This window comes from Pseudomonas sp. GL-R-19 (genome assembly GCF_019956375.1).
GTDB lineage: Bacteria > Pseudomonadota > Gammaproteobacteria > Pseudomonadales > Pseudomonadaceae > Aquipseudomonas.
Window position 1 is genome coordinate 1 of sequence record NZ_JAHBDJ010000042.1, and the last position, 41,772, is coordinate 41,772.

General features: G+C 60.0%; 36 protein-coding genes. 18 read left to right on the forward strand and 18 right to left on the reverse strand.

Annotation, left to right across the window (positions count from 1 at the left end; translation table 11 throughout):
• Both KGA83_RS20510 and KGA83_RS20515 read left to right on the forward strand, forming a co-directional pair.
• Positions 1-269: hypothetical protein (locus KGA83_RS20510; protein WP_223530696.1), on the forward strand; the 269-nt coding region annotated here is incomplete at its 5' end.
• 99 nt (positions 270-368) lie between these two features.
• On the forward strand, positions 369-2,708 hold the full coding sequence (locus KGA83_RS20515) for an acylase (RefSeq protein ID WP_223530698.1): 2,340 nt from the start codon (positions 369-371) through the stop codon (positions 2,706-2,708).
• Positions 2,709-2,764: 56 nt separating this feature from the next.
• Here the strand turns inward: KGA83_RS20515 and KGA83_RS20520 are convergent, their stop codons facing one another.
• Positions 2,765-3,766: a FecR family protein gene (locus KGA83_RS20520; RefSeq protein WP_223530699.1), complete on the reverse strand. Its 1,002-nt coding sequence runs from the start codon at positions 3,764-3,766 to the stop codon at positions 2,765-2,767.
• A 216-nt stretch (positions 3,767-3,982) separates the two neighbouring features.
• The gene (locus tag KGA83_RS20525; protein WP_223530701.1) at positions 3,983-8,815 is read right to left on the reverse strand and encodes a dermonecrotic toxin domain-containing protein; all 4,833 of its coding nucleotides are present in this window, start codon (positions 8,813-8,815) and stop codon (positions 3,983-3,985) included.
• 234 nt (positions 8,816-9,049) lie between these two features.
• On the opposite strand from KGA83_RS20525, the gene KGA83_RS20530 reads away from it, so the two are divergent.
• Together KGA83_RS20530 and KGA83_RS20535 are read left to right on the forward strand one after the other, a co-directional pair.
• Complete coding sequence (locus KGA83_RS20530) at positions 9,050-10,090, forward strand: Ldh family oxidoreductase (protein WP_223530703.1); 1,041 nt, start codon at positions 9,050-9,052, stop codon at positions 10,088-10,090.
• A 234-nt stretch (positions 10,091-10,324) separates the two neighbouring features.
• Complete coding sequence (locus tag KGA83_RS20535; protein WP_007983592.1) at positions 10,325-10,576, forward strand: hypothetical protein; 252 nt, start codon at positions 10,325-10,327, stop codon at positions 10,574-10,576.
• Positions 10,577-10,648: 72 nt separating this feature from the next.
• On the opposite strand, the gene KGA83_RS20540 is transcribed toward KGA83_RS20535, so the two are convergent.
• Positions 10,649-11,584, reverse strand: a complete 936-nt coding sequence (locus tag KGA83_RS20540; protein ID WP_108217474.1) for a LysR family transcriptional regulator — start codon at positions 11,582-11,584, stop codon at positions 10,649-10,651.
• A gap of 84 nt (positions 11,585-11,668) precedes the next feature.
• On the opposite strand from KGA83_RS20540, the gene KGA83_RS20545 reads away from it, so the two are divergent.
• The 6 genes from KGA83_RS20545 (at position 11,669) to KGA83_RS20570 (ending at position 18,547) form a co-directional block, all read left to right on the forward strand.
• The gene (locus KGA83_RS20545; protein WP_223530704.1) at positions 11,669-12,592 is read left to right on the forward strand and encodes a carbon-nitrogen hydrolase family protein; all 924 of its coding nucleotides are present in this window, start codon (positions 11,669-11,671) and stop codon (positions 12,590-12,592) included.
• 136 nt (positions 12,593-12,728) lie between these two features.
• A complete protein-coding gene (locus KGA83_RS20550; protein WP_223530706.1) occupies positions 12,729-14,393 on the forward strand; it encodes an AMP-binding protein in 1,665 nt (554 codons plus the stop codon).
• A gap of 16 nt (positions 14,394-14,409) precedes the next feature.
• Positions 14,410-15,171 (forward strand): SDR family NAD(P)-dependent oxidoreductase, encoded by a 762-nt coding sequence (locus KGA83_RS20555; protein WP_115948174.1) that lies wholly within the window; start codon positions 14,410-14,412, stop codon positions 15,169-15,171.
• Positions 15,172-15,183: 12 nt separating this feature from the next.
• Complete coding sequence (locus tag KGA83_RS20560) at positions 15,184-16,377, forward strand: acetyl-CoA C-acyltransferase (RefSeq protein WP_223530707.1); 1,194 nt, start codon at positions 15,184-15,186, stop codon at positions 16,375-16,377.
• A gap of 143 nt (positions 16,378-16,520) precedes the next feature.
• On the forward strand, positions 16,521-17,648 hold the full coding sequence (locus tag KGA83_RS20565; RefSeq protein WP_108217479.1) for an acyl-CoA dehydrogenase: 1,128 nt from the start codon (positions 16,521-16,523) through the stop codon (positions 17,646-17,648).
• Between the two features lie 125 nt (positions 17,649-17,773).
• On the forward strand, positions 17,774-18,547 hold the full coding sequence (locus tag KGA83_RS20570) for an enoyl-CoA hydratase (protein ID WP_057714717.1): 774 nt from the start codon (positions 17,774-17,776) through the stop codon (positions 18,545-18,547).
• A 192-nt stretch (positions 18,548-18,739) separates the two neighbouring features.
• Here KGA83_RS20570 and KGA83_RS20580 read toward each other — a convergent pair whose 3' ends face one another.
• The 3 genes from KGA83_RS20580 to KGA83_RS20590 form a co-directional block, all read right to left on the reverse strand.
• Positions 18,740-19,891, reverse strand: coding sequence for an acyl-CoA dehydrogenase family protein (locus KGA83_RS20580; RefSeq protein ID WP_108217480.1), 1,152 nt, complete (start codon positions 19,889-19,891; stop codon positions 18,740-18,742).
• Between the two features lie 3 nt (positions 19,892-19,894).
• Positions 19,895-21,001 (reverse strand): enoyl-CoA hydratase/isomerase family protein, encoded by a 1,107-nt coding sequence (locus KGA83_RS20585; RefSeq protein ID WP_108217481.1) that lies wholly within the window; start codon positions 20,999-21,001, stop codon positions 19,895-19,897.
• 163 nt (positions 21,002-21,164) lie between these two features.
• A complete protein-coding gene (locus KGA83_RS20590) occupies positions 21,165-22,058 on the reverse strand; it encodes a LysR family transcriptional regulator (protein ID WP_108217482.1) in 894 nt (297 codons plus the stop codon).
• Between the two features lie 101 nt (positions 22,059-22,159).
• Between KGA83_RS20590 and KGA83_RS20595 the strand changes: the two genes are divergently transcribed.
• The gene (locus KGA83_RS20595; protein ID WP_108217483.1) at positions 22,160-23,251 is read left to right on the forward strand and encodes a polyamine ABC transporter substrate-binding protein; all 1,092 of its coding nucleotides are present in this window, start codon (positions 22,160-22,162) and stop codon (positions 23,249-23,251) included.
• A gap of 21 nt (positions 23,252-23,272) precedes the next feature.
• Entirely contained in the window at positions 23,273-24,232 is a 960-nt protein-coding gene (speB, locus tag KGA83_RS20600) for an agmatinase (RefSeq protein ID WP_108217484.1), read from the forward strand.
• A gap of 116 nt (positions 24,233-24,348) precedes the next feature.
• Here the strand turns inward: speB and KGA83_RS20605 are convergent, their stop codons facing one another.
• Entirely contained in the window at positions 24,349-25,401 is a 1,053-nt protein-coding gene (locus KGA83_RS20605; RefSeq protein WP_108217485.1) for an aldo/keto reductase, read from the reverse strand.
• Positions 25,402-25,560: 159 nt separating this feature from the next.
• Here KGA83_RS20605 and zapE point away from each other — a divergent pair, with 159 nt between their 5' ends.
• The 3 genes from zapE (at position 25,561) to KGA83_RS20620 (ending at position 27,885) form a co-directional block, all read left to right on the forward strand.
• Complete coding sequence (gene zapE / locus KGA83_RS20610; protein ID WP_108217486.1) at positions 25,561-26,679, forward strand: cell division protein ZapE; 1,119 nt, start codon at positions 25,561-25,563, stop codon at positions 26,677-26,679.
• A gap of 15 nt (positions 26,680-26,694) precedes the next feature.
• A complete protein-coding gene (locus KGA83_RS20615; protein ID WP_108217487.1) occupies positions 26,695-27,276 on the forward strand; it encodes a DinB family protein in 582 nt (193 codons plus the stop codon).
• A gap of 117 nt (positions 27,277-27,393) precedes the next feature.
• The gene (locus KGA83_RS20620) at positions 27,394-27,885 is read left to right on the forward strand and encodes a GNAT family N-acetyltransferase (protein ID WP_108217585.1); all 492 of its coding nucleotides are present in this window, start codon (positions 27,394-27,396) and stop codon (positions 27,883-27,885) included.
• 81 nt (positions 27,886-27,966) lie between these two features.
• Here the strand turns inward: KGA83_RS20620 and KGA83_RS20625 are convergent, their stop codons facing one another.
• Entirely contained in the window at positions 27,967-28,176 is a 210-nt protein-coding gene (locus KGA83_RS20625) for a hypothetical protein (RefSeq protein ID WP_108217488.1), read from the reverse strand.
• A gap of 186 nt (positions 28,177-28,362) precedes the next feature.
• Positions 28,363-28,545 carry a DUF6026 family protein gene (locus tag KGA83_RS20630; RefSeq protein ID WP_108217489.1) on the reverse strand — a complete coding sequence of 61 codons (183 nt, stop codon included), beginning with the start codon at positions 28,543-28,545 and terminating at the stop codon, positions 28,363-28,365.
• Between the two features lie 272 nt (positions 28,546-28,817).
• On the opposite strand from KGA83_RS20630, the gene gnd reads away from it, so the two are divergent.
• Together gnd and zwf are read left to right on the forward strand one after the other, a co-directional pair.
• On the forward strand, positions 28,818-29,798 hold the full coding sequence (gnd, locus tag KGA83_RS20635) for a phosphogluconate dehydrogenase (NAD(+)-dependent, decarboxylating) (RefSeq protein WP_223530709.1): 981 nt from the start codon (positions 28,818-28,820) through the stop codon (positions 29,796-29,798).
• Positions 29,795-31,309: a glucose-6-phosphate dehydrogenase gene (gene zwf, locus KGA83_RS20640; protein WP_108217491.1), complete on the forward strand. Its 1,515-nt coding sequence runs from the start codon at positions 29,795-29,797 to the stop codon at positions 31,307-31,309. The genes gnd and zwf overlap by 4 nt, the downstream gene beginning before the upstream one ends.
• Before the next feature lie 49 nt (positions 31,310-31,358).
• On the opposite strand, the gene nhaB is transcribed toward zwf, so the two are convergent.
• The 3 genes from nhaB to KGA83_RS20655 all read right to left on the reverse strand — a co-directional run bounded on the left by nhaB (position 31,359) and on the right by KGA83_RS20655 (position 34,783).
• On the reverse strand, positions 31,359-32,861 hold the full coding sequence (nhaB, locus tag KGA83_RS20645) for a sodium/proton antiporter NhaB (RefSeq protein ID WP_115948172.1): 1,503 nt from the start codon (positions 32,859-32,861) through the stop codon (positions 31,359-31,361).
• A 78-nt stretch (positions 32,862-32,939) separates the two neighbouring features.
• A complete protein-coding gene (locus KGA83_RS20650) occupies positions 32,940-34,229 on the reverse strand; it encodes a hypothetical protein (RefSeq protein WP_108217493.1) in 1,290 nt (429 codons plus the stop codon).
• 287 nt (positions 34,230-34,516) lie between these two features.
• On the reverse strand, positions 34,517-34,783 hold the full coding sequence (locus tag KGA83_RS20655) for a hypothetical protein (protein ID WP_108217494.1): 267 nt from the start codon (positions 34,781-34,783) through the stop codon (positions 34,517-34,519).
• Between the two features lie 342 nt (positions 34,784-35,125).
• Between KGA83_RS20655 and KGA83_RS20660 the strand changes: the two genes are divergently transcribed.
• Positions 35,126-36,451 (forward strand): sigma-54 dependent transcriptional regulator, encoded by a 1,326-nt coding sequence (locus KGA83_RS20660; RefSeq protein WP_108217495.1) that lies wholly within the window; start codon positions 35,126-35,128, stop codon positions 36,449-36,451.
• A 57-nt stretch (positions 36,452-36,508) separates the two neighbouring features.
• On the opposite strand, the gene KGA83_RS20665 is transcribed toward KGA83_RS20660, so the two are convergent.
• The 6 genes from KGA83_RS20665 to KGA83_RS20690 form a co-directional block, all read right to left on the reverse strand.
• Positions 36,509-37,816 carry a transporter gene (locus KGA83_RS20665; protein WP_108217496.1) on the reverse strand — a complete coding sequence of 436 codons (1,308 nt, stop codon included), beginning with the start codon at positions 37,814-37,816 and terminating at the stop codon, positions 36,509-36,511.
• A gap of 46 nt (positions 37,817-37,862) precedes the next feature.
• Entirely contained in the window at positions 37,863-38,630 is a 768-nt protein-coding gene (locus tag KGA83_RS20670; protein ID WP_115948171.1) for a hypothetical protein, read from the reverse strand.
• A 26-nt stretch (positions 38,631-38,656) separates the two neighbouring features.
• Positions 38,657-39,337, reverse strand: a complete 681-nt coding sequence (locus tag KGA83_RS20675) for a C39 family peptidase (protein ID WP_108217498.1) — start codon at positions 39,335-39,337, stop codon at positions 38,657-38,659.
• Between the two features lie 210 nt (positions 39,338-39,547).
• Positions 39,548-40,393, reverse strand: coding sequence for a heme utilization protein (locus tag KGA83_RS20680; RefSeq protein WP_115948169.1), 846 nt, complete (start codon positions 40,391-40,393; stop codon positions 39,548-39,550).
• 64 nt (positions 40,394-40,457) lie between these two features.
• Entirely contained in the window at positions 40,458-41,036 is a 579-nt protein-coding gene (locus tag KGA83_RS20685) for an adhesin (protein ID WP_223530711.1), read from the reverse strand.
• Position 41,037: 1 nt separating this feature from the next.
• Positions 41,038-41,475: a hypothetical protein gene (locus KGA83_RS20690; protein WP_108217502.1), complete on the reverse strand. Its 438-nt coding sequence runs from the start codon at positions 41,473-41,475 to the stop codon at positions 41,038-41,040.
• Between the last annotated feature and the right edge of the window lie 297 nt (positions 41,476-41,772).

Sequence of the window (41,772 nt, forward strand, 5' to 3'; positions counted from 1 at the left end):
GCGAAAAGCCGCAGCCGACAGTTACGCGCCTTGGAACACAAGGCGCGCAAGCTGGGCATGCAGTTGGTGATGGCTGGATAATTTTTAGAGCAAAAACAATGGGTTATTTTTTGTTTGATAAGAGCTGCCGAAGGCTGCGATCTTTTGATCTTGATCTTCAGCAATCTCCAGATCGCAAAAGCAAGATCAAAAGATCGTCCGAACGCGGCCCGAGCCTTCGGCAGCTCCTACCGATATTTCGTTATATGTGTTCCCCCGGGATTGCGTGAAGAACCTAAATTTTTGATGTGAGCTTCGTCCCTACAGGGAGGCACGGTGCGCGTGGGTATGCGTAGCTGTAGCCATCGTTTTTTCGATCAGGAGCGAGCGTGATTATTTCCAGCCAATTAGCCAGGTTGAGCCTGGCGGGTGTGACTCTGGGGTTGAGCCTGGGGCTGAGCCTTGCGGTGAGCGCGAGCGGTACGCCTGCGCAAGCGAGCGCGGACATCCGCCGCACCAGTTTCGGCGTGCCGCACATCCGCGCCGACAACGAGCGCGGGCTCGGCTATGGCATCGGCTATGCCTACGCCCAGGACAACCTGTGCCTGCTGGCGAACGAGATCACCACGGTGAACGGCGAACGTTCGCGGTATTTCGGACCGGATCAGTTCACCGTTGAGGAGCGTGAGAACCTGGTCAGCGATGTGTTCTTCACCTGGCTGAATACCCCGCAGGCCGTCGCCGGTTTCTGGCAGGCCCAGACCCCGCAAGTGCGTGAGTTGGTCGAAGGTTATGTGGCGGGGTACAACCGCTCGTTGAGCGAACGTCGCGCCCAGGGTTTGCCGCCGCAGTGCCAGGGCGATTGGGTGCGCGATATCACGGCAATGGATCTGGTCAAGCTGACCCGGCGCCTGTTGGTCGAAGGTGGCGTCGGCCAGTTTGCCGAAGCCCTGGCCGGTGCCACGCCACCCAAAGCCGTGGCCCAGGCGGCAAACGCGCAGCCGGCGTTCCAGGTGGCCGCGACGCGCATGCAGCGCTTTGCCCTGGACCGGGGCAGCAACGCCGTCGCGGTCGGCAGCGAGCGTTCTTTCAACGGTCGCGGCATGTTGCTGGCCAATCCGCACTTTCCGTGGGTGGGCGGCATGCGTTTTTATCAGATGCACCTGACCATTCCCGGCAAGCTGGACGTGATGGGCGCTGCATTGCCCGGCCTGCCGGTGATCAACATCGGTTTCAATCAACATCTGGCCTGGACCCACACCGTGGATTCGTCCAGACACTTCACGCTGTACCGCCTGCAACTGGATCCCAAGGATTCGACCCGGTACCTGCTCGACGGCCAGTCCTTGCCGATGGACAGGCAGACCCTGACCGTCAACGTCAGGCAGGCGGACGGGCAGGTCCGGGCGAGTGCCCATGAAGTCTACAGTTCGAAGTTCGGTCCGGTGGTGCAATGGCCGGGAAAACTGGATTGGGATCATCAGTACGCCTTCAGCCTGCGTGACGCCAATCTGGATAACGACCGGGTCCTGCAGCAGTGGTACGCGATGAACCGCGCCGAAAACCTCAAGGACTTCCAGGCCGCGGTGCACAAGATCCAGGGCATCCCGTGGGTCAACACGCTGGCGGCGGACGATCAGGGGCAGACGCTGTACATGAACCTCTCCGTGGTGCCCAACGTCGGTGTCGACAAGCTGGCGCAGTGCAGCGATCCGCGGATCCGCCTGCAGATGATCATCCTTGACGGTTCCAACAGCGCCTGTGCCTGGGACATCGACCCGCAGGCGCCACAACAGGGTATCTATGCGGCGGACAAGTTGCCGCAATTGCTGCGCAAGGATTTTGTCCAACACTCCAACGATTCGGCCTGGATGGCCAACCCGGCGCAACCGCTGACCGGCTATTCGCCGCTGATCAGCCAGGATGGCCAGCCGTTGGGGCTGCGATCACGTTTTGCCCTGGAGCGATTGAGTACGTTGCCCCAGGTCGGGGCGGCGGATTTACAACACATGGTCATGGACGATCAGGTTTATCAGGCGAATCAAGTGATGCCGGACCTGCTGCAGTTCTGTGCGGCGGATCTGGGTGCCGATGCAAAAACGCTGACGCCACTGTGCGTCAGCCTCAAGGCATGGGACCGCAAGGCCAACCTCGACAGTGGTCTGGGTTTTGTGCATTTCCAGAATGTCATGGCGTCTTTGGACCAAGTGCCGGACGTATGGCGCGTGGCGTTCGATCTTCAGGACCCGCAACAGACTCCGCGTGGACTCGCGGTCGATCACCCGGACGTAGCGAAGGCGCTACGGGCAGCGATGCTGGCTTCGGCTGAACAGGTCAAGGCGTCAGGTCTCAAGCCGGACAGCCATTGGGGCGATATCCAGGTGGTCAGCAGCGGCGGGCACCAGACGCCAATCCACGGCGGACCGGGGACGCTGGGCGTCTATAACGCCATCCAGAGCGTGCCGCGCAGCGATGGCAAGCGCGAAGTGGTCAGCGGCACCAGTTACCTGCAAGTGGTGACCTTTGACGAAACCGGACCACAGGCCAAAGGGCTCCTCGCGTTCTCGCTGTCCAGTGACCCGGCCTCGAAGTTTTCACGGGACCAGACGCAGGCCTTTTCCAGGAAGCAATGGAGCGTGCTGCCCTTTACCGAGCAACAGATCCTGTCCGATCCGAACTATCAGGTGCAGACGATTCGTCAGCAGGATGCAAGGGTGACTGCGCAGTAAGGTCGTGGAGCATTGCATGAACGCTGAAGGCCGTACCCGCAAGGGTGGCGGCCTTTTCAGCTTTTCGGGGTTTTTTGCGGAATCGCGTTGACCACCAGATTGCCGTTCTGGTTACGGGTCAGGTAGACCGGCAGGACCCGCGGCAAGGATTTCACCAGGCCGTGGATCTCCTTGATGTTGTAGATCCCGCCGATATGGATCGAGCCGGTGCTGTTGTCAGCGACCATCAACGGTTTGTCCAGGTAGCGATTGATCAAGGGCAGTGCATCGCTCAGTGCCAGATCGTCGAGTACCAGTTTGCCCTGGCGCCAGGCCAGCGAACTGTCATTGTCATAGGTCTGGCTGATGCGGGGAATGAAGTCGCCGTGGCGATAACTGGCCTGCATTGCCGGCTCGAGGCGCAAGCCGTCACCGGGCTGGTCGGCGTTGCTGCTGACCAGTATCGAGCCTTCGATCAGATTGACCTTGACCTGGTCTTCATAGATCCAGACGTTGAATTGGGTACCGGTCACGCGAATCCGGCCTTCGGCGGCCTTGACCACAAACGGGTGACGGGTGTCATGGCTGACACTGAAGAAGGCTTCGCCTTTTTTCAGCGTGACTTGCCGTTGATCCTTGTAGTTGCTGTAGGTCAGCTCGCTGCCCAGGTTCAGTTCCACCTGGCTGCCGTCCTTCAAGGTGACCGTGCGAACATTGTCGGTCGCTTCGAAATGCTGGTACGCGTTCGGAACCCAGCCCAGGTGCCAGCCGCCATAACCGGCCAAAGGCAGTGCCAGTGCGCATATCGCCGCGGCAATACCCAGGCGCCGCCACGGGTTTTCGGGTTGAGTGCGAACCAGCGGCACGGCGGGCTCGGGACGGGGCAGGTCGCCGGCGACATCCCAGATCTCCAGCATCGCTTCGTACTCGAAGGCGTGGAGCGGATGCGCATTACGCCATTGCTCGAACGCCTGGCGCTCTTGCTCGGTGCAGTCATTGGCGTGCAGACGCATACACCAATGCGCAGCGGCATCGGTGATGGCGTCGTATTCGGCTTCCGAGAGCGTGTGGTCGGTCATGGGCCCATCCTGATTTCGTGCATTCTAACCTTGGGGGCAGTCTGCGAGAACATCAGTCATGGCATTTAACCATCAATGTGTATTTTTTTTTCAACGCCTCACCTCTGGAGCACCTGCTGTCGGGGTAGCAGTCTCCACAGGGCGCGTGAAAAAAAGATCAAGACAAACACCACTGTGCAGCGCAGATCTGCAGATCTGCGCGTTATTACGTCGGGATCAGGTTTCAGTGGTCGTGGCGAGCGGCACCGGGTCCAATTGCCGGCCCATTTCGCAGATCAAAAAGGCGATGGAGTCGGCATTGTGCAAAATGACGTCGGTTCGGAACTTCGAATCCTGCCCGTTCAAAAAAGCTTCCCGTGCCTTCTCCATGGTCTTGCTGCCCGTCAGCCGCAGAATGGCCTTGCCGACGTGATAAGAATCCGGAATCGAATCCAGGCTGATCCACGCTCGCAGCCCACTGTTCCAGCGTGCGAACAATTCTTCCTTGGGTGTTTCCATCGACAAGGCTACTCGCTGGAAGTCCAGCTGGGACTGTTTCATTTCTGCGCCATAGGCGGTGATCGATGCCACCAGATCGCTGAACGGACGCCTGGCCTCAAGGTATGCAATGTCCACAGCCCCGGAAAACAAATGAGCGAACTCATGTATCAGCGTCGCGGCCTGGCTGTGGCCGTCGACGTCGAAGGGTTGTGTCAGACTGGATTTGTACCAGTCCAGTTGTTGATCGAAGAATCTTTCCGTGAAATGCACATGGCGCTGTTGATCCTTGTCCAGGACAAACGCGACGAGGCTGTCCTTCGGGTCCCGGTTTGAACCCACGATAAAACGTCGCGAGTTCATCCAGTCTTCATCGGGGTCGACCAGCGCGTTACAGATGGGAACGATAGCCTGTTTGATTTTGTCGATCAGCGCGTTGTCGACCTGCCCGACATCAAAGAACTGTTTGAGGAAGGTATCAAGCCGTGTGCCCGGGACGAGTTTGCGCAGTTGCACCAGGTTGTGCAGGCTGTTGAACGCGTAATAGCGAGCCATGTCGATGGCCTGCACGATCATGCGGGCTTTTTCGGGATGTTTCGCGTGGATTTCCTCCATCCCCCGGGCCTCGATGTTCAGCACCTGCCTGGCAACATAGGCGCTGGCAAACTGATTGTGCATTTTCGAGAGGGCTTTGCCGAAGTGGACGGTGTGGGTGTCCGGGTCGATCACCAGTTGCTTGTCAGGCGTCATCAGTAACACGGGGCCTTCGCCCTCGCCTTTGACCATTCGCCACACCGCTCCGGTCTTGTTCACGCCGTACACCTTGCCGGCAATGGCGGCGAATGTTCTCTTGCTGGCCGCTTCGAGATAGGTGCCGTCAGTGCGGTTTTTCGTCAGGTTCTTCAGTTCGACGGTGGTTTCGAACGGTTGCAGTCGTGTACGCAACGGTGATGTCGAACGGACCTGCGACCAGGCTTGCGCAATCACGGGAGTGGCAACCGGTTGAGCGATGGCTTCACCGGTTGTCTGGGCGCTGTCGGCCCATCCTTCAAGCGATAAACGGCCCAACGTCACGATCTGCACCGCACCGGCAATAAACTCCAGCAATGCAGTTTTCCAGTGATGGTCCTGCAGCGCTTCGGCCGAGTTTCGCGCGTCCTTGTAGGCATTCCAGAGAAACTGGAGATACGCGAGTTTGCCCGGTAACAGCCCCGAGAAGAGATTAATTGCGGAGCTGAACAAGTGTTTGACAGCCTCCCAGTCCGACTGGCCTGAAACATGCGACTGGCTGCCGAGCAATCGTGTCAGCAGTTGGGTGTTGTCATGGAAAAAACGGCTGAGTACGTTGCCGCCGATGGGGTTGGACGCAAGAGTCATTTCGCTCAACTGGCCAATAGTGGATTCGAACAGGTTGCGAAACACTGTCTGCTCACTTTCTGGCAGGCGACGTATCAACATTTCCTGCAAGAGTCCCGGCGTATTGAACGCCGAGACCATGCTGGCCTCATTTTCAAACTCTACAAACGGTGAGCCTGCGGGATGGTAGGGGGCATAGAGAATTTGTGGGCCTGCGTTGCCACCGCCAGGGCCGATCAGGTAAAGGCCTAGCGCCTTGACGGCGGCGGCGCCGGTTGTCTTGATCAGTTCCAGTGGCCGGACAATCGCATGTGCCCCCTCAACGGTAGTCCGGGCGATGGCGTCCGGCATGTCCAGTACCTGGCGAAGCAAATCGAAAGCACTACCGGACAGCCGTTGCCGCAGCTTGAGTTCATGGGCGTGTTGCAGCAGTTGCCAGGGCAGTTGCTTGACGAAACGCAGCATTCGGTTTTCGACGTCAGCTGCTTGATTCGACAAGTTGTCGGTGACCTGTCTGGCGTAGTTTTGCGCGATGTTCAATGACAGCAACAATTGACGGACAGCCGCCTGATCCAGCTCGACGGGCAGGGCTTGAAGGGTTGCCGAGCTGACTTTGAACCCGGTGCCCTGTGCGATGTTGACATGGTTCAGGGCGAACTCGGTAAGGCTCCTTGCGGGGCCGACCAAGGCCAGGTCGGGGGTGATCTCGATGTTGTCGGGGTCCAGCGTTTGCGCAGGGAAGCGGCTGCCGAGCAATGACGTCAACGTCTCATGCACATACGACTTGAGGGGTTTGATCCCGTGTAAATAGTCTTTGTCCTCATCAACGCTGTTGCGGTATTGCTCCAGCCATTCAAGGTGCTGACGCTGGTCTTCCAGCGGAGCCATTCCAAGCCAGGCGGGCAGGGACTGCTGCCAACTGATCGCACGGGCTATCGTGGTGGCTCTTGGCAGGTTGGCGTTGAAGGCGGTTGTGGTCAGGGTTTTCAGGGCTTTTTTCTGCTTCGTTTCGCTCAGACCGAAGCTGCGTACGTGTTCGCAGCGAGCCAGAAAGTGTTCGATGGACGATTGCGCGACCCGCTCCAATACAGATCCTTCAATCAGCCGCAGCGGTCCCAGTGAGTAGCGTTGGTGAAAGACGCGCTGGGCCGGGGTGAGGTTGTCCAGCAGCGCCAGGCGTTGTCGTGGGTCAAGCAGGCGGCGGTTCAGCTCCAGCCGTGCACGACTGATGGTGTCAAAGACTTCCAGGCCCTCGGCGGGTGTCCACAGGACCGTCCGGCCGGAATGCGAGGCGTCGAGCCCGCCACGCTCGGTCAAGAGCAAGCAATGGGCCAGGGGCAGGACGTCGCTCTGAGCGGAGCACTCCAGCGTCAATGAATAGGCATCGGGCCGGAAGCCCTTGAGTGACAGACGGCTCTGCCGGTCTGCCTGATCCGCGTTGAATACCGTTTCGACAATGGCCCGGTCTGCATCCCGTAGTGTCGCGCTGAGCCTGCGCAGACTGGCCTCGCCCCGGATGCCGACGGAAAGCGCATGGGCCAGGCGGGGTTTCATGTTTTCCAGATAAACCCGTTGCAAGGCCAGCAAAGCGAGCGGTTGCGCCGCAAAATCTGCGTTGATCAGTGTTTCGATGTCACTGAAAGTCTTGGCGAAAGCTGCCGCGGTATCCGCCAGCACCGCGCAAGGATGCTGATCGCCGGTTAACACGGGCCGTGTGCTCCAGCGTCCGTCGGTCTCCAGTGTCAGCAGCCGTTCGCTGATCATCGAGCGGATATCCAATGCCTTGTCGAACAGGGCGTGGATGTTCACGCTGCCGTCACTGTGACGGAACACCTGCAGGGCATATTCCATGTTCTGCAGTTGCTTGGTGACGATCGCGTCGAAGAGCTTGTGGAAGATCGCGCCGGAAATCACTTCCCCGGTCACATTCGGCCGGTCAAAACCGATGAAACGCTGGCGTTCGTCCAGGCTCAGCAGGCCATAGAGCTCATCCTCGTGACCGGCTGCGCTGAATTTGCTGAGCAGGGTGTCGCGCAAATCCTGATAGTCCTTGAGCACCTGCAGACCTTGGGTGGGCGTATACAGGAACGCACTGCCGGCGTTGACCATCAGTGAGCCGGCCAACTCGACATAGTTGGCCCGGTGCTCCCACAGGCGTACGGTTTCGACCGTCATTGATTGGTTCGCCCGGCTAGCCGTCGAGACCAGCGCATGCAAATCCTGGCTTTGCTCCGGGGTGATGACCCCGGCTTCGCGCTTGAGCAGCAGTTGCACTTGCGCCTGATCGGCGATGGCCCGGCCGAAGAATGCGCGACGCGATGCGCCATCGACACTCGCCGCAGCCCAGAAACCTTCGAGCTGCCTGACCAGCAGGCTGACGAGTTTGCGCGAGATCGTGGTGACGGCGGCTTCCCAGAGTGGCTGGTCGGCTTTTGCCGAGGTTTTTTTCGGATGGGAAAATTCATGGGACTGTCCGGACGGCCAACGCTGATGGCGATAGTGCAGGAGTACCGCTTCACTCAGGGACAGGGAGTTGACCCAGCGTCGCGTCGGATGGCTTTCTCCAGCGCTTTCTTGCGTTGTTGCCAGGTAGAAATTCACTTGGGTCTGGCTCTGGTCCAGGCCGGGAAAAGCTCTAGCCAGCTGTTCACTGAGCAATGCCTCGAGCAGCGATGTCAGGGACGGCAGTGCTTTGAGCTCATCGAGCAGGGCCTGGTCATTGAGTTGCTGATGGCTGGAGAGGGTGTTGCGTTGGTCCTCGAACACGTCGCCTTCGATGGTTTGAAAGTCCAGCTCGATGGTCACGGCTTCCACCACCGCCCTGCGTTGAGAGAGCGCCATGAAGGCCAGCAGCTTATCGTCTTCGTCGGCCGCTTTGAGTTGTTTCACCAGCTGTTCGGTCAGGGCCGAACGGTCAGTGAACTTCTGTATCCCGGCGTACGGGGTGTAGAGAATCACGCCGTTGTCATCGGGTGTCGCGGTCAGCAAAAAACTGCCGGCCAGCGCCAAATGTTCCGGTCCCGGTATTTTCAGCAGGATTCTTTTCGCCAACATGGGCGGCGTTTGCTTATCGCGCAGTGCCTGGCTGGCCAGTTCGATATGGCTGAACCATTCGAAATCCTTTTGCGTCAGCCCGTGGGTTTTGCCCAGTTCTCTCCAGAGGCCGGGCAACGACAGTGCCTCGGGGAAAAACAGCGGAGTTACAGGTGTAGGCATCGTCGAGTCTCGTTCAAGGCGCCATTCAAGGGCGCCTGTGGATTGAGTTTCGAGACTAAAAGCCGGCGGGATGATGCAGGCGGTAAATAGATAGCGCACGGACCGTGGGCATTCGTGACACGGATATACCTCACCGACCCTGAGCGAAAGGTTGACAGGTCGCTCGCCGCGCGTTGTTAATCGGCGGGTCTTTGTACGCTGTTGTTCCCTCCAATAATCAGTCTGGAGCTTCAGATGTCTGCGCCACACGATCACGCATCTACTGCGATCTCGTCACACCTGTCATTCGAAGCGCTGAGCGCTTTGCTCGAGAAGATTTTTCTGCGTCACGGCACGTCGGCCGACGTTGCCCGGGTGCTTGCGCAAAACTGCGCCAGTGCCGAGCGCGACGGCGCGCACAGTCACGGGGTATTCCGGATTCCGGGTTATGTTTCGACGCTGCAAAGCGGCTGGGTCAATGGCCAGGCCGTTCCGGTGGTCGAAGATGTGGCTTCAGGGTTTGTGCGGGTCGATGCCGCTAACGGTTTTGCGCAACCGGCCCTGGCGGCGGCACGCGAGTTGCTGGTACAGAAAGCCCGGAGTGCCGGCATCGCGGTGCTGGCAATCCGTAACTCGCACCATTTCGCTGCCTTGTGGCCGGATGTCGAGCCCTTCGCCGAAGAAGGCCTCGTGGCCTTGAGCGTGGTCAATAGCATGACCTGCGTGGTGCCCCACGGCGCCGACCGGCCGCTGTTCGGTACCAACCCGATTGCCTTCGCTGCGCCGCGGGCCGATGGCGCGCCGATTGTCTTCGATCTGGCCACCAGTGCCATTGCCCATGGCGATGTGCAGATTGCCGCACGCGAGGGCAAACGCTTGCCGGCAGGGATGGGCGTGGACAGCCTCGGCCAGCCGACCACAGACCCGAAAGCGATTCTTGAGGGCGGTGCGTTGCTGCCTTTTGGCGGGCACAAGGGCTCGGCATTGTCGATGATGGTCGAGTTGCTCGCGGCGGCACTGACCGGCGGCAACTTTTCCTTCGAATTCGACTGGAACAACCATCCCGGCGCCAAGACGCCCTGGACTGGCCAATTGCTTATCGTGATCGACCCGAGCAAAGCGGTGGGGCAAAGCTTTGCCCAGCGCAGCCAGGAACTGGTGCGGCAAATGCACGGTGTCGGCTTGAAGCGTTTGCCCGGTGACCGGCGTCACCATCAACGCGCCAAATCACAGGTCAATGGCATCGAGCTGGATGCGCAGACACTGGCGAACTTGCGGGAGCTGGCGGGGGAGTGATCCTGTAGGAGCGACGGTGCGGCGATCCGACTTGCTCGCGAAGGCTGCAGTCCAGTCAACATCTCTGCTGAATAGGCTGATGTCATCGCGAGCAAGCTCGCTCCTACAAAGGTCCGGTCGCGTACGCTGGTGGGAGCTATTTTGCCCGGGCAGGCCATCTTGCTGAAAAACCGGCGCAGGACATTTCGTCCTACAGTGTAAGATGTCGCCTATTTTACGCAGCAGGAAATTCCCATGAGCTTCAATCTGGCCGACAAACCCCTCGCCGAGCGCGCTGCGCTTGAAGACGAGAAATCCCGTCTGTTCGAACTCTGGCAAAACAACCTGGGCAAAGCCAAGGGCGAGGCCGCACGGTTGTTCGGCGAGCGGGCCAAACGCAAAGGCAAATGGGCCGAATGGGTGCGCGCCGAGCTGGACGGCATGTCGCCACCGGAGTTCGCCAACATGGTGCGCAGTGAAGTCAATCGCCTGATGGCGGCCAAGTAGGAGCTGCCGAAGGCTGCGATCTGTTGATCTTGAGCTTGATCTTGTTGCGCAGCAGTCGCCGAAAAGAAAACATCAAAAGATCGCAGCCTGCGGCAGCTCCTGCGAGAAACCGGCGACAATCGCCTCGCGCACTTTCAACACCACCGGGTCGAGCTGGGTACTGGTGCGCCAGCCCAGCTCGATCGGGTAGCGCGGCAAGGCCAGGGGGCAGGGCAGCAGCGCCAGTCCGCTGAGCGTTGCGATGCTTTGGGCGGCATGGGCCGGAATGGTCGCCACGGCCCGGCTACCTTTGAGCAAATGCGGCAACGCGGCAAAATGCGTGGTCGAGGCGCACACCCTTCGACTCAGCCCCAGCGCCGCCAATCCTTCATCGGTAATCCCGATAAAACCGCCGGACGACACCAGAATGTGTTCGCGGGCCACAAACTCCTCAAGACTGATGCTCTGCTGGCCCTGGACCAGGCTCGACGGGTCCGCCAGGCACATATAGCCACCTTCCCCCAGCACCTGACGGCTGAGCAGCCGCTCGGCAAACCCGCCCGCGGTAATCGCCAGGTCAATGCTGCGCTCCAGCAATGCCTGGGCGACGATCTGGCTGTGGGTCTGGCGAAAAATCAACCGCAGTTTCGGCGCGCTACGGCCTATTTCCTCGATCAGCCGCCGGCCGTAGGCAATTTCGAAATCATCTGACATTCCTACGGTGACCGAGCGGCCTTCGTACTGTTGCGCGGCCGGATCGACCATCGCCAGGCTCTGCCGGCACTTGTTCAAGGCATCACTGACCACCGGTTTGAGCTGATTGGCCTTGAGCGAGGGGGCCAGGCCTCGTCCGGTGCGCACGAACAGCTGATCGCCATACACCGCGCGCAACCGACGCAAGGCCGCGCTGACGGCCGATTGCGTCACGCCCAGGCGCAGGGCGGCACGGCTGGCGCTGGACTCTTCGTGCAGCGCTTCGAAGACTTTGAGCAGGTTGAGGTCGATGTCGGTGATATTCATTTGGCTCATATCATTCAGCAGTGAGTCGGTCTTTATTGATGATCACGTGGCACCGGAGAATGAGCAACACCTGATGCGAATGGAGTTTTCGAGATGCCCAAATCAATCGTTGGGGCCCTGCAAATCGGCGCCTTGCCCGGTGGCAAGGCTGAAACACTGGAACAGATCCTGTCCTATGAAAACGCGATCATCGAATCCGGCGCCGGGTTGGTGGTGATGCCGGAAGCGCTGCTGGGTGGTTATCCCAAAGGCGAGGACTTTGGCACCCAATTGGGCTATCGCCTGCCGGAAGGTCGCGAAGCCTTTGCCCGCTATTTTGCCAATGCCATCGACGTACCCGGCGCGGAAACCGAAGCGCTGGCAGCGCTATCCGCGCGCACTGGGGCCAATCTGGTGATCGGCGTGATCGAGCGCGCCGGCAGCACCTTGTACTGCACCGGGCTGTACTTTGATCCGCAGGCCGGGCTGGTGGCCAAACACCGCAAGCTGATGCCCACCGGCACCGAACGGCTGATCTGGGGCAAGGGTGATGGCTCGACCTTGCCGGTGATCGACAGCCAGGTCGGGCGCGTCGGCGCGCTGGTGTGCTGGGAAAACATGATGCCGCTGCTGCGCACGGCGATGTACGCCAAAGGCGTGGAGGTGTGGTGCGCGCCGACCGTGGACGAACGGGAGATGTGGCAGGTCAGCATGCGCCACATCGCCCATGAGGGGCGCTGTTTCGTGGTCAGCGCCTGTCAGGTCCAGGCATCGCCGCAGGCCCTGGGCCTGGACATCGCCAACTGGCCGGCGGATCGGCCGTTGATCGCCGGCGGCAGCGTGATCATCGGTCCCATGGGCGACATCCTCGCCGGACCGTTGCGTGACAGCGCCGGTCTGCTCACTGCACAAATCGACACAGACGACCTGGTACGCGCCCGTTATGACTTTGACGTGGTTGGCCACTATGCCCGCCCGGATGTGTTCGAGCTGACCGTGGACGAGCGCGTCAAACCCGGGGTGCGCTTCATCGCTTGATGCCCTGCGGGCTTTGGCCAAAACAGTCAGACAACTTGATAACTTTGACCATTGCCCGCCACCCCGCGCAGAGCGAGTATTTCGCTGTTGATTACGGTTCCCCCAACCTAATAAGAAACACAGAGGGATTCTGGCAATGCGCGATTACTTGTCTGCTACTTCTCAGTTCAATTATCAGCACACCGTCGATGCCGCACTTGCAGGCGATCTGACGGCCCTCAACGCCTGTATCGAGTGCTGTGACCGGCATGCCTTGCCGGGGCGCATCGCGCTGTTCTGGGAAGGCCGCGACGGCAGTAGCGCGGCTTTCACCTTCACCGAACTGCAGGACAAGGCCGCGCGTTTGGCCAATTTCCTGCTGGCCCAAGGCGTGAAGAAAGGCGACAAGGTGGCCGGCCTGTTGCCACGCAATATCGAACTGTTGATCACCGTGTTCGCCACCTGGCGCATCGGCGCGGTGTATCAACCGCTGTTTACCGCGTTCGGTCCCAAAGCCATCGAGCACCGCCTGAGCAGCTCTGGCGCCAAAGTGGTGGTCACCGATGCAGTGAACCGGCCGAAACTCGCCGAAGTCGCCGATTGCCCGACCACGGTGACCGTCACCGGCCCCAAAGGGCAGGGCCTGGTCCGCGGCGATTTCAGTTTCTGGGCCGAACTGGCCAACTATTGCGCCGACTGCGAGCCGGTGCTGCTGACCGGGGAAGATCCGTTCCTGCTGATGTTCACCTCGGGCACCACCGGCCCGTCGAAAGCACTGTCGGTGCCGCTCAAGGCCATCGTTGCGTTCCAGAGCTACACCCGCGATGCGGTGGATCTGCGCCCGGAAGACGCGTTCTGGAACGTCGCCGATCCGGGTTGGGCCTACGGCATTTATTTCGGTGTCACGGGCCCCATGTCCATGGGGCATCCGATCACCTTTTACGATGGCCCGTTCACCCTCGAAAGCACCTGCCGGGTGATCAACAAGTACGGGATTACCAACCTCACCGGTTCGCCGACGGCCTACCGTTTGCTGATTGCCGGCGGCGATGAATTTGCCAGATCGATCAAGGGCAAGCTGCGTATCGTCAGCAGCGCCGGCGAGCCGCTGAACCCGGAAGTGATCCGCTGGTTCGCCGACAACCTCGGCGTGGTCATCCACGACCATTACGGCCAGACCGAACTGGGCATGGTGCTGTGCAACCACCACGGCCTGGAACATCCGATCCACATGGGCGCCGCCGGTTTTGCCTCGCCGGGCCACCGTATCGTGGTGCTGGATGACGAATACAAGGAATTGGGCGTTGGCCAGCCGGGCATCCTGGCCATCGACCGCAGCCAATCGCCGATGTGCTGGTTCGCCGGCTACGAAGGCGGGCCGACCAAGGCCTTTGTCGGCAACTATTACCTCAGTGGCGACACCGTCGAGTGGAACCCGGACGGCAGCATCAGCTTCGTCGGTCGCAGCGATGACGTGATCACCACCTCTGGCTACCGGGTCGGTCCGTTCGACGTGGAAAGTGCGCTGATCGAACACCCGGCGGTGGTCGAGGCCGCCGTGGTCGGCAAACCCGACCCGGAGCGCACCGAACTGGTCAAGGCCTTCGTCGTGCTCAGCCCGCAATACCGCGCTGCCCCCGAGTTGGCCGAAGAGCTGCGCCAGCACGTGCGCAAACGTCTGGCGGCGCACTCGTACCCCCGCGAAATCGAATTTGTCAGCGAATTGCCGAAAACCCCAAGCGGCAAATTGCAGCGCTTTATCTTGCGCAACCAGGAAATCGCCAAGGCTCAAGAGGCCGCGGCGAAGAACGTTCCAGCTTGAATCCAGGGAAACAATGATGCAGATCGAGAACAAGATTTTTATCGTCACCGGTGGCGCTTCCGGCCTCGGTGCCGCCACCGCCGAGGTGCTGGTTGCCGCTGGCGCGAAAGTGATGCTGGTGGACATGAACGCCGAAGCCGTTGCCACCCAGGCCCAGCGCCTTGGCGCGCACAGCGTGGTGGCGGACATCAGCAACGAAGCGGCGGCCGAAGCCGCGGTGCAGGCGACGGTCAAGGCCTTTGGCGGCCTCAATGGTCTGGTCAACTGCGCCGGCATCGTGCGTGGCGAGAAGATCCTCGGCAAGAACGGTCCGCATGCGCTGGCCGGTTTCAGCCAGGTGATCAACGTCAACCTGATCGGCAGTTTCAACATGTTGCGCCTTGCGGCAGCGGCGATTGCCGAAACCGAAGCGGATGCCGATGGCGAGCGCGGCGTGATCATCAACACCGCGTCGGCTGCAGCTTACGACGGCCAGATTGGCCAGGCGGCCTACGCGGCGTCCAAGGGCGCGATTGTCAGCCTGACCTTGCCGGCGGCCCGGGAACTGGCGCGTTTCGGCATCCGTGTGATGACGATCGCCCCCGGCATCTTCGAAACGCCGATGATGGCTGGCATGACCCAGGAAGTCCGCGATTCCCTGGCCGCCGGCGTGCCGTTCCCGCCACGCCTGGGCAAACCGGCCGAGTACGCCGGGCTGGTCAGGCATATCATTGAAAACAGCATGCTCAATGGCGAGGTGATCCGTCTCGACGGCGCCTTGCGCATGGCCGCCAAGTAAGGAGGATTTGTCATGACTCTGTCCAACGATCCAATTGTTATCGTCAGCGCCGTCCGCACTCCGATGGGCGGTTTCCAGGGCGAACTGAAAAGTCTGACCGCGCCGCAACTCGGTGCGGCCGCCATCAAGGCCGCCGTCGAACGTGCCGGTGTTGCCAGTGAAAGCGTCGACGAAGTGTTGTTCGGCTGCGTACTGCCGGCCGGCCTTGGTCAGGCGCCTGCACGTCAGGCAGCGCTGGGTGCGGGTCTGGATAAATCGACCCGCTGCACCACCCTGAACAAGATGTGTGGCTCGGGCATGGAAGCAGCGATTCTGGCCCACGACATGCTGGTGGCGGGCAGTGCCGACGTGGTGGTCGCCGGTGGCATGGAAAGCATGTCCAACGCACCCTACCTGCTGGACCGCGCCCGTGCCGGTTACCGCATGGGCCATGGCCGGGTGCAGGACTCGATGTTCCTCGACGGCCTCGAAGACGCCTACGACAAGGGCCGCCTGATGGGCACCTTCGCCGAAGAATGCGCCGAAACCAACAGCTTCAGCCGTGAAGCCCAGGACGCGTTCGCAATCGCCTCGACCACTCGTGCGCAGCAGGCGATCAAGGACGGCAGCTTCAAGGCCGAAATCGTCCCGCTGACCGTGACGGTCGGCAAAGAGCAGGTGGTGATCAGCGATGACGAGCAGCCGCCAAAAGCCAGGCTGGACAAGATCGCTTCGTTGAAGCCGGCGTTCCGCGAGGGCGGTACGGTGACCGCGGCCAACTCCAGTTCAATCTCCGACGGTGCGGCCGCGCTGGTGCTGATGCGCCAGTCCCAGGCACAGAAACAAGGGCTGAAACCGTTGGCGGTGATTCATGGTCACGCGGCGTTTGCCGATACGCCGGGCCTGTTCCCGGTGGCACCGATTGGTGCGATCAAGAAGTTGATGAAGAAAACCGGCTGGTCGCTCAATGACGTCGATCTGGTGGAAGTCAACGAAGCCTTCGCCGTGGTCGGCATGGCCGCGATGACTCATCTGGAAATTCCTCACGAGAAACTCAACGTGCACGGTGGCGCTTGCGCCCTCGGTCACCCGATCGGCGCGTCCGGTGCGCGGATTATCGTGACCTTGCTTTCGGCCCTGCGCCAGAAAGGCTTGAAGCGTGGCGTCGCGGCGATTTGCATCGGCGGCGGTGAAGCGACGGCCATGGCCGTGGAATGCCTCTACTGAGGCTTTCGCAGTCCCTGTAGGAGCGAGCTTGCTCGCGATGGACGTTAACGATGACGCGGGGCGCCTGGATGAACGCGGTGCCCTGACGTTCTTCGCGAGCAAGCTCGCTCCTACAGGGGGCAATTAAACTTCAAGGATTCACCATGATCCCCAATGACGACCAAACACAAATCCGCGACATGGCCCGGGACTTTGCCCAGGAACGGCTGAAACCGTTCGCCGCCGAATGGGATCGCGAGCACCGCTTTCCCAAGGAAGCCATCGGCGAGATGGCCGGGCTGGGCTTCTTCGGCATGCTGGTGCCGGAGCAGTGGGGCGGATGCGACACCGGTTACCTGGCCTACGCCATGGCCCTGGAAGAAATCGCCGCCGGTGATGGTGCCTGCTCGACCATCATGAGCGTGCACAACTCCGTGGGTTGTGTGCCGATCCTCAAGTACGGCAACGACGATCAGAAGGAGCGCTTCCTCAAACCACTGGCCAGCGGTGCGATGCTCGGCGCCTTTGCCCTGACCGAACCCCAGGCCGGTTCCGACGCCAGCGGCCTGAAAACCCGTGCGCGCCTGGAAGGCGATCATTACGTGCTCAACGGCTGCAAGCAGTTCATCACGTCCGGGCAGAATGCCGGGGTGGTGATCGTGTTTGCGGTGACCGATCCGAGTGCCGGCAAACGCGGCATCAGCGCCTTTATCGTGCCGACCGATTCACCGGGCTACACCGTCGCGCGGGTCGAGGACAAGCTCGGCCAGCATGCGTCCGACACCTGCCAGATCCTCTTCGAAGACGTGAAGGTGCCGGTGGCCAACCGTTTGGGCGAGGAGGGCGAAGGCTACAGGATTGCCCTGGCCAACCTTGAAGGCGGTCGCGTCGGTATCGCTTCGCAATCGGTGGGCATGGCCCGCGCTGCGTTCGAAGCGGCTCGCGACTACGCCCGTGAGCGTGAGAGTTTCGGCAAGCCGATCATCGAGCACCAGGCCGTGGCCTTCCGTCTGGCGGACATGGCGACCCAGATCGCCGTGGCGCGGCAAATGGTGCACTACGCCGCCGCCCTGCGTGACAGCGGCCAGCCGGCCCTGGTCGAAGCGTCTATGGCCAAACTGTTCGCCTCGGAAATGGCCGAAAAGGTATGCTCATCGGCGCTGCAAACCCTCGGCGGTTATGGTTACCTCAACGACTTCCCGCTGGAACGGATCTACCGCGACGTGCGGGTCTGCCAGATCTACGAAGGCACCAGCGATATTCAGCGCATGGTCATTTCGCGCAACCTTTGAAAAGGAGACCTCTGTAGGAGCTGCCGCAGGCTGCGATCTTTTGATCTTGAAAATCAAAGTCAAAAGATCGCAGCCTGCGCCAGCTCCTACAAGGGATCTGGCCTTATGTAAAACAGGAGTTGTTTATGAGCTACGAAACGATTTTGCTGGAAACCCACGGTCGCGTTGGCCTGATCACCCTCAACCGTCCGCAAGCGCTGAACGCGTTGAACGCGCAGATCGTCAGCGAACTGAACCAGGCCCTCGATGGCTTCGAGGCTGACTCGAACATCGGCTGCATCGTCCTGACCGGTTCGAAAAAAGCCTTTGCTGCCGGTGCCGACATCAAGGAAATGGCTGAGCTGACCTATCCGCAGATCTACATCGACGACCTGTTCAGCGACAGCGATCGCGTGGCCAACCGCCGCAAGCCGATCATCGCGGCGGTCAACGGTTTCGCCCTGGGTGGCGGCTGTGAACTAGCACTGATGTGCGACTTCATCCTGGCTGGCGACAACGCCCGATTTGGCCAGCCGGAAATCAACCTCGGCGTGCTACCGGGCATGGGCGGCACCCAGCGCCTGACCCGCGCCGTGGGCAAGGCCAAGGCCATGGAAATGTGCCTGAGCGGTCGTCTGATCGATGCCGTGGAAGCGGAGCGTTGCGGCATCGTGGCGCGTATCGTGCCGAGCGATGAGCTGCTGGACGAGGCGCTGAAAGTCGCGGCATTGATCGCCAAAAAATCGTTGCCGATTGCGATGATGGTCAAGGAAAGCGTCAACCGTGCCTTTGAAGTGAGCCTGGCCGAAGGCGTGCGTTTTGAGCGTCGAGTGTTCCATGCGGCATTTGCGACGCAGGATCAGAAGGAAGGGATGGCGGCGTTTATTGCCAAGCGCGAGGCTGAGTTCCAGGGTAAGTGATGTAGTGTTCTTGCGAGCCTCATCGCGAGCAGGTCGGACCGCCGCACCGTCGCTCCCACATTGGACCTCAGTGTTTATGAGATCCCTTGTAGGAGCGAGCCTGCTCGCGAAAAACCTGAGGGCACCGGGGCGATTCAGGTACCCCGCGTCATCGTTGACCTCCATCGCGAGCGAGCTCGCTCCTACAAGGCTTCACACCAGGTAGTTCTTCAGTTCCCGTGCAATCACCATCCGCTGAATCTCGCTCGACCCTTCATAAATCTGCGTGATCCGCGCATCCCGGTAGTACTTCTCCACCGGATAATCTTCCAGGTACCCGTAACCGCCATGAATCTGAATGGCGGACGAGCAGACCTTTTCCGCCATTTCCGACGCAAACAGCTTGGCTTGTGAGGCCTCCGACAGGCAGGGTTTGCCGGCCGTGCGCAGGCGCGCGGCGTGCAGGATCATCAGTCGCGCCGCGTTGAGTTGCATGTGCATGTCGGCCAGCAAATTGGCGATGCTCTGGTGTTCATTGATCGTCTTGCCAAACTGCACCCGATCACGGGAGTAGGCCAGTGCCGCTTCAAACGCCGCGCGAGCGATGCCGAGTGCTTGAGCTGCGATGCCGATGCGGCCGCCTTCGAGGTTGGACAAGGCGATGGCCAGGCCCTTGCCGCGTTCTCCCAGTAGATTGGCCTCGGGGATGGTGCAGTCGTTCAGAGTGACCGCGCAGGTGTCGGAGGCGCGGATGCCCATCTTGTGTTCGGTGCGATCGACGATAAAGCCGGCGGTATCGGTCGGTACCAGGAACGCCGAGATGCCACGCTTGCCCAAATCCGGATCGGTCACGGCAAACACAATCGCCAGCTTGGCACGCTTGCCGTTGCTGACGAATTGCTTGGCGCCGTTGATCACCCACTGGCCGTCGCGCAGTTCGGCGCGGGTGCGCAGGTTGTGTGCCTCGGAACCGGCCTGGGGTTCGGTCAGGCAGAAGCAGCCGATGACCTTGCCACTGGCCAGGTCCGCCAGCCAGGTCTGTTTCTGTTCTTCGCTGCCATAGTTGAGCACCGGCCCGCAGCCCACGGAGTTGTGGATGCTCATGAAAGCGCCAGTCGCACCATCGCCGGCGGAGATTTCTTCCACGGCCAGGGCGTAGGCGACGTAGTCGACATAGGTGCCGCCCCATTCCTCGGGGACCACCATGCCCAGCAATCCCAGTTCGCCCATCTTGGCCACCAGGCCGTCATCGATCCAGCCGGCCTTTTCCCAGGCCTGGGCATGGGGCGCGATTTCGCCACGGGCAAAATCCCGGGCCATGTCGCGGATCATGACTTGCTCTTCGCTCAATTCGATATCGTGCATGGCTCAGCTCTCGCTCTGGTCAAACCCGCTGAAGAAGCTCGCCACGTGTTCGGCGTCCAGCGCCTCGAGGGTGGGCGGGTTCCAGCGGGGTGTCTTGTCTTTGTCGATCAGCAAGGCGCGTACGCCTTCGATCAGGTCGCCGCGTTCGAACCACTGGCGGTCCAGATGCAGTTCAAGGGCGAAACATTGCTCAAGCGCCAGCTCGCGTCCACGACGGAGCATTTCCAGGGTCACGGCCATGGCCAGCGGCGAGCGGGTTTCCAGCAGGTTGGCGGTGGTAACGGCCCATTCATGGCTGTCGGCGACCGTTACTTGGCGCAGTTTCTCCACAATACTCGGCACATCGGGTTGGGCGAAGAAGTGGTCGATGGCCGGGCGCAAAGTCGCCAGTGGCGCATCAGGCAGCTGCTGCACGGCGAATTTCGCCAACAGGCCCTGCAGGTCCTTGAGCGGCGTGTCGCGCCATTCGAGCTGGTCAAGTTTCTCGTCCAGGGCGCCCAGTTTGTCGCTTTCCAGGTACCAGTCCGCCAGCCCGCAATACAGCGCATCGGCAGCGCGGATTTGTACGCCACTGACGCCGAGGTAAATCCCCAGTTCACCGGGAATGCGCGGCAGGAAGTAGCTGCCGCCGACGTCGGGGAAGTAGCCGATGCCGACTTCCGGCATCGCCAGACGGCTTTTCTCGGTGACCACGCGCAGGTCCGCGCCTTGCACCAGGCCCATGCCGCCGCCGAGGACAAAGCCGTCCATCAGGGCCAGCACCGGTTTGCGGTAGTGGTGGATCGCGAGGTCGAGGGCGTATTCCTCGACGAAGAAATCTTCGTGCAGGGTGTCGCCGCTTTTGAAACTGTCATACAGCGAGCGTATGTCGCCGCCGGCGCAGAAGGCTTTTTCCCCGGCACCGCGCAAGACCACGGCATGCACTTGCGAATCCTGGGCCCAGGCGTCGAGCTGGCGGTGCAGGTTGCGCACCATGTCCAGGGTGAGGGCATTGAGGCCGGTGGGGCGGTTGAGGGTCAGATGACCAATGTGGTTGCGCACTTCGGCCAGCACTTCGTTTTGCATGGCATCCAGGAACTGCGCCCCCTTCGATGAAATCTGAGCAGTCATCACTAACTCCCTGCTTTTATTGTCTTTATCGAGATGCTCGCGCGCGAGCGATGACGGATCGTATCAGTGCAAATTTGCCTTGTACAACCCGGATAAGTGCAGGTTATCTGTGCATTTTTGCATGGTGATGACCGGCACTGTTTCAGCGTAGACCAACGCGTATTCAGGCAAACGCCGCGAGCAGATCCTCTTCGAACGCCTTCTGCGCATCGCCGGCCACCTGAGCCCGATGCCGGGCCAGATGAAACGCGACATCGAAACTCATGTCGCCTTGGCGCACGGCCCTGAGCAAACCTTTGTCTTCCCAGCCACGGGCAAAGTGGCTGGGCAAATAACCGACATGCTTGCCGGAAAGGACGAAGGCGAGGGTGCCTTCGACTTGTTCGGAGCGCGCCGAACACAACTTGCCCTGAAAGGGTTCGTCACTGCGCAAGAACCGGTAGGGGTGATCGACCCGGTCGCAGGCTTGCAGATCCTGATCTTCGGGGGTCGGGTTAGTGAACAGTGGATGGCCGGGGGCGCAATACAGGTGCTGGGTTTCAATGAACAGTTCGCGGTAGTCAAACGCACTTTGTACTTGCGAGAAGTATCCGATGGCCAGGTCCAGCCGCTGTTGCAGCAGCAGGCGTTCCATCTCGCCGGGCATGGCGCTGATCAGCTCGATACGCACCGACTCGTCCCGCTCACGGAAGCGCCGGATTGCTTCGGCCACCCGTAGCAGCACCGATTGATCCAGGGCTTCGGACAGGCCCAGACGCACTTCGCCGATCAAGCGTCCGGCCACGCCGTTGGATTGATGACGGAAGGCTTCGATGGACTCGAACAGTCCACGGGTGGCGCTGAGCAATTGCTCGCCCTTGGGAGTGATCTTGAATCCGCCCTTGCCGCGACTGCACAAGCGATAGCCAAGGCGGGTTTCCAGTTTGGCCATTTGCTGGCTGATGCTCGACTGGCTCAACCCCAACTCGCCCTGGGCTGCGCTGAAGCCGCCGCACTCCACCACGCTGACGAACAACCGCAATAATTGCAGATCCAGATCATGCAGTTGGCCGAGCATCAAACATTACTCCGTCATAAAGTCAGGTTAATTAACTTGATATTTCACCAATGTATCCGACGACGCATCCTGCAACCACTTCTTCTGGTCAGGTGTTCGTCATGGCTCCCATGTTCAAGCTGTGTTTACCCGCGCTGTTGCTCGTCGTTGCCGCTTCGGCCCAGGCCGAGGACAAGGTGGTCAATCTGTACAGTTGGGCCGATTACGTCGCCCCCGAAACCCTGCAACGGTTCGAGCAGGAGACGGGGATTCATGTGCGCTACGACACCTTCGATGCGCCGGAGGTACTGGAAACCAAGCTGCTCACCGGTGGCAGCGGGTATGACGTGGTCGTCCCGTCGTCCAGTGTACTGGCGCGCGGCCTGGCGGCAGGTGCGCTCAAGGCCATCCCCCATGAGGGCCTGAAGGGCTACGCCAATCTTGATCCCGACCTGTTGGAAAAGATGGCCGCGGTCGATCCCGGTAATCGCTATGGCGTGCCCTATACCTGGGGCACCCTGGGGCTCGGGATGAATGTCGAGGAGGTGAACAAACGCCTGCCGAATGTACCGCTCAACAGCCTGGACCTGCTGTTCAAACCGGAATACGCCAGCAAGCTGAAGGACTGTGGCATCGCGGTCATTGATTCACCACAGGAAGTGATCGGCCTGGCCTTGCATTATCTGGGCAAGGATCCGTACAGCACCGACAAGAGTGATCTCGACGCGGCCCAAACGTTATTGCATCAGTTGCAACCCTCGGTGCTTTACGTCGCCAGCGGGCGGCAGATCAACGATCTGGCCAATGGCAGCCTCTGCCTTGCGCTGACCTACAACGGTGACGCGAGCATGGCCGCCGACCAGGCACGCAAGGCCAACAAGCCCTATGAAATCGCCTACCGGATTCCCAGGGAAGGCACCATCGTGTGGCAGGACAACCTGGCGATCCCCAAGGACGCGCCACACCCCGAGGCTGCCCACCAGTTCATCGAATTCATGTTGCGCCCCGAGTCCGTCGCGGCGCTGACCAACACGCTATTTTTTGCCACCGCCAACCAGGCCGCCACGCCGCTGGTGGATGAGGCAGTGCGCACAGATCCGGACATTTACCCACCCGCCGATGTGCGTGACCGGCTTTACGCCGACCGCAGCATGAGCCTCAAGGACATGCGCCAGCGCACCCGCTTGTGGACCACTTTCCGTAGCCGCCAATAACCAGAAATGAAGGAGCCTTCAATGGACGCCCCTGTGCAAAACGATCAAGCCATCACCCGTGACAGCCTTTACGGCACGGCCGCCGAAAGTACATACGGTGGTATCACCAGTTTCATGCGCCGGCGCTACAGCCGCGACTTGCGCGGGGTCGATGTGGCGGTCAGTGGTGTGCCGTTCGATACGGCCACCAGCAACCGCCCCGGCGCACGCTTCGGACCACGGGGCATTCGTGCGGCCTCGACCGGGATTGCCTGGGAACGGCACTGGCCGTGGACGTTTGACCCGTTCGATCACCTGGCAGTCATCGACTACGGCGATTGCGACTTCGATTTCGGCTCGCCGCAATCGACACCGGAATGCATCGAGGCTCACGCCGAGCACATCCTCAATGCCGGCAGCGCGATGCTGACTTTCGGCGGCGACCATTTCATCACCTATCCGTTGCTCAAGGCCCATGCCCGCAAGCACGGGGCGCTTTCGCTGATCCACTTCGACGCCCACAGCGACACCTGGCCGGACGAAGAGGGCAAGCGCATCGACCACGGCACCATGTTCTGGCACGCGGCCAGGGAAGGGCTGGTCGATCCGTCACGCTCGGTACAAATCGGCTTGCGCACCACCAACGATGATCATCAAGGCTTTCAAGTGCTCGACGCGCGGCAGGTGCATCGCCGTGGCTGCGAAGCGATTGTCGAGGCGATTCGGGCGCGGGTCGGCGACAACCCGGTGTACTTGACCTTCGACATCGACTGCCTCGATCCGGCGTTCGCTCCGGGTACCGGAACCCCCGTGTGCGGCGGCTTGAGCACGGTGCAGGCGCTGGAGATTCTCGGCGGACTGCGCGGGATCAACCTGGTGGGCATGGACGTGGTGGAAGTGGCTCCGGTCTATGACAGCGCGCAGATCACGTCACTGGCGGCGGCGACGCTGGCGATGGAGATGCTGTGTCTGTATGCGGCCAGGCATAAGGTCGATAAGTAGTACGCGGTCGAAATGTAGGAGCGAGCCTGCTCGCGATAGCGATCGTTCAGCCAACATGGATGTTGAATGTTCCGCCCTCATCGCGAGCAGGCTCGCTCCTACAGTTTTGATGGGTGTCAGGCCACCGGAATGATTGGCAGGTCGAGGATCTGACCGCCGCTGAAGCGCGCGGATGAACCGCTGATGGATTCATGCGGTACGCCTTTGGCCACGTCACTGACGCCATCGAGTCGTGCCAGTTGGTCGGTGCTCAACTGCACATTCAGCGCGCCCAACGTGGCATCCAGTTGCTCCCGGGTCCGGGAGCCGAGGATCGGAATCAGCGCCGTGGTCGAGCGTTTGGCCTGTTCCCGCAGCCAGGCAATGGCCACGTGGGTCGGGCTGGCGTCCAGTTCTGCGGCAACACTGATCAAGGCGTCGAGCAGGGCGGTTTCCCGGGCGCTTTTTTCGGCATGAATCAGCACGCCGAGTTTGTTCGCGCGGTTGTCGCCTTCACTGTTGCGATACTTACCGGTGAGGAAGCCGCCACCCAGCGGCGACCACAAGGTCGCGGCCAGACCCAGGGCCTCGGCCATCGGCAGTTGCTCACGCTCAGCAGTACGTTCAGCGAGGCTGTACTCGACCTGGATCGCGGCAATCGGCGCAAAACCGCGCACCTCGGCCAAAAGGTCGGCGCGAGCGATGCGCCACGCGGGGAAGTTCGACAGCCCGGCGTAATGAATCTTGCCGGCACTGACCAGGTCGTCGAAGCCGCGCAGGATCTCCTCCATGGGCGTGACGCCATCGCTCATGTGGGCCCAGAACAGGTCGATATGCTCGGTCTTCAGGCGTTTAAGGCTTTCTTCGACGGCGCGCACCATGTTCTTGCGACTGTTGCCAGTGTGGGAAATGCCGGCCGCGGGTGTAGTCCCGAGGGTGTATTTGGTGGCGATGACCAGGCTATCCCGTTCTGCGGCGATGAACTCGCTGAGCATGGCCTCGGACTGCCCGCCCTGATAACCGTTGGCGGTATCGATGAAGTTGCCGCCGGCCTCCCGATAACCCTCAAAAATGCGTTTTGCTTCGTCACGCTCGGCGCCATGGCCCCAACCGGTACCGAAATTACCGGCGCCCAGGGCCAGTTCGGAAACACGCAAGCCGGTTTTACGACCGAAGACTTTGTAATGCATGGGATGACTCCAGGGGGCTGGCGACAGGATTTAATAGATTGTTTGCGACATCTATAAAATATGATGGTAGTAATCTAATGCGTCAAGATGCTTTTCCTTCCTGCACAAAACCGCCGATCACCGGTCGCGTTTTCCATGCGCAATGGCATACTGCCGCCCATGACTATCGATTCCCCCTTAAGCGCCTGGCAGCACGCCATCGAACAAAAGGGCTTCGTCCAGGACGAGGCCCAGGAATATGCCGTGTGGGCGCTGCAAAAATGCCACGAAGCGCTGCATGAAGGCCGTTCGCCCATTTCCGGCGTATACCTGTGGGGGCCCGTGGGGCGGGGTAAAACCTGGTTGATGGACCAGTTCTACCAAAGCCTGCGGGTACCGGCGCGGCGCCAACACTTTCACCACTTCATGGGCTGGGTGCACCAACGCTCGTTTCAACTGACCGGCACCGCCGATCCGCTCAAGGCGCTGGCTCGTGAATTGGCCGAAGAAGTGCGCGTGCTGTGTTTCGACGAGCTGTTCGTCAACGACATCGGCGACGCGATCATTCTCGGGCGCCTGTTTCAGGTGATGTTCGAGCAGGGCGTGGTGGTGGTCTGCACCTCCAACCAGCCGCCGGACCAGTTGTACGCCGACGGATTCAACCGTGACCGCTTCCTGCCTGCCATTGCGGCGATCAAGCAGCATATGCAAGTGATTGCAGTGGATGGCGGGGAAGACCATCGCCTGCATCCGGGTGCCGGATCGCAACGTTATTGGGTGGCCGACCCCGATAAACCCGGCGCTTTGGGTGAAGTGTTCCAGACATTGAGCGTTGGCCAGTCAGTATCGAGTGAGTCGGTCAGGGTCGGTTTCCGTTCCCTTGAGGTGATCAAGGCCAGCCCGGCCGTGCTCTGGACCCGTTACGCCGCGCTGTGCGAGCAACCCTTCGCGGCCATGGACTTCATCGCCCTGTGCGATACCTACAGCGCTATTCTGTTGAGTGACGTGCCCAACCTCAGCGCGCAGAAACGCGCCGGGCGCATTGCCCGTGGCACCGAGGACGGTGTCGAGCGGGTGGAAGCGGGGGACCGCGAGTTGCCGCAGCTGTCGGTGCATGACGACGGTGTGCGACGCTTCATCGCCTTGGTGGACGAATGCTACGACCGCAAGGTTCCGCTGTACCTTGAAGCGCGGGTGCCAATGGCGTCGCTTTACACCGAGGGATATCTGGAGTTTCCGTTCCGCCGCACCCTCAGTCGATTACAGGAAATGCAACTGCAACGGTTTGCCGAAGTTTGATCGGGAGCAGCGAACATGAATCAGCCCCTGTCGCACCATTTGCTGACCATGGCCTATCAGAACGCCTGGGCCAATCACCGACTGGCCAAGGCCTGGCGTCAGTTGAGCCCGCAGGAACTGAGCGCACCCCGGGTCAGTTTCTTCCCGACTATCCGCGCCACCCTCAACCATATCCTCACCTGTGACTGGTTTTATGTGGACGCCCTGGAGCGCGAACTGCGCGGCGACGATCCGCATCCCGATTGCCAGGTGTTTTTCAAGGAAGACGAGCCCTGTCTCGTGGCGCCGGACCTCGTTCGCGAACAGGCCCACGTCGACCGCCGGCTGATCGCCTACTGTGAGCAGATGCGCGACGCCGACCTCGGCAAAATCGTGACCATCGCCCGCGACACCCCACAGCACGACAGCCGTTTGCGCCTGCTGTCCCATTTGTTCGAACACCAGATCCATCACCGCGGCCAGGTTCACGCCATGCTCAGTGGCACTTCGGTCAAGCCACCGCAACTCGACGAGTTTTTCTGCGCCGGTGAGTCGCACTTGCGGGCCGAAGACTTTGCCGAACTGGGATGGACCGAAGCCTTGATCTGGGGCGCTTGAGCACCAGAGATTTCTGCGGTTGCGATTGTCGATACCACGGTGCTCGCGCTATGGTCAGCGCGCACTTCAGCGTGAAATACATGCTGGAGGCTACTTCATGTGTGATCGAGGATGGAAATGGACTCCGCAGAAATTCTTGTGCTTCAGGCCAGTTACACCAATCCGGTGCACGCCGAGGCTATTTGTCTGGTGTTGAACCACTACGCCGAGGACCCGATGGGGGGCGGCCAGCCGTTGCCAGCCCATGTACTGGCGCAACTCCCGGCAGAGCTTGCCCGGCGTCCCCACGCTTTCAGTGTGCTGGCCTTTGTCGGGGGCGAGCCGGCCGGGCTGGTCAATTGCTTCGAGGGGTTTTCCACCTTTGCCTGCCGGCCGCTGGTCAATGTGCACGATGTGTCGGTGGTGAAAAAATTTCGCGGCTTGGGCTTGAGCCAGAAGATGCTGCAAAAGGTCGAGGACATTGCCCGTCAGCGTGGTTGCTGCAAGCTCACCCTGGAAGTGCTGGAAGGCAATGCCGTGGCGCAGGGGTCGTATGAAAAAGCCGGTTTCGCTGCTGGCGTGTTCGACCCGGCCCACGGACGGATGCTGTTCTGGACCAAGAACCTCTGACTCGACAGGCAAAGAAAGGGCGTCCATCAGGACGCCCGAGGGTTTTCTCCGATCGCAGAGCCGCGGTCAGAAGTCCATGGATCATTTCGGTCTGTAGGTTTCAGTCATTTGTGCGGTTTGATCATCGGGCACCCGCAGCTCAGTGCCTTGGATGGGGTGGCCCAAGGCTTGTTGCTGGGCCAGTCGCAGGCTTTCGTAGTAATAGCGCATGCGTTCGGCTCCACCTTCGGCAAAAGCGCTGGCGGAGCCCAAAGCCATCAGGCCGGCGAGGATCAATGTGGTGTGTTTCATGGTGTGCCTCCCACTGAAGTTGTCGGATGCCTTTCGTCCATGAATCAATGAAGCAGTGTCGAAATGGCATTATCCGCTGATTCGATTAAATAGAAATCAGCTTCACCAACAGTCTTCTTTGCCGAGGGTGGCAGGGCGTGAGCCGGTGCGGAAGCAGTGCAGACTGCTCCCGCTTGAAAGGAGGGGTCAGGCGAGTGGGGCGCGTTGCGTCACAGCCAGGGGCTGCACCTGATTGGCTTGCAGCAGCAGTCGCAACTGCGCCAGCTCCTGTTTCAATTGATCGCGTTCGTCCTTCAACTGGCGCAATTCATCACGACGGATAGTGACGTAAAGGGTTTGTGCTGGCAGTGCGGTGTGTACTGTGCCCATTGCTCACCTCGCAAATGGCGTGTCTCAACTGTAGAACCGCCTCGAAAACAACGGCTGATCTACTATCGGCGCCAATTTTGATTTCTTTTGCCCCTGAAGGGAACTTTTTTATTTTTCATGGTCGTTGTGTCTTCGGCTTGATTCCCGACGTTATCCATCAGGATCGGGCACAATGCCCGGAAACTTCATGCCAACGCTCTGGACTAACCTCATGAGTCGCGTTGGGCTATAACCTTTGACACACTTTTATTTGTAGTAGGGAGCATCAGCACATGCAACTCGGGATTATTGGACTGGGCCGCATGGGCGGCAATATTGCGCGGCGCCTGATGCTCAACGGGCACACCACCGTTGTTTTTGACCGCAATACCGCCTTTGTCGAAGCCCTGGCCACAGACGGCTCCACGGGCATCACCGATCTGCCAGCGCTGGTCGCCGGCCTGGACAGGCCGCGTGCGGTCTGGGTCATGCTGCCGGCAGGCGCACCGACCGAAGAAACCATCGACACCCTGAGCACCTTGCTCGAAGCCGGCGACACCATCATCGACGGCGGCAACACCTTCTATAAGGACGATATCCGCCGGGCGAAAACCCTGTCGGAAAAAGGCCTGCACTACATCGACGTCGGTACCTCCGGTGGCGTCTGGGGCCTGGAGCGCGGTTACTGCATGATGATTGGCGGCGATGCCGAGACCGTTAAGCGCCTCGACCCGCTGTTCGCAACCCTGGCCCCGGGCCTGGGCGACATCCCGCGCACCAGGGACCGCAAGTCCGACGACGATCGTGCCGAGCGTGGCTACATTCACGCCGGTCCCGCTGGCGCCGGGCATTTCGTGAAGATGATCCACAACGGTATCGAGTACGGAATGATGCAGGCCTTCGCCGAAGGCTTCGACATCCTGCAAACCAAAAACAGCGAGAACCTGGCGCCAGACCAGCGTTTCGACCTGAACGTCGCCGACATCGCCGAAGTCTGGCGTCGTGGCAGCGTGGTGTCCTCGTGGTTGCTCGACCTGACTGCCGACGCCCTGGCCAGCGATCCAAAGCTCGACGGTTACTCCGGGTCCGTGGCCGACAGCGGTGAAGGGCAATGGACTATCGAAGCCGCCATGGAGCAAGCGGTACCGGTGCCGGTGCTGTCGAATTCGCTATTCTCCCGCTATCGCTCGCGTGGGCAAGGGACCTTTGGCGACAAGGTTCTCTCGGCCCAGCGCTTCGGTTTCGGCGGCCATGTGGAGACCTCGAAAAAATGACCCATGCGATCCGCAGGAAATCCAAGGCTGAACCCGCACCACCGACGACGCTGTTCCTGTTTGGCGCCCATGGTGACCTGGTCAAGCGTCTGTTGGTGCCGGCGCTGTATAACCTCAAGCGCAACGGGCTACTCGGGGATGGACTGCGGATCATCGGCGTTGACCACAACGCCATCAGCGATGAAGGCTTTGCGCAAAAGCTTGAAGACTTCATTCGAAACGAGATGGCTGGCAAGGGTGACCACACCCTTGATCCAGCGGTCTGGTCCAGGCTCGCCAAAGGCATCAGCTACGTCCAGGGCGACTTCCTGGACGACAGCACTTATCAAGCGCTGGCGGCGAAAATCGCCGACAGCGGAACCGGCAATGCGGTGTTCTACCTGGCCACCGCACCGCGATTCTTCAGTGAAGTGGCACGCCGCCTCGGTACCGCCGGCTTGCTGGAGGAGACCCCCGAGGCGTTCAGAAGGGTCGTGATCGAAAAGCCCTTTGGCTCTGATCTGCAAACGGCCGAGGCCTTGAACGCCTGCCTGCTCAAGGTGATGACGGAAAAGCAGATCTACCGGATCGATCATTACCTGGGCAAGGAAACCGTGCAGAACATTCTGGTCAGCCGTTTTTCCAACAGCCTGTTCGAAGCGTTCTGGAACAATCACTACATCGATCACGTGCAGATCACCGCCGCCGAAACCGTCGGCGTGGAAACCCGTGGCAGTTTTTACGAGCACACCGGCGCCCTGCGGGACATGGTGCCCAATCACCTGTTCCAGTTGCTGGCGATGGTGGCGATGGAGCCTCCCGCCGCGTTTGGTGCCGATGCGGTGCGCGGCGAGAAAGCCAAGGTCGTCGGCGCGATCAGGCCCTGGACGGTGGAGGAGGCCCGCGCCAACTCGGTGCGCGGTCAATACACTGCAGGTCAGATCGACGGCAAGGCACTGCCGGGCTATCGCCAGGAAGACAAGGTCGCACCCGACAGCAATACCGAAACCTATGTGGCCCTCAAGGTCATGATCGACAACTGGCGCTGGGTCGGCGTGCCGTTCTACCTGCGTACCGGTAAACGCATGAGCGTGCGTGACACCGAGATCGTCATCTGTTTCAAGCCGGCACCCTATGCGCAGTTCCGCGATACCGAGGTCGACGAGTTGCAGCCGACCTATTTGCGCATTCAGATCCAGCCCAACGAAGGCATGTGGTTCGACCTGTTGGCCAAGCGTCCCGGTCAGGCCCTGAAGATGGACAACATCGAGCTGGGGTTTGCCTACAAGGACTTCTTCGAGATGCAGCCGTCCACTGGCTACGAAACCCTGATCTACGATTGCCTGACGGGCGATCAGACTCTGTTCCAGCGCGCCGACAACATCGAGAACGGCTGGCGCGCGGTGCAACCGTTCCTGGATGCCTGGCAGCAGGATTCCAGCGTGCGGGGCTATGCCGCCGGGGAAAACGGCCCCAAGGCCGGCGAAGAGTTGCTCTCCCGTGACGGCCGCGTCTGGCACCGCCTCGGATAACACGTATCTTCTGTGGGAGCGAGCTTGCTCCCACATTTTGTTCCGGGGGTTACAGCCAGTAGCTCACCGCATACCACCCGAGCAAGCCCATCACCACGGTGTACGGCAACGCCATCCAGACCATCCGCCCGTAAGACAGGCGCACCAGCGGCGCAATCGCCGAAGTCAGCAAGAACAGAAACGCCGCCTGACCGTTGGGCGTCGCCACGCTCGGCAGGTTGGTGCCGGTGTTGATCGCAATGGCCAACGTCTCGAAATGCTCACGGGTCATCTCACCCGCCATGAAGGCGCGCTTCACTTCGGTGATGTAAATGGTTGCCACGAACACGTTGTCGCTGATGGCGGACAGCAGGCCGTTGGCAATGAACAGCATGCCCGGTTGTTGGTCCGCCGGCAGCGTCAGCACCCAGTGGATCAGCGGGGCGAACAGTTGCTGATCGTGAATCACCGCAACCACGGCGAAAAACACCACCAGCAATGCTGTAAATGGCATGGCGTCCTTGAACGCTGTGCCCAGGCGGTGTTCGTCGGTGATACCGGTGAAGGCGGTGATCAACACGATCACCATCAAACCGATCAAACCCACTTCGGCGATGTGAAACGCCAGCCCGGCAATCAGAATCAATGCGGCAACGCCTTGCACCAGCAGTGCTGCACGTTGGCGTGTGGTGCGCTCGGCATTGTCTTCGGCGGCATAGTTGGTCAGCACCGCACGGACGTTATCCGGCAGCAGCGTGCCGTATCCGAACCAGCGCAGCTTTTCCAGCAGCACGCATGTCACCAGTCCGGCAACCAGCACCGGTAGGGATACCGGCGCAACCCGGGTAAAGAAGTCGGAGAAGTGCCAGCCCATTTCATGGCCGATCAGCAGGTTCTGCGGTTCACCGACCAGCGTGCAGACTCCGCCCAATGCGGTGCCCACGGCACCGTGCATCAGCAGGCTGCGCAGAAAGGCGCGGAACTGTTCGAGATCCCCCTGATGGAGGGTGGGCAGATGTTTGTCGTCGCTGAATTCGCTGTCCTGACGCGGATCGTTACCCGAGGCGACGCGGTGATACACCGAGTAAAACCCGACGGCGGCACTGATGATCACGGCAGTCACGGTCAAGGCATCGAGGAACGCCGACAGAAACGCCGACAGAAAGCAGAACATCAGGGCCAGCAGGGCCTTGGAACGAACCCCCAACAGCAGGCGCGAGAACAGGTACAGCAACAAGTCCTTCATGAAATAGATACCGGCCACCATGAACATCAGCAGCAGGATCACCGGGAAATTGTGCAGCAACTCGTCGTACAGCGCCTGTGGCGTGGTCATCTTCAGCAGCAGGGCTTCAATCAATAACAGGCCGCCGGGCATCAGCGGATAACACTTGAGCGCCATGGCCAGGGTAAAGATGAACTCCAGCACCAGCAGCCAGCCGGCCGCCACCGGCCCTGCGGTCCACAGCACCAGGGCATTGAGAATCAGAAAGCCGATGATGCAGGCCTTATACCAACGTGGCGAGTTCCCGAGAAAGTTGTGCGCGAACGCCTGGGCCATTGAACCGGACATCGGCTGCTCCTTGTTTTAAGAAGCGCGCAAGTTGCCGTAAGCGGGCGAGAAGATCAAGCACAGGAAAAACGCATCGGGTTAGCCCAGAAAGCGTGCGACGACTGCCTTGTAACTGCCCTGCAGCGAATAGCCGCCAGCCACGATGTTTCCATCGGCTTGCACCGTGACACAGGTGGCGGTATCCGGGCCGGAGCCCAGGCGAGTACGCGTACAGCCGCAGCCTTTGCCAAAGCGGCGATCGGGATGGCCGTTGGGCAGGTATCGCCCGACAATGAAGTCTGCTTCAACGCCGCCGATGGTTGCACCCGCCGCCAGCACACAGCCATCGGGCTGTAACTGCGCGGCGATCCACTGGCAGCCTCTGTGACCGATTTGCAGCCGCTGTGGTTGTCCGCCGTTGCAATGATTGTTGGGTCGGCCATCGCTGTGCATTTTAAATGTCAGGCAGTGCATCGGCTCGCAACTGCTGCCAAAACACAGGATGCCACCTTCGTTTTGCTGGACCACCTGACTGACCCGGGCGCCATGCCCTTGTGTTTTGAAGGTCATGAATCCATCCACGGCAAAACGGTCGTCGAGACGGCCGTCAGCGTGATAGCGTGCCAGCAAGCCTTCTTCAGGAAAGTTGATCGATCCACCGACCAGAATTCGGCCATCACGTTGTACCGTCAGGCTGCTGAGCCAGGTATTCATCAGCAGGTGCCTGACCACCACGAAGCCGCTACCGTTGAACGAGCAGTCCAGCGAGCCTTCGACATCCAGTCGTATCAACAGGCCCACGTGATCGGCCAGTTCGTAGTGATGGTTGGCCAGGATCAGGATCCGGCCGTCTTGCTGTACGTCCACATCGCAGGCTTCCGCGCCCGGCACACCGGGCGGCAGCCAGGCATCACGAATGCCCAGGGACAGGCCGCCAGGCAATCGCACGACGCAGCGGCCATTATCGCCAAAGCTCTGAACCAGGCGACCCTGCTGATCCAGCAAGGCGAGTGCCGGGAGCGTGCGGTGCGTGTTTTCGTAGTGCAGCCCGGCCAACAGGATATTGCCGTCGGGCATGACCAGAACCTTGGCGCCCATGGCTTCGAACCCCGGTTTGAATTGGCCGATGACACTACCTTGCTTGCCGAACGCGAGGTCGGCGGAACCATCCTCCAGCAAGCGGGCCAGACCAAAGCGGCTGCCATCGGCCATGGCGACTTTTGCGGCTACCAGCAAGCGGCCCTGCGCATCGATCGCAATATCATTGGCGAGGCTGGAAAGGCTGTCGGCGAAAAACACCTGGGTTTTGCCGTTGGCGGCAAACGTCGCATCGAGGGTCCCGGGAGTGTTCCGGGTGGCGGAGAAGGCAAAAGCGGACCGGATTGACATGCGCCGCATCTCCTTGCGAGTCGTCCTGATCCAGAAGTTTGGGTGGCGACTATGTAGGGAGAATATTCAACCCCTGAATGATGAGATGCGCAATGGTGAGAACTCACAGACGGAGAGTCGTTGTGTGCCACAACAGTGTCTTTTCGAACCAATGGCAAGCCTGCAAAGTACCGGGTGCGCAAAAGTTCGAATGTGTGCGGGAAATGAGTGCGGATCGGTGAAAACGATCAACCCGACTAATGACAGGGGGAAGGGTGCGGATTACCCCGGAGTAATCCGCAAAACGATTAGTGCGGCATCGACCACGACTGCAGTGTGTAACCTTCCTCGCTCAATTCGGCGCGGGCCTGTTCCAGCAGACGTTCAAGTTGTTCAGGGTCGGAGTAGGCACTGCTTGGGATCTGCTTGCGGCCAATGCTGGTGCTGGTGCGGTCGATAACGGTCAGGCTGAGTTCGCCATTACCGTCTTGTGGGGCCCAGGCCACGCATTTGAATGGTTTGAATGCGCGGTCGGCAATCAGCAGTGCTTCGTTGATACGGAGCGGGGCGTTCATAGGGTCTTCTCTCTGTATGCCCAATCAAGTGATGTGCCGTCGGTTGGGCTTACCGTTCGGCTGGTTACTTGTACTGATGTCCGCAACCGGGGTTTGGGTCACACACAATTAAAAGAAATTTCCACTTTATTTCATAGGCTCAAGAATGAGGCTGGCATTGAAAGCGCAATGAAAGGAAAGAGTCGTTAGGTCACTAACATAATCGCAACTTATAACTGGTTTTACAGCGTCCCTATAGTCAAACAGTACAAGACGCTGTCAAATTCTTGCTAATGTTACAGTCAGGTCTGCCAAATGACTGTTTTTAATAAAATTTCTTAAATTTGGCGCCAAGGAACAGTCATGAGCGATGCGCCTGCTTTACGACGTTTATTAGTGGTGGACCCCTGTGACGATTGCTATCGTCTGATCCCAGGATTGCGCGCTATCGGTTGGGACGTCGATAGCTGCACGCTGGCGAACGCCACTGATCGAACCTGTGACGTGGGCTTGCTGCGCTTGCAGCCCTCTCACCTTGAGCACCCGGAAGCCGTCAAGGAGTTGATCAGCCGCAGTGGCACCGAGTGGATAGCCGTACTCAATCAGGAAGTGCTGCGCCTGCAAAATGTCGGCGACTTTGTCTGTGAATGGTTTTTTGACTTTCATACCCTGCCATTCGATGTGTCCCGGGTTCAGGTAACGCTGGGCCGGGCGTTTGGCATGGCGCGATTGCGTGGGCAGGGCACGGTCCATGTTGACCAGCCCGAGCACGAATTGATGGGTGACAGCAAACCTGTCCGTGAACTGCGAAAATTGTTGAACAAACTGGCCCCGACCGAATCTCCGGTGTTGATTCGGGGTGAAAGCGGCACTGGCAAGGAACTGGTCGCACGCACCCTGCATCGTCTGTCCCAGCGTCACAGCAAACCCTTTATTGCGATCAATTGTGGTGCGATTCCCGAACACTTGATCCAGTCCGAGCTGTTTGGCCATGAGAAAGGCGCATTTACCGGCGCCCACCAACGCAAGATCGGACGGATAGAAGCCGCCAACGGTGGCACTCTGTTTCTCGACGAGATCGGTGACCTGCCGCTGGAGTTGCAGGCCAACCTGTTGCGGTTCCTCCAGGAAAAACACATCGAGCGGGTGGGCGGCAGTCAGCCGATTGCGGTGGATGTGCGGGTTCTGGCGGCAACGAATGTCGACCTTGAAGCCGCCATCGAGAAGAGACGCTTTCGCGAAGACTTGTATTACCGCTTGAACGTACTGCAAGTGGCGACCGTTCCACTGCGCGAACGCCATGGCGACCTGGCGATGCTGGCCAACCACTTTTCCCATTTCTATAGCCATGAAACCGGGCGCCGCCCACGCAGTTTCAGCGAAGACGCATTGATTGCCATGGGCAAGCACGACTGGCCAGGCAATGTTCGCGAACTGGCCAACCGCGTTCGTCGCGGGCTGGTGTTGGCCGAAGGCCGGCAGATCGAGGCCCGTGATCTGGGCTTGATCAGTCCGCATACAATCGCCGCGCCGATGGGCACCCTCGAAGAATACAAGAGCCGGGCCGAGCGCCAGGCATTGTGCGATGTATTGAGCCGCCACAGCGATAACCTGAGTGTCGCCGCCAAAGTATTGGGTGTGTCGCGACCGACCTTCTACCGGTTGTTGCACAAGCACCATATTCGCTGAACCGCAGCCTTGAACAAAAAAACGCTGCGATTGAAATGGCTGCGGGTTTTGTCCGGGTCAGAAGTAGTAAGGCAGTTTCAGGCTGAACTGAAAGTCCGGGGCATCGTCCGTCATGCCGATGGACAGGTTGGGTACGATAGTCAGGTTGTCGGTGGCCGCAATGGTCATGCCGATGTTGAAGTAACCGGCGTTGGCATCGCTGGAGACCACCGATTGCCAATCCCCGCCATCTTCCTTGAGCCTGCTTTTGCGTTGCACCAGGTCAGAGACTGAAAACGACATACTCATCTTTTCGTTCAAGGCGAACGCAATACCGGCGCCAATCTGGAAGCTGTCGCCAATGCGTACTTTGCCCGGTGTCTTGACCGCCGGGTTGGAGCTGATGTCGTCGAAAGACTCCTCCAGATTGTGCGTGTAGGACAGGCTGCCGAACAGCACCGCCGGATCGAACGTCTTGACCAGAGAGATCCCCGGCGTAATCGACCAGACGCCATTACCGGTCGGCAAGGATTCAGGCACGGCCAGGTTGGAGTTATCGGCCACCCGAACCAGCTTGATGCCGAACGGATCTTTGCCGGTCGGCGCCTTGACGCGCAAGGTCACCACGGCATCCGGGGTGTTGACCGACTCGTCGAGGAATTTGTAGGCGATACCGAAGTTGACGTCACCTATGGTCGGGTCTTCTTTGACGGTATCTTCAGTCGTGACGTTGGCGGTGCCGTTATTGCCGCCACCGGACTGGTAGGTGGATTGACGGTAGACCACCGGCACGTTCAGGTCGAACTGCCAGCGATTGTTGAAGTTGTAGCGGCCGGTGAGGTCAAGCGTCCAGGTGTCGGCCTTGATCCGGTCCAGGTTGATGGCGCCCAGAAAGATCGAGTCCAGGGCGAGAAAGCCGTTGAGGATCAGTTGGCGGGTATCGTATCGGGAGTAGGTTATCCCGGTTTCGAAGCTGAATTTGCCACCGCCGAAGAATCCGCTGGCCTCGTCATACAGATTTGAAACGCTTTGCGCCGGTTGTGAGTCATTGGCCAGCGATTGTCCATACGAGCTGCCGCTGCCCCCGGCAGCACTCCCTGAAGCGGCCGCCGCACCGGTGCCGGTGGCGACGTTTGGATTGCCCTTCAGGTCCGCTGGAGACTTGGCCAGGCGTTTAGGGGGAGGAGAAGCCGGCTGGTCTTCAACCTGGCGGATTCGTTGTTCCAGTACCGCCAGGGCTTTTTGCTGGACTTCGTAGCGTTGTTTCAACTCCAGAAGCTCTCGTTTGAGCGCCTCCATTTCCGGGTCAGGTGCTGCCTGCAACATCGCCACGGGGAGTAGGGCACTCAAGCAGACAACTGCACGCAGTGATACTGATCGGTACATGAAATAAGCCGTCCATTTGTGCCCAATGGTCCAGACTCAGCGTAGTTCAATAGCCCATGGTCCGTAATGCGGCGAGTTGATTGAGGTTGCAGTCCAGTACACTCGCACTCGGTCCATTATTGTTGAGCACTACGTTGAGTTGAGTCATGTTGTCGACCACATTGCTGCTGCCCAACAACCGGGTGTTTTGCAGCAACCCGCCTTGGGCGACCTGTTGCAGGCTTGAGCCCTGGTTGTTGTTGGCGGTAATGGCCATCTGAACACCGCCGCTCGTCGCGGATACGGCGACACTGCCTGCGGCATTGCTGCCGGTAATGGTTTGACCGGCGATCAGCGCCTGGCCCTGGCCCTGGCTCGGCACCAGTGCCGGTGCCGTGCTGGCTTCTTTGACGTTGATGGCGATGTTGTTGTTTGCGCTGTTGCCATCGCCTGCAGCCCGTGTGACCTGGGTTATGCCCCGGGAAGTGCTCAGGGCAGCGCCACCCGTCACGTTACCGCTGCCCGACCTGGGCGAGCCGCCATGACCAGATTGCTTGATGGTTGATACATAGAACTCGGGTTTGACCGTTGCGGCCTGAAGCTGCATCGAGGTGGAGGCTCCGATCAGATCACCACTGGCATTGCGCCAGGTACTGCTCATGACAACACCGAAGCTGATGACCCGCCCCGGCATCACATACCGGCCACGCAGCTCGGCCAGCTCCTGGTCCTTGATTTCGATGGGTCTGAACTCATCAGCAAAACCTGAAGTGTTCGCTGCCAGACAGGCTGCGACCACCCAATACGAGGTTTTCATTTGCTGCTCCCGGAGCATCCTGCCCCCTGTCATCTTGTTGGCGATTAGAAGAAGTCGCTCTGTATGAAACCAAAATCCATCAATTCGGCATCTTTGACCGGGTTGAAGTTATCCATCTTGTTCTTGGCTGTCAGCGGTTCCGGTGGACTGCGTAACGCGTTGGTCTTGTCGTATCCGGGACCGACGATCGCGAAAATAATGCCATTCCAGCCTTTGACAAAGTCATCATGGGCGTAGCGTTTGTGTCCAAGTACGGGGTCGCCGATATAGACCCAGTGCTTGTCCGCCCGTTGCAACACCACGAAGTGCTTGTAACCGCGAATTTCCATCAATACCACCACCGGAATCGTCACTGCATCGAGTCTTTCCGGCGGGATCTTGTAGCCCCGGGCGCGCATGCCGATGCGCTCGATGTAGCGCTTCATGTCCAGCATGGAAAAACCCTGGGTACGCACTATGTCCTGGTCTGCGGTGACCAGCATGCCCTTGATGATGTGCTCCTCATCGACGTCGAGCCAATAGGCCTGGCGCAGTATCGTTGCCAGCGCGGCGGCGCCGCAGCTGAAATCGGTTTTCTGTTCGACGATGTCGCTGAACTTGCGCTCACGCAAACTCTGCACGTGCTTGTACACCAGCACGCCACCCGGCAGGGCGGCAACCGGCATCTGTGCAGCCTGGGTCAGGCCAGACAGACAGAGCAGGGCGAAAAGGGCTGTCTTACGCATGATCGGTACGCCTTGTGGCTGTGGAAAAGCCCGGTCGCCGGGCAATGCTGTTCAGTTAAGCGAATGTGGCCCTTTGTAGGAGCGAGCTTGCTCGCGATGGACTCAAGAGCGCCGCGGTTACCCAGTAAATACGCGTTATCGTTATCGACCATCGCGAGCAAGCTCGCTCCTACAGCATTGCGGTCGCCGGGGCTTTCATTGCGATCGCGATTACTGGCAAGCCTTGCAGCCTGCGGCGATGGACAGCGAGTTGCTTTGCTGGTTGCCTACGCCGGACGATACGTTGGCTCCGCCGTTGCCGGAGAAGTTGTTCATCGAGCCTGTTATCGAAGTATTGTTGGTTACAGGGGGTTTCCAGCCATCTGGCGTCATCACTTGTTGAGTGGTTACGCCAGCCAGACCGAATACACCCACAGTCACGAAATCAGTCGTGGTGTTGCCGTTGTTGGAGACGTTCATCCCGGACGTGCTTTGGTTGGCCGCTGCCGCCGCTAGTGCTACACGCCCGCCAGAAACGGCAATCGCCAGGTTGTTTTTCTGTTGGTTGAAGTTGCCGGCGGTCACGTTGATGCCGATGTTGCCGGAACCGCTATTGCCAGCGTTATTGAGCGTAGCGTTGTTGGTGTTGGAATAGTTCTTGACGGTGTTGCCGGTGCTCTTCTGAGTCGCGCTGGAGGCGGCGACTGCGGTGCCGAAGATGAAGCTTTCGTCAGCCGTGGCAATGGCGGCGGCGTTGTCTTGTTGGTTGCCGTCGCCGGCTGCAACGTTGGCGCCCATGTTGCCGTTGGAGTTGTTCAGGGAGTCATCGACTTTAGCGTCGTTCCTGGTGCCCTGGTTCAATACGCTGTTGTCAGTGCTGTCCTGCGAGTCCATCACGGCTGCCCCGGCGCCTGCTGTAATTTGCAGAGCTTGTTCCAGGGTCGGGACTTTAGGCTGATGGTTGTTGCCATGTCCGTTGCCCTGATCGTGATCATCAGGACCGCCCGCTTGGGCTGCGAATGCCATCACTGCTGCCAGAGCGAAAGCCAGTGGCCTGAGGGCCGTTGTCGGGTTCATGGTATTTCTCCGTGCTTTTTAGTTGGTCAAGTGTTGGTACTTCCCTGATCGCACTGCATCGGGGTCAGTCAGCGACCCGGATGCTCAGGGTATTAGCCATTCGGTTCCCCACCCCGGCACTCTGGTTCACCTGGATCACTCCCCGGCTGCCGGTGAAGGCCTGGTCGCTTGTCACGACCTGGCGACTGCCGTTTTGGGTGCCAGTTGCTCCCGAGTTCGGTAACAACACCACGTTCTGTTGAGAAAGGGCGCTATCGTCAATGGCTTGCGTTGCAGCGCTGATGCTGATGCGCATGGCGTTGGCCATCTGGTTGTTCGCCCCGGCACCCTGATTGACGCCCAGTACGCCATTGCCATTACTGAAAGAGGTGCCACCGATAGTGGCCGTCGCATCCATCGACGGATTGGCGGGCGTGGTGATTTTCTGCCTGACACTGGTGGTCGCACCGGCTTGGGTACCCATGGCGATCGCGCGGACGTTGGCCTGCTGCTGTTGATCGCCTGTCGCCTGGTTGACGTTGAAGTTGCCGCGGTATTGAGTACCGGAATCCTGGAGGGTGGCGTTGTTCACCGAACTGACGCCGGAATCGGCCATCACGCTGGTGCAGCCGAACAGGGCAAATAACAGCAGGGATCGACTCATCTCATTGGCCTCCGGCCATTCTGCCCAGTGAGCCGAGGCCGCTGCTCATGGCGCGATTGATGGTTGTGGAAATCGCGCTGCCACTGCCACCACCGTGGCCGACGGACATACCGGGCATGCCGTTGGGGTTGGTGACGGCGTTGAGGCCTTGCATGCCACCCAGGCTTTGCCCGTTGCTGTGGCGAAGGGCCGTTCCGGTGGTGACCCCGGCAATGTCGGCGTCGCTGAGTTCGCCGGTGACGCGGGCCGATGGGTTGGCATTGAGAGTGTTGGGGTTGGGATCTCTGCCGCCGCTGCGGCCGATAGGGCTTGGGTGAATGGTGCGATCAAGCACGATGACGCCGTTGCCTTCGGCTTGAGCGTCGAAACTGAAAAGCGTGCCTGCAGCGCTCGCGATCAGCAGCAGGCACGTCAAGGCTTTCTTATTGAGTATCCCCACGACGCTCTTTCCTTCTCATGTAGGCTGGCTCTGGTCGGCTGTGTGAAGGAGTGAGCGAAAGCTGTGCCGGTATTTGAATCTCGTGTTGATTCAATGGCTTATGGATGTCGTCCGGATACCCTTTGTCGAGGATGTTTCAAGGCTGAGACAAAACCCCGCGCAGGCAGCCCGTAAATGCGGATAGACCGCTCTGGAACAAGGGTTTCAGTGATGTTGTATCAATGTCTTAACAAACCCGATGATCAAACGGTGATGGGCGCTGAAATGGGCGGTTTGCGGTAGGGAGGGTGTTTCAGG

Excerpts from the sequence above, each read along its gene's own strand:
- KGA83_RS20605 (WP_108217485.1), bottom strand. The coding sequence starts at position 25,401 with ATGCATTACAAAGTCTTCGGTCGTAAAACCGGCTTGCGTGTTTCCGAA.
- KGA83_RS20595 (WP_108217483.1), top strand. The coding sequence starts at position 22,160 with ATGGCTCCCATGTTCAAGCTGTGTTTACCCGCGCTGTTGCTCGTCGTT.
- KGA83_RS20670 (WP_115948171.1), bottom strand. The coding sequence starts at position 38,630 with ATGCTCCGGGAGCAGCAAATGAAAACCTCGTATTGGGTGGTCGCAGCC.
- KGA83_RS20555 (WP_115948174.1), top strand. The coding sequence starts at position 14,410 with ATGCAGATCGAGAACAAGATTTTTATCGTCACCGGTGGCGCTTCCGGC.
- KGA83_RS20590 (WP_108217482.1), bottom strand. The coding sequence starts at position 22,058 with ATGCTCGGCCAACTGCATGATCTGGATCTGCAATTATTGCGGTTGTTC.
- KGA83_RS20570 (WP_057714717.1), top strand. The coding sequence starts at position 17,774 with ATGAGCTACGAAACGATTTTGCTGGAAACCCACGGTCGCGTTGGCCTG.
- KGA83_RS20685 (WP_223530711.1), bottom strand. The coding sequence starts at position 41,036 with ATGAGTCGATCCCTGCTGTTATTTGCCCTGTTCGGCTGCACCAGCGTG.
- nhaB (WP_115948172.1), bottom strand. The coding sequence starts at position 32,861 with ATGTCCGGTTCAATGGCCCAGGCGTTCGCGCACAACTTTCTCGGGAAC.
- KGA83_RS20580 (WP_108217480.1), bottom strand. The coding sequence starts at position 19,891 with ATGCACGATATCGAATTGAGCGAAGAGCAAGTCATGATCCGCGACATG.
- KGA83_RS20660 (WP_108217495.1), top strand. The coding sequence starts at position 35,126 with ATGAGCGATGCGCCTGCTTTACGACGTTTATTAGTGGTGGACCCCTGT.
- KGA83_RS20675 (WP_108217498.1), bottom strand. The coding sequence starts at position 39,337 with ATGCGTAAGACAGCCCTTTTCGCCCTGCTCTGTCTGTCTGGCCTGACC.
- KGA83_RS20545 (WP_223530704.1), top strand. The coding sequence starts at position 11,669 with ATGCCCAAATCAATCGTTGGGGCCCTGCAAATCGGCGCCTTGCCCGGT.
- KGA83_RS20525 (WP_223530701.1), bottom strand. The coding sequence starts at position 8,815 with ATGCCTACACCTGTAACTCCGCTGTTTTTCCCCGAGGCACTGTCGTTG.
- KGA83_RS20565 (WP_108217479.1), top strand. The coding sequence starts at position 16,521 with ATGATCCCCAATGACGACCAAACACAAATCCGCGACATGGCCCGGGAC.
- KGA83_RS20655 (WP_108217494.1), bottom strand. The coding sequence starts at position 34,783 with ATGAACGCCCCGCTCCGTATCAACGAAGCACTGCTGATTGCCGACCGC.
- KGA83_RS20560 (WP_223530707.1), top strand. The coding sequence starts at position 15,184 with ATGACTCTGTCCAACGATCCAATTGTTATCGTCAGCGCCGTCCGCACT.
- speB (WP_108217484.1), top strand. The coding sequence starts at position 23,273 with ATGGACGCCCCTGTGCAAAACGATCAAGCCATCACCCGTGACAGCCTT.
- zapE (WP_108217486.1), top strand. The coding sequence starts at position 25,561 with ATGACTATCGATTCCCCCTTAAGCGCCTGGCAGCACGCCATCGAACAA.
- zwf (WP_108217491.1), top strand. The coding sequence starts at position 29,795 with ATGACCCATGCGATCCGCAGGAAATCCAAGGCTGAACCCGCACCACCG.
- KGA83_RS20620 (WP_108217585.1), top strand. The coding sequence starts at position 27,394 with ATGGACTCCGCAGAAATTCTTGTGCTTCAGGCCAGTTACACCAATCCG.
- KGA83_RS20650 (WP_108217493.1), bottom strand. The coding sequence starts at position 34,229 with ATGTCAATCCGGTCCGCTTTTGCCTTCTCCGCCACCCGGAACACTCCC.
- KGA83_RS20550 (WP_223530706.1), top strand. The coding sequence starts at position 12,729 with ATGCGCGATTACTTGTCTGCTACTTCTCAGTTCAATTATCAGCACACC.
- KGA83_RS20615 (WP_108217487.1), top strand. The coding sequence starts at position 26,695 with ATGAATCAGCCCCTGTCGCACCATTTGCTGACCATGGCCTATCAGAAC.
- KGA83_RS20680 (WP_115948169.1), bottom strand. The coding sequence starts at position 40,393 with ATGAACCCGACAACGGCCCTCAGGCCACTGGCTTTCGCTCTGGCAGCA.
- KGA83_RS20540 (WP_108217474.1), bottom strand. The coding sequence starts at position 11,584 with ATGAGCCAAATGAATATCACCGACATCGACCTCAACCTGCTCAAAGTC.
- KGA83_RS20630 (WP_108217489.1), bottom strand. The coding sequence starts at position 28,545 with ATGGGCACAGTACACACCGCACTGCCAGCACAAACCCTTTACGTCACT.
- KGA83_RS20665 (WP_108217496.1), bottom strand. The coding sequence starts at position 37,816 with ATGTACCGATCAGTATCACTGCGTGCAGTTGTCTGCTTGAGTGCCCTA.
- KGA83_RS20520 (WP_223530699.1), bottom strand. The coding sequence starts at position 3,766 with ATGACCGACCACACGCTCTCGGAAGCCGAATACGACGCCATCACCGAT.
- KGA83_RS20585 (WP_108217481.1), bottom strand. The coding sequence starts at position 21,001 with ATGACTGCTCAGATTTCATCGAAGGGGGCGCAGTTCCTGGATGCCATG.
- gnd (WP_223530709.1), top strand. The coding sequence starts at position 28,818 with ATGCAACTCGGGATTATTGGACTGGGCCGCATGGGCGGCAATATTGCG.
- KGA83_RS20530 (WP_223530703.1), top strand. The coding sequence starts at position 9,050 with ATGTCTGCGCCACACGATCACGCATCTACTGCGATCTCGTCACACCTG.
- KGA83_RS20535 (WP_007983592.1), top strand. The coding sequence starts at position 10,325 with ATGAGCTTCAATCTGGCCGACAAACCCCTCGCCGAGCGCGCTGCGCTT.
- KGA83_RS20625 (WP_108217488.1), bottom strand. The coding sequence starts at position 28,176 with ATGAAACACACCACATTGATCCTCGCCGGCCTGATGGCTTTGGGCTCC.